The following is a 57671-nucleotide window of genomic DNA, read 5'->3' as shown; positions in this document are numbered from 1 at the left end:
CTACGTATGAATTCAATGATCGCAGCCATAATGATACAACCAACAATAATCGTAACAATATGCAGCTCAGGCGCCCATTTACCATCAAAAATCAGGACACCAATAATGGGGGTAAACGGTAAAATAGCATAAAAACTTGGTGCATGAGTTTTGATTTCGTTCACATCAAGCATTTCTGTTTTAACGTTTTCTTTTCTATCAAGGAAACGTTGCCAAAAGAAATGCGCAATAGACATCGCAACAATCGCTGCAATTGAGATAGGTAACGTGGTTTTAAAAGCAAAATCAATCAGGGGCATCTCAGCAGCTTTTGCAGCTAAAATCACATCGCCAGATGTTGGCGCTAAGATGATAGCAGCAGGAGAAGCACAGATTGCTGCCGCAGCACCACGACTGATCCCAACATTCACCATCACAGGGAATAGTGTCGCCATTAACAACACCCCTAGTCCTGTTGCTGAAGAAACCGCTAATGACATCAAACACGCCACAATATAAGCCGCAACCATCAGCAAATAAGGTGAGTTGATCATTTTTAGCGGTTTCGAAGCAATTTTAACCACCACATCATTGGCACCAATGTGAGTCATATAAGAAGCAAACCCACATAACACCATGATCATCATTCCTAGATCGCCACCACGGCTCATCAATAGGAATTTAATATATTCCAGAATATCGGTAACGCGCCAACCTGTTGCTTTCACCGATTCGGGTAAAATGCTTTTACCCATTATGGCCGTAATGATTAAGAGTAAAATACCCCCTGTCATTAACACACCCGTTGCTGAGTAGCCTTTGATAATATAGCGCCCAACGCCTATCGCAACGATGACGCCGATTAAAAGCTCAATCATGTATTTCTCCTGCCTGTCTCATATTTTAATTTTATCTCACCGTACTCTGCACAAATGATAAGCAAAATTTACTGACGCGGATCATATCAGTAGCGGATAGTTATGATAAAAAATTTGCTGATCATTATATCGAATGGCTAATAATTTTTTGCAGGAAGGAATATAGAGGCTATCTCTCCAAATTTGTAGCATTTTCTGAAGAGAAAGCCCCCTAACAACTTAACAGTTAAAACTCATATTTGAAACGAACGCGAAACCCATAACGTTCATCATCCGATTTATCAATTAATTCTGCTTTTGCAGTATAAATTGTTGAATAATAAGCACCTAAATAAATCTTATAATTATCAAGGTCTAAGATTTTAGGAATTTCATAAGAAGCATAGATGGTATGGAGATCATATTTTCCCGGTACCCCATTGAGTATCGAGTCATCATCTAACACATATTGATATTTATTAGGGTTAAAATCTTTAATGTTATTATGAGCATAAATATAACCTAAAACAAAACGACGCCATTTAGCATACCCTCCTACTGAAAAATCCGTTTCAGCATCCGCATCCATATAAGCCATATTAAGCGCCGTTTTTATGCCACTCATATTATCCTTTGCTATAGAATCCCAAACCATACTTAGCCCATAACCATTACGCTTTGACAGATCCTTCCATTGACCATCAATAGTCGTGCCATAGGCGTTATCCATCACTTGGCTTTCCATTGCTAACGCAATTTTAAATGGCTTTGGCTGCCAAACCGCAACAGGTCGGATATAAAAGGAGTTTTTACGATTATCAAGATCATAACCATGGTAGCGCTCGTCACCAAATAATGCGGTACCATCTTCAACTAGCGCATTTATCTCAAAATACCAATCATCGATAGTTTTCGACAGTTAAATGCTACCTCCATCATCCGAACGCCCACGACCTTCCTTCATCATATACACATACCCGTAACCATCGGTGTATAAGCTGTTCGATGTGTTTCCTGAGTAGGAAATAAAGATATCTTGCTCAAGAGGAAACATACTGTAGCCTTCATAGCGTCCAACTTTGATTTTCCAGTTATCTTTCTTTCCGAAATAAAAGAAAGCGTCATCTAGGCCCATACCGCCATCAGCTTTTGCTAGCGGCTCAGCTTTGAAGCCAGCAACACTACCATTAGCGATGTGATGTTGCCCCTGAAAACCAAGCAAGATGCGCCCATTAATATCCCAGTTATCATTTTTGCCACCACTGGCGCTTTTACTTACCGCTGTACGTATCGAGGTTATTTGCCCTCTACGACTCGAACCATCCATATTCAATTCAATATCACCATAAATATTGAGTTCGCCGTTTTTATCATTAAACTTGATACTCGGTTTTACGGTATCCTTTTTTTGCGCCCCTTGCGGTTTACTTAATGAGCCGTTTTCCTGCATTACCATCATTTGTGCTAACTTGTTGGCTCTACTTTCAGCCTCTACTGCTCGCGAAATCGCTTCTGCCATTTGAGCCTCGAGTGCTTTAATGCGAGACTCCATTGCAGCTAAATCAACATTTGCCATAGTGGTTATGGGTAATAATGCCCAAAAAACAAGTTTAGCTTTATATAAAGAGCTTATTTTCATGATCATTGCTAGTTGGGGAGATATAATTTTTATCGCCCAAACCAGTCTGATGAAAAGAACTACAAGTTTTATTTTTATTATGAAGACAATGTTTCACCTTGAACAGGTAAATTAGCCGTAAAGTGCTCGAATTTTAGCGAGTGTTAATGGCGGATTTATGAACAAAATATCATCTAATTATGACTAACTTTGTCGGTGGGATACTGCTAACGAAACTGCTCAAAAATCATATCGCCAGAGAAGCCTCGATATTGTAGATAACGAATTTGCTTACTTTTTTCTTTAAAATCATTGGGAATTTCATCCCCAAATTTTTTACAGCGTACTTGTCGCGCAAGCTCAAACCAATCAACATCAAGGTTTGCAAATTGCAAATCAATTAAAGAAGATGTGAAACCTTTTTGCTTTAGTTCTTGCTTAATTCTCAATGGTCCATAGCCTTTACGAATATACCCCTGTAAGTGCAGTTTAATGACTCGGACATCGTCAAGAAAATGTTGTTCATTTAAGCGAGCAATCACTCTCTCAATCAACGTTTCATCAATAATACCTTCATTTTTTTCATACATACGGCGTTTCATACGGGCGTGTAACTCTACCGTTCCATAATCACGGCGTGACAGCATAAATAATGCGTATTGATATAATTCCGATTCATTCATTAGCGAGCTCTATCATTAAAAATGGGCATAACAATGCCCATTTTATCTATTCTCTTTAGTTAAGTAAGAAACAAATAACTTAGTGCACCTGTGCACCCGACAGTAATTTATAAATAGTATCCGGTGTGTAACTACCGTCTTGGTAATAAATAGTCCAATCCGTAATGTCATCACGGGTCAATGGATAGATATTCCCTTCTTGCATCGTTTGAACATAGAAAGGATGGTTAATCAAACGACCTTCAAATTGATCACCATTCCAAGATGTTGGCTCAAACCACATATGTTCATGACCATCATAATCTTCTTCGTCATTATGATAACCAATACCGCATTTTACTAAGAAACGCCATTCAGATTCTTCTTCAGTAGGCTTACTCAGTAATTTAGAAAGAAACCCTTTTTTCTGTGCCGCTGGTTTAGGGCCATAGTTATCTAACATGTGAGTAAAGTATTGCCAACGCAATTGAGCTTTACGAGACATATCGGCAGTTTCTTCGTCGGTACGCATAAACATCATCGCATTTTGATCTTCAAAGCCTTTGAAAAAACTTTCCAATACTGGCTCTTCTTGAGTCACACGGAATAACATCACCGATGGGTGCTGATGTGATTCATCACGATCATGCCAATCCCCCATAAAGCGCTGTGAATTTTCATCACCAAATTGATAATTCATCTCTTCAAGCGGTTTTAAATCATCGATAGGCGTTGATTGCCCAACGTGCTTTAACCCCTCTTCAAATGGCAATGCAACTAAATACTCATAACCACTCTCAGTTTGGCCGATAAAAATAGGTTCATTAAATACAATTTTGCCATGAGTGATACTGTTATTCACAAAGCTCCAAAACAACTCAGGAATACCATAATAAGAAGCAATGGGATGAGGAATGATAATTTCCGCTTCAGATAAGCCACAGCGCGCCAAACCATGTGTATGGAACCAATACATCGTTGGGCTACGTTCAGCGTCATCTGGCTGTTCATCGCTATCATCTTGATCATAGATTGCATGCACGACATACAATGAATCAATACTTGGCATTAAATCATCAATTAGTTGGAAGTTTAGCCACTCACGAGTAAAAACTTTTCCTGCGGCAGATAAATCCAAACCTAACAATAAGTCAGGTACTAATATTTGGATCATTCTCAATTGCTGCAAATAGCTAACGAGTGGCTGCTCTTGAAAGATACATTCAACAATCACCGCTTGTGGTGCTGCACTTGCCTCCGCATACAATTCAGGGCTGATAGGATCCGTTGCAAAATACGGATTAATCACATATTCAGGGTCACTATGGACAAGAGAGATATAGAAACGCAGTTCTTCATCACCTCGTTTACAAGAAAAGAAAAAATCGCCTTCCCCTTCAGGTAAGTAATCGATTTCACCATCAGTAAAATATTGTTGCTCTTCTAAACGCTGTTCGAGGAGAGATAACGTTAATTCAGAAGCAGGAATAGCCACCATCATGGAGGCTTCTTTTTCACCTTGACCAGCAGCAATATCAAGATATTGTTGTTTATTATTCATTATACAAATCCATAATTTATAGCCTGTTCAAAGAATAGCAGCTTAAATTACCGATTTGTATTGTGAATAATCTTAACGACATCATATCGTGACATTAGACCAACCATTGCAGAATTGTCATTATACTCGCCATACTTCAAGTTATCGTGCCATCACCTATATCAACCCGCACCAATCCTCGTGCTTTCTATACTCTCCGCTATCCATTCACGTTCGGTCTAACTGCATTTCGAATGATTTAGAGTATATGCGGCAACCGTTTATTCTACTTTTCAATGAATCAACACTCAGGCACAATACCCCTAACTCAACTGTCCAGTCATGGACATTTCTTTTATAAGCATGGGTTTATACAATGACAGAACTCACAAAAGAGCAAAAAAAATACGTTGACCAGCTCGCGATGGAACGTGTTTATGACATGAATAATGATGATGTGTTAGTTAATGCACTAGAAAAAAAAGTTCACCAAATGGAAGATCATTTAAAGGCCTATTTCCACGAACGTGTACACTTTCATCAAAACAATCCAAAATAGTCTCTTCACTTTCAAAGTAAACTCAAAATAAAACCGATATCGCTTAGGTTATCGGTTTTTTCATGTCTTCAGCACGCATTACTTAATCTAGCTCAAGCTTTATTAAAACAAAGCATTTAACGCCATTTATCAATTCTCTCAATATGCTAATCTTAAATACATCTTTTATTGATGTATTTCTTCTGTCTATTTCAATGTCGAGCTTATCTATGACACGCATTCAACTTAGCAAAGCGTTGCTACTCTCTTGCTGTTTTTCAATTCCGTTCAGCTTTGCTGATAATGATCGCCCACTTTTTTCAGTCACCATGAGTGAATCCGGTGTTCCCAAAAATAATAATGAAGGTGGTATAACTCGCTCATCATCAAGCGAATCCCGTATATTGCCTATTTGGGGCGATGAAGCACGTGCGCGCGGCTATGATATCCCTGAGCCATTTGGGGTTAGTTATGGCTATATGAATTTACGGCAAGATATTGTGGTGGATAAAATCGGCTTTATTATGCCTAAAAATCCTGAAACTGCCTCCGCATTAAGTATTGAGGCAGGTCACACACGGGAAAAAAGTGAAACTCATACTTTAAAAATAGATTCTTGGGTATTCCCATTTTTAAATGTATATGGCCTATACGGTCATACCAAGGGAACTTCTCACACTCAATTAAAAGGTGGTACTTTTGATCTCGGCTTCGCAAAATTACCCTTAGACTTTTTGAAAGACCAACCATTCGATCTTGATTTTAAGGGAAAAACTTATGGTGGTGGTTTCACACTTGCCGGTGGGTATAAGCAAGTCTTTACGACTTTAGATCTCAACTACACCTATACTGATTTAGATATTTTAGACGGTAATATTAAAGCCCTCGTGATATCCCCTCGTATTGGGTATGAATTCGTATTTGATCCGATGTTCAGTGGACAAGGTAATACCAAAGTCCAAGTATGGACAGGGGCAATGTATCAAGATATTACTCAACACTTCCGCGGTGACGTAAATAAATTAGACCTCCCCCCCGCCTTCAAAGGTTTCGTTAATGCACTCGATGATCCTGGAATGAAATTCGACGTCAAACAACACCTAGCCCATAAATGGAATAATACTGTAGGCGCGCGCGTTGAATTAACTCGTAATTTTAATGTGCTAACTGAAATCGGTTTTAATAACCGTAATAGCTTCTATATCTCAGGTGAGTTCCGTTTTTAATGTTGCAGCTATACCATTTACACAGGCTGGCATTGCTCAGCCTTTTTATTACTCTGCCAACACAAGCCGAATTATTACCTGATCGGCAAAAGATAGATACTTGGTTAAATCAGCTTGGTGGCTCGAATAGTTTTGACGAAAGCAAGACAATTGATTGGGGTTTACTGCCCGGCCCTTTTTATACGCCAGAAATGGGCATTGGAGTTGGTACTGCATTAGTAGGTTTATATCGTATCGATAAAAGCGACAAAATAACTCAACCCTCATCAATTGGATTAAGTGGCTTTGCTTCATCCACGGGAGCATTTGGTGTAAATTTCACCAACTATAATTTTATTGACCATGACCAGTGGCGATTATTCGTTTCAGGCACCCTTAATAACATTCCAACCTATTATTGGGGAAAAGGTTACGCAGCGGGTAAAAATGACCATAATAAAGAAAAATACCATTCTCAAGAATTCCAAATAACACCTCGCGCCCTATATCGCCTGACCGATGCCACCTATATTGGAGTAGGCTGGAATTTCTCATCGATTAACGCAAGTGATCCCGATGAAGGTGCTAAACGTTACTTTCAGCAAGCAGAAGGGGGACGCTCGGTCATTAACTCAGGTATCAGTGCTTATTTTAGCTATGATACTCGCGACTTTTTACCAAATGCGCATCATGGGCAAACTTTCGAAACGATTTATACTTATTTTTCCCCTAATTTAGGCAGCGATACACGTTTTCAAAGCACACAACTACAATACGCTTATTATCATGTGCTTACTGAGAAGACGGTTGTGGCACTGGATAACTATGCGCGATTTACTACCGGTGATGTCCCATGGAGTCAACTTTCTTTATTAGGTAATAGCAATCGCATGCGTGGCTACTATGAAGGCCGTTATCGCGATAACAATATTTTTACGACTCAATTAGAACTGAGACACAAACTTGATTGGCGACATGGCATTGTGGGCTGGGTAGGCACAGGAACAATGAGTGATACCCCTTCCGAATTAGGCGAAGGGCACTGGTTGCCAAGTATTGGCGCTGGGTATCGGTTTGAATTTAAGCCTAGAATGAACGTGCGTCTCGATTTTGGTGTTGGTCGTAACAGTACGGGTTTTTATTTCCAAGTAGGGGAAGCTTTTTAATGCTAAAACCGTTAGCCATAATAATATTTGCTCTCGTGTTGAGTGCATGTCAAAGCAATCCAGTCGCTCATTTACCTTCGGTATCTCCTCAATTAAGCAGTGATAGCCACGAATCCGCCTCTCAAGTATGGCCTGTTATTGAAACTTTAAATCCACCACAGGGTTTAAGGGCATGCTGTGCTTTCGGTTATGATTTACAAGCGCAATTGTGGGGTTTACCTGTCCCTTTCTATACTATCGATAATATCGTTGAAGCCGATAAACTGGGTGAACACCATTATAACGATAGTTTTTTAGGTGCAACCGCAGCGTTAATGGGAATGAGCAATGAAAAAATTGGGCTTTTATACACAAATAAAAGTGGTTTTATTGATATTTCCCATGTCCGTGATACCGCTGACTATACCCTGTACTTATTTAGCCAAATCTATCCGCGGTTAGGTGAAAGTTGGACATTAAAATTAAGCGATGAGCTCGCCAGTAGACAAATCGTTTTTATGGCTTTCGAACCTCCCACTAGCCCTGAACAACGCTACACGCTAAGTGCTTACTTAGCCGCAAAATTAGCTTTTCAGCTTGCCGTATGGCATGAAATAGCACAGTGGTACGGATATCAGTCGGTTCCCGGTTTTTCTGAAGGAATATCGGCCTTTTCCCCAGAAGATCTGTATTCCAATTTATTAGGGGCGCGTTTAGCACTGACGCTGATCATACAAGGACGAGCTCAATCACTCCCCATGTTTTCTCAATCAATGGAAGGGATTTTACCGCAAGCCTTACATCAGCTCGGCGCAAATGATAAACAACACACTCGCACTATGTTTGACCGTGTGGATGGGCTATGGTGGAACAGCTATCGACGAGTCCCTGAAAAATTCCTCGTGCTCACTCGAGACTACCAAACAAGTGACGATCGCTATCCATTAATGCCATCTCAAATTGTACCAGTAGAAGGTTTGCGTTTAAGTTTACCTGCCTCTTATCAACATTATCATTTGCAACAACTCGCACAATTGAGGCTCTTGCCAACATCAAATATGGCTCGACTACCGATACCGCAGGATTTTTGGAGCGAGGTCGATTTCACGACCTTATCTGAAAAAGCGCAAGAACAAGATCAACAACAGCAACGAGTACCGTTTTGAGACAAAAATGACACGCTTCTTGATAATGTTTCACAATGAAACTTTTCAGCATTTTTCACCCTGACGCCCTAGATGAGTAGCTCATTTTTCAATCATTAAAAAAGCTCATTTTTGTATCTTCAGTCTCCGACAAAAGTCTGAATTTTCAAATTTGAGCAAAAAACAAGCGATTAATCGCTTAATAAATAGACAAAATACCCTTATAATAACCAAGTGAACTGTATGAATAACAACCAAATTTAACTTAAGTTAACTCAATTTACTCGCATAAGCGTTAGAGAGATTAATTAATTCAATGCGGAAACAAAGCAAATAAAAATAAATTTCATTTAATAACAATAGATTAAAAATAATCAAAAATACAAACAAAACAATACAGTAATTTAGTTAAAGCCAGCCTGATAAAAGTAGCTCCCTAAAAATTATTCTGCTACTATTCGCTCGATTTTTGTTCAGAGAAATTAGGAGAAGCAAATGCCCTCTCGAACGATGAGGACAAAGGCCGTCTTCGCTTTCTTACTGTTATTTTTATTTTCGGGTTTGAGTTTCGGCTCAACTAGCACCAGTACCTTACTCAAGAAAGAGTATTCTCACAAGGCCGTGCAGAGCTCAAATCAGGCTCAAACATCTCTGCCTGATTTGCGAAAATACCCGTCCGGTACACCACGTAAGAAAGCGTTTTTGAAAACGGTTGTTCCTGTGATTGAAAAGGTCAATCAAGAAATAATGGCAGAGCGTAAATGGTTACTCTCTGTACGCGCTAATAAAAAATGGAGCGCTCAAGAGTTACGTCGCCTAGCACAAATTTGCAGTAGCTATGGCATGACCTGTACCACCCCAAATCGTATTAATTGGGATAAGTTGTTGAGCCGTGTTGATATTATGCCAACACATTTAGTCGCTACACAGGCTGCCACTGAATCAGGTTGGGGAACTTCACAACTCGCTCAGCAAAATGGCAATCTGTTTGGGATGAGATGTGGCAGCGGCTGCCGAATCAAGCAAGGAAAAGTGAAAGGCTATTCAGCTTACGATTCTGTAGAAGAAACTGTATCAGCCTATATGAAAAACATGAATACCCATAATGCTTACGAGTCATTACGTTCGTCTAGAGCAAAACAAAGATTATCAAAGGATGAGTTAGATACATCAAAACTTATCAGAGATATGAAAGGGTACTCACAGTTAGGTTCTACGTATAACCGTTATTTGCAAGAGATGTACACGAGCAACGAAGAATTGATCACACAAGCTCAGAAAACGGCATCTAATCGAATTTAATTGATATCATCAGGTATAAGCTTTGGCTAAAAATCCACTTCTAATTGAAGTGGATTTGAGGTTGCTGACGAAGCGGGATAAAAGCGTGGTTTTTCCCGCTCCGTGTTATCAGCCGAAAATCAATGAATTGATTTTCCTTGTTTATTTCAAAACCCCTAACGACTGCTGCCAAACATGATATGTTTGTCAACAGTCTAAAATCCACTTCTAATTGAAGTGGATTTTTTTATTAGCGCATATAAACAAAATTTATCCCTAATCCATCCCCGCTTTATTACAAAATCAATTTTTTCTTATTGCAACTACGTTGATTATTAATATGATGTGAACATTCATCTATACTCTAAATGATTCAAAGTGCAGCTAAGCAACAAAAATGAACGTCTAGTAAGCATGATAAACCTATCACTAGTAAACATGACTATTGTCCACTGTGCTGCAACGAGAAGTCTGACGAGCAACAACAATAATTAACAACTTGAGTCCTCTATGAATTTTTTCTCATTCGAATTTCTTGGCTCTTTTTTGGTGTTTTTCCTTATATATTGGAGCTGCCAGCCTAGTGCAAAGCTTCAAAATGGCTTACTTATCACGGCAAGTTACTTTTTTGTTTATTCGTTTAGCCCTGATTTCGCGTATATTTTATTCGGATACACGCTATTTATTTATTTTCTGACTAATTGGTTATCAAATTGGCTTGCGAGTAAATGGATATTTACGCTTCTTGCTATAGGTATTATTAGCTGCTTCACCGCATTTAAATACTACTCGTTCTTTCAAGAAACATTGCAGCAAACCTTCGACAAATTAGGATTGAATGTTGGGCTACCTATTATCGAATTATTAGCCCCTCTTGGGTTATCTTTTTATGCATTCCATTCCGTAAGCTACACAGTCTCAGTTTGTCGCAAAGAAATTCCTAAAGCAGATTTCTTTGATGTCGTCTTATACCTTAGCTTTTTTCCGAGTATCGTCGCTGGCCCGATCAACCGCGCTAAAAACTTTATTCCACAAATCCAAGCTGACAGCCGTGAAATACTTGATGCAAGAAAAGCCATCCTGCTCATCTCTTTAGCATTAGTGAAACTTTTCTTATTTAGCGCTTATTTATCAGAGAATTTCGTCAATCCCGTTTTTGACTCTCCAGCAGGCTTCGGTGTTGGAGAAATACTCGTCGCAACTTACGCATATGCTTGGAATATCTACTTTAACTTTTCTGGCTATACTAATTTAGTCACAGGAATTGCTTTACTACTTGGTTTTCGTGTCCCAGTGAACTTTAATGCGCCTTATATGGCAAACAACTTAAAAGAGTTTTGGGCGCGCTGGCATATCAGCCTATCAACCTTTATTCGCGACTATATCTATATCCCATTAGGTGGTAATCGCAAAGGTTTCAGCCGAATGAACACCAATGTTTTCTTAGCTATGGTGATATCAGGTTTATGGCATGGTGCAGCGATGACATTTGTCGTTTGGGGGGCAATCCATGGACTCGGTATTGTATTACTGAATTTGAAAACACTCTGCTTAGAGAAATTGGGTTGGACTCAACGTCTTCCAAATAAAGCGCTGTCAGCATTACTTTCGCGGATCATTACCTTTCATTTTGTGTGTTTCGCTTGGATTTTTTTCCGTAGCCAAACTTTCGATGATGCGTTAACGATGCTTTCACAGTTTGCTGCCCCTGGATTTATCAGCTCCCTCGGTTCTAGTTTAGGGCTATTAATTGCATTTTGGGCTTTACTGCTACTCTATCCTTATTTTGTGCAGTCTTATCATTATGTCGCGAAGAAGTATCAAAACATCGCTTGGTACTATTACCCGATCCCACTCGCTGTCATCTTGACCATTATGTTTATGCTTTCACCTTCAGGAATGCCGGGATTTATTTATGCTAACTTCTGAGTTTAAAAAGAATCTAATAAAAACCGGACAAGTCTTGTTTATTGTTTTGATCGCAGGCTTGTTACTCATTTGGCTCAATCAGGGCTCACTGGAACGTTTTTGGCAGCAAAAATATCATCGAGATACTCCATGGTCAGGTCTATCCGGTAACCCTGTGTGGGATTACGGTGCTTATTTAAATGATGGCGCCTTAGCCGCAGGTAGTGCATTTTTATATCATGCATCGGGACAGCAAGCACAAGATGCAAAAGAAGCCGAAGCACTCGTTGCGGCTAATGAAAACAAAAAACAGGTTTTCCCAGAAGGCTATCGAGTTGGTTTGCATTTTGTAAATGGTTATATTTACCCAGCTGAATCATTGTCCATCACCTTCCCTGAGCTACTGAAACGCCAGCCAGTACGTTCACCATTGAAATCAGATAGATTAGGCCCCATAAAAGCGATTAATACAGGACCTATTATTCCCAAAACCATTGCAAAATTGGAAAAAGAGGATCAGGTCCTGTTTGCAGGCGATTCAATGATGCAAGGTGTGGCACCGCATGTAAAAAACATGCTATTGAAAAAATATAATATTGATAGCATTAATTTAAGTAAGCAAAGCACCGGTCTTGCCTACCCACGCTTTTTTAATTGGCCTAAAACCATTGCTAAGGCATTGGATGATAATCCTAAAATTAAAGTTCTCGTGGTTTTTCTAGGGCCAAATGATCCTTGGGATATGCCACCAGATACTGGCTATAAATATGTGAAGTTTAAAAGCGAAATGTGGGAGCAGGTGTATCGTTCCCGCATTAATGATATATTAACGGTAGCGCGTCAACACAATGTCGATGTCATTTGGGTTGGCCCTCCTAATATGCGTAAAACCTCCCTATCAGATGGTATGCAGTTCCTAAGAGGACTCTACCAGTCCGAAGTCGAAAATAGCGGTGAAATTTATTTTTCTGTTAATGATGTCTTTAAATATAAAGATCTCACCTATTCTGATTATTTCGGCGATGATAGCAGCAAAATTAAGCTAAGAAGTGGTGATGGGATCCATTTCAGTCCTAAAGGACAACAAGCGATTGCTGAAAAAGTGTTTTCACTCATCCATTATGATGTAGAAGAAGAAAAGGTCCCTCATGAAGCGGAACAAATTGCGTCAGGCCAGATCCAAAGTAGCGGCAGCTAGCGTTATCGCGTTGCTGTCTCTAGGCCTGTTGTCCTGCCAGCAAGGCGTAGAGCGAACACAGAAAAGCTCAACACGGATGCTGGCTGAAGCCGATGTTCAAGGTCAATTAATCAACAATGCTGAGCCAAATCTAAGTCGCCTTGATAACAAGCTAAAGCAAGGCAACCAGCAAATCCATATAGTACAAATTGGCGATTCACACACTGCGGCAGATTTTTTCAGTGGTGAGCTAAGAACCTTGTTCCAGCAGCGCTATGGCGATGCGGGACCTGGCTTCGTACCTACCATTTCAATACCGGGGCAACGCACTGCGACTATCAATCGTAAAAGTGATAAGCAACAATGGGAACTGTTTAGCAGCCGTAAAGATGAGCGTTTTGATTACCCTCTGGGAGGGCTAGTCGCATTGCCAATGAAACCAACAAGCCGCGTACAATTGGTCCCATTGCAAGCCGCAGCAGGCACTTATCAATTACAAGCGCTGTACCAAAACTCATCGGGTGGGCAAATGTTTGTCTCCCCAGCCAGTTCATCACCTATTTCATTACCTACGACAGGTAATACATGGCGTTTCTCTACCCCAGTCAGCACCCAGCTTCCAGCTGAAGTGACGGTGAGTAATGACAACAATCTCAAATTGGGTGGATGGCTACTGCGTTCTAATCACCCGGGTGTCACTTTATCTGCCTTAGGTATTAATGGCGCGACCATTAATATGCTCGATAAATGGCAGCCTCAATGGGTCGAAACATTAGCGGAAATGTCACCTGATATGGTGATCTTAGCCTATGGCACCAACGAAGCCTTCAATGACAACTTAGATTTAGTTGCTTACCAACAAAACTTACGTGAAAAAATCCGTCAAATCCGCCAACGAATGCCAGAGAGCGTAATTTTATTGGTCGGGCCAAATGACTCGATAAAATTTAGTCATGCAGCCAGTTGCGAAGCGAAAATGCCAGTGCATTTAATGAATGTGATAAAAATCCAAAAAGCGATTGCTGCGCAAGAAAACACGCTGTTTTGGGATTGGCAAGCTTTTATGGGCGGCCCTTGCTCTATCCGTTCATGGGCAGCTCAAGATCTCGCTCGACCTGATAACGTTCATTTATCCGCTGAAGGCTATAAAAAGAGTGCCCAAGCGCTCTACCGCCAACTAAGCCAAGTGTTGAATTAATCTTGAAAAAAGGTTGTGAACTCGTTTTCACAGCCCTTTTAAAATATCATTTTAAATACAATTACTTCACAGTGAACCTTTAACAGTCCTAATGGTCAGGTTTGCACGCAAAATCAGTATTGTTTATAACAAAAGAGCGCGGTAGTCTTAACCATACTCTAAATAATTCGAGGTGCAGCTAGGCGACAAGTGAGCGAAGCGCTAGGAGCATAGAAAACTATGTGACTAGTGTGAGTGAGCGTAGTCAACAACGCTGCAACTTGAAGTATGACGAGTATAAACTCTTTAGCGTTGGACGTTTTATGTCTTGTCGGGTGATTAGCCAGATACTAATTTATTGAGCACATTTAGGGTTGCGGTGTTGCCGCCCCCTGAATTGCTTTCAGGTGGCGTCAACACCGCTTCCTCTAGTAAAGAGTGACTCCGAAAGCTTCAATGCTTTCGGAGCTGTTATAGGTAATATTATGCAGATAATTAATCAATTAGCTAAAAGCCTAAATCTCAGTGAGTTAGATGTAGAGCTTTATCTGCAAAATGCACCTAGCAAATACAAAGTTTATAAAATTCGTAAGCGTACAACAGGCTTTCGCCTCATTGCTCAGCCAACAAAAAAGAAAAAACCAAAACTCACTTCAATTCCGCAAGTTTTGGCTTATTCACGTAATTTAGGCGTTTAACTTACAAGAACGCAAAGAACACCATTCCGACAATGGCACCCGTCGTTCCTAAGATAGTTTCCATCACTGTCCATGTTTTTAAGGTTTGTGCTTCTGTTGCACCCGTAAATTTACCGAATAGCCAGAAACCTGAGTCGTTCACATGACTTAAAATCAAAGAACCACCGGAAATACAAGTCGCCAATGCGGCTAGCTGTGCGCCTGAGTATCCTAATTCACCAATGACTGGTAGTACTAAACCCACGGTTGTTAAACATGCAACGGTTGCAGAACCTTGGATAACACGTACTGCACCAGCTAGTACAAAACACGCCACTGCGATAGGCAGACCCGCGCCAATCAATGAATCGCCAAGTGCTGGGCCAACTCCTGAATCCACTAAGATCTGTTTGAACACCCCACCAGCCCCAGTCACTAATAAAATAATACCAGCAGGTTGGATAGCTGCGGAGCACACTTCCATTACTTTTTCTTTATTCATGCCATAGCGAAAACCTAGGCCATAAATTGCCAGCAGACAAGCCAATAACAGTGCAGTGAATGGATGGCCGATAAATTCGAGCCAATGCTCAAGGTTCGAGTTCGGTTCAACAAAATGTGTACCTATTGTTTTTAGACCAACTAAAACCAGAGGGAATAAAACAAGGCTCAAGCTAAAACCAAAACTAGGCATTTTGCCATGATCCATTTTTGGTGCTTGATAATCCGCAGGGATATCAATTGTCACGTGCTTACTGATAAAACTACCAAATAGTGGACCTGCTAATAACATACCAGGAATAGCGGCACACAGACCGATCAGGATCATCCAGCCATAGTCAGCCCCCATCTGTGAAGCGACTAGCATTGGTGTTGGCCCCGGTAATAAAAACGCTGCCGCAGCTGCAACCCCTGCGAATAAAGGTATAGCCATGCGTACAACGTTATGACCGGTACGATTTGCGACAGCGAATACCACGCCGATTAGTAGCACGATGGCGACATCAAAGAACAGTGGTAAAGCACAAATTAAACCTGCGATACCCACTGCGTAATGAGCTCGCTTTTCACCAAATAGATTCAATAACTTAGTCGCGACTTGATCAAGTGCTCCAGTTTCATGAAGGATCTTACCGAACATCGCGCCAAGTGCGACAACAATTGCCAAGAACCCTAGAGTGCCGGCCATCCCTTTTTGCATGGTGGCGGTGATCTCTTGTACTGGCATACCTGAAAAGAGCCCTGCACCGATAGAAACGATCATCAGAGCCACAAATGCATGCAAACGTGCATACATGACGAGGAACAGCAGTAGTACAACGGAGCCGACTGCCGTCAGCACCAATGTTAAAGTACTTAATGTTTCAACAGGGGTGTTCATGGATTGCCTCCAGATACAATTTGATGAATAGCCGTACGCGTATTTTTTATAACCTCATCAAGTGATGGGCGAATATCGACAATATGAACATCCTGTTCTTCTAATGTAGGCTCTTGCAATGCCTGAAATTGGGATACCAACATTTCAGGTTTAAAGAAATGACCTTTACGTGCTTTGAGGCGGTTTTCAATGAGTTCAGCATCTCCTTTCAGATAGATAAAATAGAGGTTCTTATTTCCTTCTCTCAATCTATCGCGATAGCTTTTTTTCAATGCGGAACAAACAACTAATGAAATTGCATTAGTGCGTTGCATGGCAAAAATAGCGTCATTTAGTGCGGCAAGCCAAGGTTGGCGATCTTCATCATTCAAAGCATGACCTGAAGCCATTTTTTGAATATTTGCGCGAGGATGTAAAAAATCACCGTCTAAAAAAGCCGCATTCGTTTGTTGCGCGACACCGTTTGCAACAGCTGATTTACCGCTACCCGATACCCCCATAAGGACAAACGTATAATTTTGTGTTTGGGTATCACTCATTGGAAACTCCTCAGGTGTTAAATAGAAACTAGTGCTAATTTAGTTTACTGATAGTAGGCATTCGATTGTTACCGGTAACAGTTACCAGTAACATTATCAGCAGTGCTGCTATTTTTATCAATTATCTTTGTGGGGAAATAAATAGATTTGTGATGGCTATCGCACTAATTCAGTGCATCACTGATACTCGTCATACTTCCAGTTACAGCGCTTCACATTGAAGGAATGGTGACTACACTCACTTGCATCAGTCACATACATATTTATGCATGCGCCTGACGACTTATTTGCTTGTTCCCTAGCTGCACCTCGAATTATTTAGTGTTTTTTATTTCAAATGCTTTCACCAGGTAGTAACTCAAAACCAACATCAAATAGCGTTTGTGGTAGTTTTTTACCATTAATACGTCCAAGAAGAACTTCGGCAGCTTTACGCCCCATGCTATCTCTTGGTGTTAAGATACTGGCTAGTTTTGGTGTCATGACTTGCCCAACATCATGTCCGTGGAAACCCGCAATGGCTAAATCGTCGGGGATCTTAATACCAAGACGCTGGCACTCAAAGATTGCCCCTATCGCTAGGTCATCATTCGTACAAAATAGCCCATCTGTTTCAGGGTATTTTTGTTTACACTCATGCAGTAATTGGGCGCCTAATGAATATGAGGAGCTGACTTGCGTCATCACATTGCGTGGCTCAAGCCCCGCATCTCGCATCGCCTGCTCGTAGCCTTGTAGGCGAATAATTGTTCTTTCGTCATGCCGAGCACCTAGGTACACCACATGTTGGCAACCGCGATCTAACATCGCTGCCGTCATTTGCCGTGAAGCTTCAAAATTATCAATACCGACCGCAGTATCTAAACAAGGCGATACACTATCCATAATTTCAACGACAGGGATCCCCGCCGTTTTTAACATACGTAAAGTACGCTCGGTATGAGTTCGTTCAGCTAAGATCACGCCATCGATATTATAAGAAAGCAAAAAAGTGAGTCGCTCTTCCTCTTTTTCGGGCAAGTAACCATAGTGAGCCAACATAGTTTGATAACCATGACGGTCCGCTATCGCTTCAATGCCTCGGATCACTTCAGCAAATACTTGGTTAGTTAATGAAGGTAATAAAACCCCAATTGCATGGCTGGTTGCGTTCGATAACAAATCAGGCGCTTTATTTGGAATATATCCTAGCTCCTCAACAGCTTGTGCAATTTTGCCACGTAGCACTTCAGAAACCTGCTCAGGGTTTCTTAAAAAACGACTAACGGTCATTTTAGTGACACCGATGCGATCGGCAATATCCTGTAATGAGGGTCTTTTTTTCTTCATATGTCCAATATAATAAGTGTTACCTAAGTTCGAATGACGATAACTCATCCTGCTTCAAACTGCGGCTAAAATGATGGCATCGTGACTATACTACTACTCATCGCATAGTTTTCTATGCTCCCAGTGACTCATTCACTCATTACCTAGCCGCACCTTGGATTATTTAGAGTGTATGTTCAGCGATCTTTTTATAGATAGCAATGTTTGTTACTGATTTACATCACAGAATAGTCGAGTTTTCCCATAATTGTCTTTTTTGTAGTTGACTCTACAGCATGACTCCGCTAATTTTCGCGCTATATACAAATAAATATAACGAGTCATTATTTAGCGCTATGGGAATCAATCGCCGACACTTTATCAAATCCTGTGCCGCATTAGCTGCATTTTATTATTTCCCTGCTTGTGGGCGAACTCCTAGTACGGTCGAACAAGCCTTGTTTGGTCAATTGCCAAAACCGAGCCAAATTCAACGTGTCATTAGCTCAGGCGCACCATCTGATCTCCTTCTATTCGCTTTAGCACCAGAAAAAATGGTAGGGTTCTCCTCTATTAATTTACAAAAAAATCATAGCGATTTATTTGCTAAACCATGGAGAGAATTACCGATATATGGACGTTTAGCGGGACGTGGTAGTACGCTTTCTCTGGAAAAACTACTCGACTATAACCCTCAACTGATCCTTGATACAGGCAATATTGATGATACATATCGTTCCCAAGCTGAAAAAGTAGCGCAACAAACGGGAATTGCCTATCTGCTGATTGCGGGGGGACTAGAAGACTCCCCTCAGCAGCTACGCCAATTAGGCCAACTCTTGAATGTCCAACAATCAGCGCAACAACTTAGTGACCTTGCCGAACAATACCTCAAAAGTGCCAAACAGTTTGCGCAAAAAAATCAGACCAATACATTAAGTTTTTATTTAGCGAGAGGGGCTAAAGGGCTCCAAACGGGCACTAAAGGTTCAATTCACACCGAAGCGATAGAAATTTTAGGTTTACGCAATGTGGCCGATATGCCTAACTTTAAAGGATTGACCGAAGTTTCTATGGAGCAACTGTACGAATGGAACCCTGATATTATCATTACCCAATATGAAGAAGCTGTTCAATTTATCCACAGCTCACCATTATGGAAAGGGCTCAATGCTATTTCATCTAACCGTTTGTTCACCTTTAGTGGCATGCCATTTGGTTGGTTAGATGGACCTCCAAGTGTGAATCGTTTATTAGGTATGCGCCGTCTACAAAGCCATTTTGATCAACAGCTAGCGCTAAGCATACATGATGATATTAAACAATTTTTCGCACTGTTTTATCACTCGTCACTCACAGATGAGCAAATTGATAAATTAATGAGATCATCATGAGTCGTCTTGCCAAACAGTCTCTTTTAGCGGCCATTTTTATTATTTGTTTTATCGCTGCATTGATAAATGGTAAGTACTCACTTACTCTAAATCAACTATTGAGTTTGCTCTTCTCAGAATTAGGTTTTCAAATCGCGATTGAAGATCCACGTCATCACACTGTGTTTTGGCAAATTCGTTTTCCTCGAACATTAGCAGCAATTATGATTGGGGGCGGCCTAGCGATTGCTGGCGCTGCCTATCAAGGCATGTTCCGTAACCCATTAGTGTCTCCAGATATCTTAGGGGTTTCAGCTGGTGCTGGGGTTGGTGCTGTGATTGGAATATTCCTTGGACAATCAATGATTTATATCCAATTAGCCGCTTTTATTGGTGGGTTATTGACTGTCACACTCGTTTGTCTAATTGCTCGAATGGCACGCCAGCACGACCCCATTTTGTCCCTCGTTTTAGTTGGGGTGGCTATTAGCGCCTTATGTGGCTCTGCGATATCTTTAATGAAAATTTTAGCCGATCCTTATACCCAACTACCTTCTATTACCTTTTGGCTGCTTGGTGGTCTTTCATCTATTACTCAAAGCGATCTATTATCCGCATTACCTATTATGTTAATAGGCATTATTCCGTTGCTATTGTTACGCTGGCGTATGAATTTACTGAGTTTATCTGATGAAGAAGCTAAAAGTCTCGGGATCAATGTCAGCTTAATTCGTGGTATTTTTATTGTTTCAGCAACCTTAATTACCGCTAGTGCCGTTTCTATTGCAGGTATTATTGGCTGGATAGGACTCATAGTCCCACACATAACCCGAATGATAGTAGGCGCTAACTTTCGCTATCAGCTCCCTGTATCAATGATGATTGGTGCAATTATGTTGCTGATCACTGATACATTGGCACGTAGTATCGCCTCAATTGAACTGCCGCTCGGTATACTAACCTCGGCTGTCGGTGCGCCTTTCTTTTTAGCAATCCTGTTGCAGGCAAGGAGAGTTAAATGAGCCTGATGACATTAGAAAATGTTGCTATTGGCTATCATCATCATGCCATTGTGACGAACATTAATTTGTCACTTTTGACAGGGAAAATCACTTGTTTATTAGGCGCTAATGGCTGCGGTAAAACGACACTAATTAAAAGCTTACTCGGCCTAATTCCCATTATAAAGGGTGATATTTATCTCGCTCAAAAATCATTAAAGTCTTATAAGCAGCAAGATATAGCGAAAGTGATTGCTTACGTACCTCAAGCACATGATACGCCATTTAATTTCACTGCTATTGATATGGTCATGATGGGGTTCACCACGCAACTATCAATCTTTTCAATTCCGAGTCATAAAGAAAGAGCATTGGCTCTTTATCAGCTTCAGAAATTGGGCATTGAGCATCTTGAATTGCGTTTATATAGCACGCTAAGTGGCGGCGAAAAACAGCTGGTTTTGATCGCACGCGCCTTAGTACAAAATCCACAGCTGCTGATCATGGATGAACCGGCTGCTAGCCTTGATTTTGGGAACCAAATCCGCTTATTACAACAAGTAGAACAACTTAAGCAGCATGGAATTACTATTTTAATGTCAACCCATCACCCACAGCATGCCGCTGCTGTTGCAGATAATGTGATCCTACTTAATAAACAGCTTGGTGTTTCCCAAGGCACAGTAAAAGATATGTTAACGCTTACTAACTTAGCAGATCTCTATTCAATTGATGAACAGAGCATCGCATCTCATTTTCAATTTCCCTCTCATTTTACTTGTTAAGGCCAAGGTTATGCTTATTGATCAATTAGATTTTGCAAAAATGTATCAACAACATATGCAGCAAGCACAGCGCTCACGCAAAGAGCCAGAACATTGGGATAAAAAAGCACAACAAATGGCAAAAACTTGTGCTAACCCTCAAGATCCCTATTTAGTCCGTTTTCGTGAATTGATTAATGATACTGATGCCGAAACTTTGCTAGATGTTGGTTGTGGTCCGGGCTCCATTTGCTTAAATTTAGCGGATAAATTCACATCAGTGATAGGAATTGACTATAGTCGGGGCATGTTAGAGGCCGCTCAACAACGTGCTCAAGCACTTAATATTCACCATGCCCAGTTCGAGCAACTCGCGTGGGAAGACAGCTGGGCACATTTACCTAAAGTTGATATCGCTGTTGCATCACGTTCAACACTCGTCGATGATCTTAAACAAGCCCTGCTGAAACTCAACCACCAAGCAAAACTGCGTGTTTACACCACACACACCGTTAATCCCACTTTTATTGATGAAGAGATCATCCGATTTATTGGCCGTGAAGTGGTACGTTTACCAACCTATATTTATGCGGTGAATATTTTACATCAAATGGGCATTCATGCTCGTGTGGAGTTTATCGATAGCCCTGATAAAGGCGGCTTTGATAGCTTTGAAGCCTTTAAAGAAAGCGTTAATTGGTCATTGAAAAACTTAACCGCCGAAGAGACTGAAAAACTATACCAATACTACCAACAAAGAGTCAGTGCAGGTAAACCAATCGCCTATCCTTCTCGCAATTGGGCAATGGTATCATGGGATGTTGTGCCACAAGAGGATCTCACGCCATGATTTATCTCCCTGATAGCTTAATTGATCAATTACTACTTGATGATATTCAATATGGTGACCTCACAACACGCTCATTGGGGTTACATCATCAACCCGCTACCATGACATTTACCTCTAGACAAGGCGGATGTATTAGTGGTCTGGAAATCGCATCACGTATGCTTAATAAATTAGGTATTGAACATCAATGCAATTATCGAGATGGTGAAATCGTAGAGGCAGAAAGTTGCTTGATTATTGCTTCAGGTACCGTTGAAACACTTCATCAAGGCTGGAAGGCCGTACAAAATGTCTTAGAATGGTGTTGTGGTGTTAGCCATTACACCCACCAAATGGTGACTATCCTTAAGCAATATCAACCTGATGCCCAGCTGGCCTGTACGCGCAAAACGATCCCCGGTACAAAAACACTCGCATTAACAGCTATCGTTGCTGGTGGAGCGATTATTCATCGAGCAGGTAGTGCAGAAAGTATTTTGTTATTTACTAATCACCGCCAATGCCTTGCTGCGCCAGATGATTGGTATTCGCACATTAATACATTGAGAGCGGCCGCCCCCGAAAAACAGATCATTGTTGAAGCTGACAATTATGAACAAGCCACCCTTGCTATTGAAGCAGGTGCCGATATTGTACAACTGGATAAATTCAGCCCATCATTGATCCGCCAGTTGCAACAGAACCTCCTTAAACAAAAACGTAGCTGCCGTTTATCAGCGGCTGGCGGGATCAATCTACAAACTATCAATGAATATGCGCAAACGGGTATTGCTTTGTTTATAACATCAGCGCCTTATTACGCACCACCTAGAGATATTAAAGTAAAAATTTCCACCTCATAACCCAAGTAACAACCTAACTTAAGCGAAACTACAACCAATTTGGCTGGGGGTTTTCACTTAATTAAATAAACGCTAACTATCGTTATATAAAAAATAATATATCGAATTATATAAACTGGAATTTCATAATGAAAATAAAACAAATTACCTATCTGGTTGGGATGGCTTTATTTACAACACATAGCTTCGCGGAAACGACAGAAGAGAAAATCAATCGTGATGTTATGACAGTTTGGAGCACGCCACTTGCTGCTGATGAACATGTCATTACCCAATCACAAATGCAGCAATTAAATCGAACCAATGTTGCTCAAGCTCTGAGTACCATGCCTGGCGTTGTGATCCAAAAATCAGGCAACCGTAACGAAACGCAAGTTAACGTACGTGGTTTCGATAGCCGTCAGGTTCCGGTCTTCTTTGATGGGATCCCAACCTATGTCCCTTATGATGGCACATTAGATTTAGGTCGTTTTATGACCAGTGAATTATCCAGCGTCGAGCTATCAACAGGTTATACCTCTTTACTACAAGGACCAAACCTGATGGGAGGCGCTATCAACTTAACCACTGCAACCCCAAAAAAACCGTTAGAAGCTAATATTAACCTGAATCAAGGCTTTGCTCGTGGTGCAGATAATGCACATAATATCAGTGCTCGTTTGGGTGCTCGCAATGATCTTGGTTTTATTCAAATCAGTGGAAGCCAATATAAACAACGCTTTATGGGCCTACCCGCATCAGAAGACGATAATCCACTCGCTGGCACCCATGGCCGTCGCACTAATTCTGCAACAGATGATAAACGTCTTATGCTTAAAATGGGTTGGACCCCCAGAGAAACTGATGAGTATGTCGTCACGTACTTAAAACAAGATGGCGATAAAAATAGCGCACCAAATGCCGACAGCCCAAAACAACAGATTTGGCAATGGCCTGAATATGATAAAGAAAGCGTTTACTTTAATGGCAATACTCAACTTACGAACGATATTGCATTACAAAGCCGCCTTTATCACGATAAATTCACTAATACCCTTCACCAATACAAATCCGTCAAAGATTATAAAAATGGGGTATATAACTACAGCCATTATGACGACTACAGTAATGGTGCTGATATGCGTATTGATTTTACACTTCGTGAACTCGATATGCTGTCCTTTGCTGCGCATTGGAAAGAGGATATTCACCGTGCTCGTAGCAATAAAGAAGTGCCCTATGATCGCTACAAAGATCAAACATGGTCAGTTGCGACTGAATACCAATGGGTTGCAACTGACAAGCTAGATATTATCGGTGGAATTGGTTTTGATTGGCGCAGTAGTGATGATGGCAAACGCTACCTGTACAATAAAAAAAACGTTGTTACTGGTATCGAAACCTATGATGACAATCGCCAACGTGCATTTAACTGGGAATTGATGGCGCGCTACCATTTAGACAATAATGATACTGTACAGTTTTCTATTTCAGATAGAAGCCGTTTCCCGACACAAAAAGAGCGCTACACCAAAAACAAGATGAAAAATAAAGATAGCTTTGTGATCAACCCCCATCTTGACGCCGAACGCGCACTTACCTATGACTTAACCTATAAAGGCTATATCACCCCTAATTGGTCCTACAATGCAAGCGCTTACTATAATCATGTTTCTGACGCGATTATGGCTCATTATATGTACTATGATCCCACAGAAGATTCAGATGTTTATCAAAATAGAAATAGTGGCAAAGTGAATTACGCGGGTATTGATCTAGGCAGTAATGGACAAATCTCCGATTGGATGTCCATTGGTCTAAATTATAGTTATATTCATGCAGATCCAAAGCATTATAGCGTAAAACATATTGCTGAATTACCGTCACACAAGGCATTTGTCTGGGTCAAATTCACTCCTTATGAGCCTCTCAGTTTCACAATAACAGAGGAAGCAAGAAGTTGGGCTTTTAATTATATTGATAATAATGACAAAGTACGTGGTTTTGCTAAAACAGATATTCGTATTGATTATGATCTAGGTCAAGGTATCTCCGTAAATACATCTATAAATAATTTGTTCGATAAATCATATCAATATACAAAAGGTTATATAGAAGAGGGCCGTAATTATTGGTTGGGTATTGAATATAATTATTAATATGACTTAGGTAAGGTAAGGAGTTTTTCCTCCTTACCTAATTAGAAATCATTTTAATTTTCTATCTTAAATTAAAATTATTAAATAACATCCAAATATATAGGTATTAACACTTAAGACCATTCTTAATAAATAGCCAAATATAATACAACAATGATACCCAAACCTATATTTTAGATATATATATTTTTTTACACATGAAATAATTCTTTATTAAGAATAAAAATCCACCCAACAGCAAAAAAAACTCTATAACTCCATTACACCTCTCAGATCAATATATTTGAACTCAGGATTCAAAAAAGCTCATAGCTCAATACTTAAAGTTAATTGCATCCCTATTTAAACTATATGCATTACAAATATTTATAAAAAAACATATAAATTAACAATTTTTCCATTAAAACGTTTTTTTCCTTTTATTATAAAAATCAAATTTTTCTAGAGTTAAAATTAGAGAGAGCAAGCTACATTTATGACAAAGATCAAAAACTATCTCATTAATAATAAATTTATTTTTGAGACTGAAAAGTGTCTCATTTTTTTAAATAATGAGACAGATCAATTTATTGAGCTTTCAAAGCCTGCATCCCGCTTATTGAATGAAATAATTATTCTAAATCAAGAGTCCCAAATAGCGACCAGAGATGATTTACTTACCAATGTTTGGGAAAAACATGGATTAGTAGGCTCAAACAATAACTTAAACACCTATGTTAGTGAAATAAGAAAAAATTTGAACTTATTGGTATTGATCCAAAATCTATTGTTACAGTACCTAAAAGAGGTTTTCGCTTTGACTGTAAAACAGTAGAAATAATCACCCAAGAAAATAGTGTATCTAGCTTACCAGAAGAGGAATTTATACATTATGGTGACAAACCCAAATCAACCAATATTGTTCATCACGATGAGAACAGTATTGATCCTAATAAAACACATGATAATCAAAGCATAATAAACAAAAATGCTGAAATTCATGAATTCTTAACTGTTGCCCAAGAAAATAAGAATGAAACCGCATTAACTCAACCAGTAAAAAAACAAGAAAACATTAGAAATAATTATGTTTTATTCATTTTAATTGCAATTATTACTGTTTCATTAACGTTAACTTTTCATTTTATAAAAGATTCTGATGCCAGTATGCAAATGAATGGCTACATTGCAGTGAACCAAAGAGCTCAATGTATTATTCAGATCCCCATTCATTTAGCTGAAAATTCATCTAAAGATCATCTCGATTTTATCAATAGAAAACTTGATAAATATAATGTTGATTGTAATCAGCCGAAACGCATCATTTTACTTTCAGAACCCAACAATATGCAGCCTGCTGATAAAAACCTTTCTATCAGTATTTGTAAAGAAAAAAATACTCAATATGACTGTGTCTCGATCAATGATCAGAGAATTTAAATGAAAAAGTATATTTTATTATCTTTGCTTGCTGTATTTTCAGCCTTATTTACGGCAGTTTTTCTTCATCAAAAAAGCCATAATATTAATATGTGTCATTCAGAACTTTTATGGATAAAAGATAACGGAACAGATGAAGGCTTGATACTAAAATCAAAAACCAATATTCTCATTGACAATGATAATACTGGTAGAATAAAGATGTATGGCTATATAAAACAAAACAATGTATTTTATCGCTTAGATAGAGCTATATACTTTAACTTTCAATCAATTGATAAAAATCATCATTATTCCATACATATTAGCCAACTATCTATAACAAACTCAGATAATGTGCCAAAAGAGTTATTTGCCAACTTTATTCAGTTAGAAGAAGAAAAGATAAACTACTACGTTAGCATTACTAAAATGGATGATGATATTTATATTCTAACAGATGAAGCTTACTCATCTTTTACTTGTTACGTAGAAAAGTAAAAAATCAAAATACTAGCAACATGAAAAAATAATAAGCACACTATTTTAGTGTAACCATAGCAAGGATAATTCATTTACTAAATATACTAGGAATAACTGTTTCATTAGTCACTAAAGTTGACTTAGTATAAATGGGAACGTTAATATTAACTTTTATACTCTAAATAATTCGAGGTGCAGCTAGGCGACAAGTGAACGAATCGCCAGGAGCATAGAGCACTATGTGACGGGCGTGAGTGAACGTAGTCAACAACGCTGAAACTTAAAGTATGACGAGTATATATTGTATAATCCTTATTGATACAAAATTAATATCCAACCTAATATCAAACATAAATGAATATAGTTATCGCTCATATTTTATATAATTTGGCTGATATCGCTTTATGACAAACGACCGAACAGAATTCATGTTGCTTACTATTTGATTCATCCACTGTTAATGGAGTATGCCCTGATGCTCAATGAGTTTGGCTTAATAAGGCACCTTTTCCCCAAATTGAGTTATACCATCTCTAAATCAAATTATTGAGTGGCAAGCAACAGAACTAAAACTTGTTGGTAACTTTCATTAAAAATGCGAGGATTACCTAGATATTTCTAAATTATGGTAGACTACCCTCAACAGCAATAACAGTTTTGAGTAGGGCTCTCGACCATGAAAAAAATGAATGAAGAAAAGTTGCTCGCAATGGCTGCGCGGTTATGTGGAGCTCGAGGTGTTAGGCTCACATCGCAGCGAGAAACTGTTTTACGTTTGATAGCTAAACAACACGGAGCCATCAGTGCATACGATTTACTTGACCTGCTCCGTGAAGTAGAACCACAAGCTAAACCCCCTACTGTCTATCGTGCTTTAGAGTTTTTGATGGAACAAAGCTTTATTCATAAAATAGAATCCACTAATAGCTATGTTATTTGCCATCATTTTGATAACCCGAGTCATATATCAGTAATGTTAATCTGTGATCATTGCGGCAGTGTCGCCGAAAGTGATTGTGGGGTAATTGAAGCTGCCATTTTAGAATTAGCCAAACAAAATCAATTTCAGCTACGTCATACTGTGGTAGAAAATCATGGGGTATGCCAAGCTTGCAGCGAAATCGTGAATTGCCGAGATCATCAACATTGCGATCATGATCATCAACAGCCCTCAGTAAAAACAAAGAAAAAAACTTAAAAAAAGAGCTATTGATAGGCTGATAGGCTGATAGGCTGATAGGCTGATAGGCTGATAGGCTGATAGGCTGATAGGCTGATAGGCTGATAGGCTGATAGGCTGATAGGCTGATAGGCTATATTAAACCATCCGTTTTCCTACCCATCACGCTTTAAATTGAAAAATAAACACTTATATCGCGGGCAGATCCCCAAAAACATTAATGGGTACAATCTGCCAGCAACATTTTAATCATCTTTACGATGCAATCTTAGCACCATTCACCATTACGGATCACCCCCACAGCTAACCCCTCAATCGTGAAGTTTTGCTGGCGTAGATCGACAATAATAGGTGCAAACTCAGCGTTCTCCGCGATTAATTCGACACGATTACCTTGTTGTTTAAAACGCTTTACCGTTACTTCATCTTCAATTCGTGCGACCACAACTTGCCCATTATGGACATTTTGGGTTTTATGAACAGCTAACAGATCACCATCCATAATACCAATATCTTTCATCGACATACCATTCACACGCAGTAAAAAATCCGCATGTGGTTTAAAAAGTGCTGGATCAACTTGATAGTGGCTCTCTATATGCTCTTGAGCTAATAATGGTTCACCCGCAGCTACACGGCCAATCAGAGGAAGCCCTTGAGTATCATTCTCTTCTTCAAGCAGTAAACGAATACCGCGAGAAGCACCAGAAACAATCTCAATAACCCCTTTACGCGCTAACGCCTTAAGATGCTCTTCTGCCGCATTAGGCGAACGAAAACCAAGGCTTGCTGCTATTTCAGCGCGTGTAGGTGGCATACCCGTCTGAGAAATGTGATCGCGCACCAGATCATAAACCTGCTGTTGTCTAGCCGTCAGTGCTTTCATCTCGTTCCCCTGTTTGTTTATACAGTCAGACTGTGAGTATATACAGGTAAATGAAGATTTGAAACACTTAAATCACGGAAGTGCCACATTTATCGAGACTAACCGACACTTTAAGACTAACCAGCAAAATAACGCTGCCACAATACTGTAGCCCAGATAACTAGCGCCAATCCAATTGTGATAAATACCGCCGCCGAACCGATATCTTTTGCTCGTCCCGATAATTCATGGTATTCACTACCAACACGGTCGACAACCGCTTCAATTGCACTATTAACTAACTCTACAATAGCTACCAGCACAACAGAACTAATCAGTAATAGCCGATCGACATAACTGACGTCCAAATATAAAGCAATAATTACCGCAAAGATCGCAGCTACCGCCTCTTGGCGAAATGCCGCTTCATGCACCCATGCCGCTTTTAATCCCTTAAGAGAATACCCCGCAGCCTTAATTACACGGGTGAATCCCTTAGTTTGGTTTGCCATATTTATTCCTCAAACTTACAAACGTTCATCATTTTTTGCGGTCAAAGTTAACTGTCAGTAACAGATTTACCCGTTGATTTCTGGTATGCTTACAAAGCATTGTTAACAAGAGGCTATAATCATTTATGTCACTATGGCGTAAAATATATTACAACACGTTGAATTTACCACTTAAATTACTGGTAAAGAGTAAATTAATTCCAACGGACCCAATTTCAGAGCTTGAGCTGGACACGACTCGGCCCACATTATATGTGTTGCCTTACCATTCAAAATCTGACCTTTTAACATTACGTCACCAATGCTTATCTATCGGCTTGCCTGATCCTTTAGTCGATAATGACATCAACGGGACTAAATTACCTGCTTACGTCTTTATTGATGATGGCCCGCGGGTCTTTCGCTACTACTCCCCAGATCCGCGTAAAGAGTCGGTAAAAATATTTCATGCCTACCTAGACTTACATCGCAGTAATCCGAATCTCGACATTCAGCTATTGCCTGCGTCTGTCATGTTTGGTCGTGCTCCTGGGCGTGAACGTGAAGGGCATACTCCTGCACCGCCATTACGTTTGCTCAATGGTATTCAAAAATTCTTCGCCGTCATCTGGCTTGGGCGAGACAGCTTTGTGCGATTTTCACCGATTGTCTCGATGGGATTAATGGCACAAGAGCATGGTACAGATACCATTATCGCGAATAAATTGGCACGTGTTGCACGCATTCATTACTCACGCCAACGTCTTGCGGCTGTCGGCCCCAAACTTCCTGTACGCCAAGAGCTATTCAATAAATTATTGACCTCAAAAGCAATTGAAAAAGCGGTTGAAGACGAAGCTCGCAGCAAAAAAATACCATTGAAAAAAGCCCAGCAAAATGCTGTGAGTATGATGGAAGAAATAGCGGCTAACTTTTCTTATGAAGCTGTACGATTGACTGATCGAGTACTTGGTTGGACGTGGAACCGTTTATATCAAGGGATCAACGTTCAGCACGCAGAGCGCGTACGCCAATTAGCACAAGATGGCCATGAAATCGTTTATGTCCCTTCCCATCGTAGCCATATGGACTACCTACTGCTTTCATATGTTCTCTACCATCAAGGGCTGGTTCCACCGCATATTGCAGCGGGTATTAACTTAAATTTCTGGCCTGCTGGGCCAATTTTCCGCCGTCTTGGTGCGTTCTTTATTCGCCGAACGTTTAAAGGAAATAAGCTCTATTCAACTGTTTTTCGCGAATACCTGAGTGAATTGTTTGCACGTGGTTACTCGATTGAATATTTTGTCGAAGGTGGTCGCTCCCGTACTGGTCGTTTGCTTGAACCTAAAACAGGGACATTATCGATGACCTTGCAAGCCATGCTACGTGGAGACTCTCGTCCTATCACCATAGTGCCAATTTATATTGGCTATGAGCACGTTATGGAAGTGGGAACCTACGCCAAAGAGTTACGTGGCGCAGAAAAAGAAAAAGAAGGCTTTTTCTCAATGATCCGTGGCCTACGTAAATTACGTAACTTAGGTCAAGGCTATGTGAACTTTGGTCAACCGATATCGCTCACCCAATATTTAACTAAGCACGTGCCTCATTGGCGTGATTCCATTGACCCTATTGAGCCACAGCGTCCAAGTTGGTTAAACCCTGTTGTCAGTGGTTTGGCTGATAACATTATGGTCAATATCAATAATGCAGCAGCAGCAAATGCAATTAACCTTTGCTCAACCGCATTACTCGCTTCACGTCAACGTTCATTAACTCGTGAACAATTAATTGAGCAAGTTGAATGCTATCTACAACTATTGCGTAATGCGCCTTATACCGCAGATGCTACCACGCCAAATAAAACGGCTGAGCAACTGTTAGAGCACGCACTACAAATGGATAAATTCGAAGTTGAAAAAGACAGCATGGGGGATATCATTATTCTCCCTCGAGAAAATGCCGTTTTGATGACTTACTACCGTAACAATATCCATCACTTGCTGGTACTCCCCTCACTTATTGCCAGTATTCTGCTGCACAATGAACGTATCAGCCGACAAGAGATCCATTATCAGGTTGGGCAAATTTACCCATTCCTCAAAGCTGAGCTGTTTATGCGTTATAACAGTGAGTCGCTAACTGAAGTGGTTGACACTTTGATAGATGAACTAACCAGTCAAAAGTTAGTCTGTCTAAAAGAAGACGATATTGTGGTATTAAATCCACGCCGTATCCGCCCATTACAGCTATTAGCCGCCGGGGTTCGCGAAACCTTGCAGCGTTATGCCATCACATTATCTCTGCTCAATGCGAGTCCTGAAATTAGCCGTAATACATTAGAAAAAGAGAGCCGTATGTTAGCTCAGCGTCTTTCTGTATTGCATGGCATCAACGCGCCTGAGTTTTTTGATAAAGCCGTATTCTCAACACTAGTAGAAACATTACGCGAAGAAGGCTATATCGATAATGATGATAATGATATTTTCACGGCAAATGCGAAAAAACTGTACGCAGTGATTGCTCGCTTAATGTCACCAGAAATACGTCTAACTATCGAAAGCGTTAGCCAGCCAGAAGAGCGCGCTGCGGAAAAAGAGAGCGAGAAATCAAAACAAGACTAGCGATTTGGGTATAAAGAAATAAAACGGGGCATAATACTATTCATATTCCCTGACTAGTCCTGATATAGGTTGACAACTTTTCAGGTATAAAATGCTCGATGAACCTCATCGGGCGTTTTATAGTTTAATGATAAATGAGGTCGCCTTTCATTATAAATCTGTATTGATTCTTCAACCAACCTCCTAGCCTGTTCTAAATTTCTCGGCTTTATTAACAAATATTCCATTTTTAATATCCCATTGACTCGCTCTGCTAATGCATTTTGATAACAGTCATAGCCATCCGTCATAGAACATTGAATATTATGTTTTTATGGATTTCCTGATATTCCGACGAACAGTATTGTAAGCCTCGATCTGAATGATGGATCAAGGTCGTGGTTGAACTTCGTTTTTTTAATGCTTGTACAAATGATTTCTTGACGGCTTTTGTTTTCATATTGTCATCAAGATGATAACCCACTATTTTTCGCGAATAAGCATCGGTGATCAGACTTAAATAAGTATCTCCTTCGTGTGTGGATAAATACGTAATATCAGCAACCCACAGTTGCTCCGGTTGTGAAGGGATAAACCCTGATTTAATTAAATTTGGATGTCGATGAAATCGATGATGACTCAATGTTGTTCGATGATATGACCGCTTATTAGGCACTAATAAGCGATGTTCTCTCAACAAAGAAAATAATCGGTCACGACCAATAATTAATTGTTTTTGTTTCAAAAGAAAGTGTAATTTTCTCACCCCAAGCCTAGGGTGAACTGTTCGCTCAGATTTCACAGCACAAACAATAATTGCATCTAATTTTTTCCGCTTATCAGACGTATCTTGACGTTTGTAATAGGCTTGCCGAGTGATTTTCATAAAACGACAAGCTTTGGTTACGGTGAGTTTTTCAACCGTTTTTTCCTTAATAACTCGGCTTTGCGCTTTTTTGAGAGGCGAGCTCCAAAATCCCTATCCATCACTTTGACAACCGCCTCAAAAAAATCAGCTTTGAGCTGCATCTCCTCAAGCTCTTTTTCAAGGGCTTTAATGCGTTGTTCAGGTGTTTGTTGCTCCGAGGTTTGGTTCATAGCAGCACCTTTATAAAGAGTATTGGGCGTACCTTCCGACCAATCTAATCTACCATGCTTACGTAACCAAACCAAAACAGTTGAACGCCCCTGTATGCCATATCGATATTGAGCTTGTTTATAGGTGAGCTCGCCTTTTTCTACTTGGTCAACAACCGCCAGTTTAAAGGCAAGAGAATAATCACGTTGAGTTCGTTTACCTATTGGTTTCATTACACTCTCCAATTTTAGATTGGAAAAGTGTCAACTTTATTTAGGACCGGTCACCCCTTATAAATAAAGCCCCCGCGTTAAAACGTGGGGCTTTTAGTCATCAAAGATAACATTACTAGTACCATTTTCCGCCTTCTATATCAGATATTAATTGCACAAATAAATGAATAATTAAAAATGCAATCAGCAGAATTAACAACATGTCACTTAAAGTATAGCGAATATAAAAAGATTTTATTAATTCATAGTAAATCAATCTTCCTTAATTAATTCCGCTATTGATTACTTTTTATTTAATCCAAACCAGTGAGTTTTTATTATTAATCTCAATATATCTATTATATTCAAAGAAAAATATCCGTATCGATTCAGATCCCCCTCCTCTAACAAAAAAAATAATACTATTATATAACAGTAGGTTATTTTTAAAGCTCAATATCTATCTAGCTCATTATACTATTATTATTTATCTCCTTGTAACGTTCGGCTATCGTTGTTATTTAAATAGTTTGATAACAGACCTATCTGAGTAAAGTAATTAGTATTTATTACCCAGTTATTAGTAATGGAAATATACCCATTACGGAGACATCACCTTAACGAAAGGGATAGATACATGACTTTTGGTATTAACTATTACAGTCTCAAATCATCTCAGGTACATTTATTATTGCCAATGTTACTGTTGGTATCCATCATACCGACCAATTCAGTATTTGCTGCGAAATTTGTGGATGGAGTGGAAGTAAAGTCTTACGCCTTACGAACGGGTGAAACTGTTGATAGTGTTGCTCATCAGTATAATTTGACGCTGAAGGAACTGAAAACGCTAAATCAAACGCGCAAGTTCACTCGCCCATTTGAAACGTTATCCGCAGGGGATGAAATTGATGTTCCGAGCACACCCCCGAAAAAAACAAGAGTCAAAAATACAACTGTAACAAATTTAGCTGATAAACCAGATCATAAAATACAGGACTGGTTATCTCGTCGTGCCCCTAGCTTTTTCGACGCAATAAACACACAAAGTGCCGAAAAATACCTTTCTAGACAAGCCCAAAATATAGCTATTACCAAAGCCTCATCAACAATAGAGAACTGGTTGAACCAATATGGTACGGCACAAATAGGAGTACAACAAACAAATAAGCTATCACAAAGCGCCATATCAGCAGATATACTGTTACCGATGTATCAAAGCCCAGATTGGCTAGTATTTACCCAGTTCGGTGGTCGTAACTTTGATGATCGCACAACCTTGAACTTAGGTAGCGGGATCCGCCGCTTCAGTGATCCATGGATGTATGGTGTAAACACCTTCTACGATATCGATATTACTGGTCACAACCGTCGGATCGGCATCGGGGCAGAGTTGTGGTCCGACTATCTACATTTCTCTGCCAATGGATATCTACGGCTCAACAATTGGCATCAATCGCGAGATTTTGATGACTACGACGAACGCCCCGCCAACGGATTTGATATCACCGCCAGTAGCTGGTTACCCGCTTACCCTCAACTCGGAGCTAAACTAAAATACGAACAGTATTTCGGGAATGAAGTCGCACTGAAAGACAACGATATTCGCAGTCAAGCTCCAAAAGCAATGACGGTTGGAGTGAACTACACACCTTTCCCATTGATTACCCTCGGGGCTGATTGGCGTAAAGAAAAGGGAGTCAATGAGCTACAACTTGAAGCGCAGCTTACCTATTCATTAGGTGTGCCTTGGAATGAGCAAGTGTCATCTGTATCAGTAGCAAGCCTACGCACACTACCGAGTAACCGAATGGCATTGGTTGAACGCAATAACAACATTGTACTCGAATACCGTAAGCAGGAGCTTATCAGCCTGATACTACCACAAGAAGTCCGTGGTCGAGGCGCTAGCCAGCAGTTAGTCAACATAATTTTGAAAGCAAAATACGCAGCTGAACGCGTAGAATGGGGATTACAGACAGAATTTTCATCCAAAGGAGGGAAAATCCTGTCTGTTGGTAAAAGCCTTACTGCTTGGCTGATCCATCTCCCTCCTTGGCAGGCAGGCACCACCAACACCTATACCCTGAGCGCCAACGCATGGGATGAGAAGGGAAATTCGTCCCCACCTGCCTATATAAAGGTCATAGTGGATGCGGGGCTTTCTGCCTGCCATTCCCATTTAACCGTAGGCTCCGGTACGTTGAATCTAGATCAATCCGAGGTATTGATTCTGACAATACGAGATGAACAAAACGCACCAGTGACTGGGCTCGCTTCATCTATTCAATTACCGTTCACCTTCACGATACCAAAAGGCACATCATCTCTATCGCCTTCGCAAAGTGGCATTAAGTTAACCGAATTAAAAGAAACCGCACCCGGTGTGTACACCAGCACAGTAACAGCCGGAAAACTTCTCGGCACTCTCATTCTTAATCCACAGATAGATGGTATCCGTATCGCTTCAGCAACAGTCGAAGTGATAGCAGCCCCCATAGGGATACAAATATTTCGTAACGGTATTGCCATCGTAGGAAACCCAGTTGTAGGAGATCGCCTAACCGCCACGCCAGATTGCCAAATCAACTGTATTCTACCCACTTTCTGGCAATGGGAAGTCGAAACATCCCAAGGGTCAGGACGGTATCAAGCCATACGTGGTGCAACAACCACTACCTATATCGTCACAACAGACATGCAAAAGCGCAGATTGCGAGTAACGGCACAATAAATATGACCATAAAGCATTTAAAAAAATATAAGGTAAAAATAAGATGAACATGAACCAACAGCAAACCCAAATAATACGCAAAGGCAAACTATCGATCCTGTGTGTCAGTGTCGTTCTCAATCTGCTTGTCACTACACCAGCGCTAGCAGCCACTGTCTCGATTACCTCTCCTGCGACCCAACCAGTTATCGGACATGCGCCAGAGCTAAAAGGAGGTACAGTCAAAGCCAGTGATGATAACGGGGACGGAATATTAGGTCTGGGGGATTCTTTAAAAGCTTCAGACTTTATTTTCAGTGATGAAGATGGCGATAAGCAGACAAGCATCCTCTATGAATGGTATGAAGACGACAATATCATTAACGGCACGACTGGCGATACGCTGAAACTAACCGCGGCGTTGCTAGGTAAAACGATCACGGTCAAAGCGGTCGCAAGCACTGATCCCGCCATTACTGAGCCGTCAAAGAGCTTGTCTGTACCGGCAACAACCTACAGAGATATCAAAAATAACGCGATATCGGGAGGTAAAGGCATTACCACAATAGAAGGCAATATCGCCAAATCAGTGAGTATCTCAGGCATCTCAGGGACACAACCTTTAGTTGGCGAGAAACTAAAAGCCAATACCGTTTGTTACGCGACCTGTGATAATAGTCTGGTTTATCAGTGGCAGATTGAAGATGCAGTGAGTTCTGGCAGATACACGAACATCATGAATGCAACCACATCAGAGTACACGATAAAAGGAACTGACCAGAAACGGAAAATTCAAGTCATCGTCTCTAACCCATAATCAGTATTACCGATAACAGAACTATCCCATTGTGGTGCTTTTTAATCATAAGCAACACCAGCGGTAGAGAATATTCATAAACTGAATGATAAGAGAGTGATTAACCTTTTTATGCGTTTAATAACTCAAACAACGGGGCTAATTATAGAAGGAGGAGTATCCACTTTTGTGATGAAATCAATGCCATAATCTCTTTTTAAGAGCATGCATTGATGAGTAGAGTAAAATATGGTCAGAACCGTGAAGGAACAGAGGTAATTTGCACACCCTGTCACAAAAAATGACAAACCTCACGTTTTTAAACGTGAGGTCAGATTGCTTACCAATAACTTAAAAAAATCCCGATAAATAATATAAAACCAACATAATTATTATTCATAAAGGCTTTAAAACAAGGCGCTCGTTCTCTATTGACCATTAATTTTTGCTGATAAACAAACAATAACGCAGCTAGCAACAAACAAACATAATAAGTGATACCTAATTGGGCAAGTAAACCAATCGCTACCAGCAAACCAAGCATCACGACTTGTAAAACCCCAATAATCAATTTGTCATACTGACCAAATAAAATCGCTGTTGATTTCACACCTATTTTTAAATCGTCATCACGATCAACCATCGCATACTGTGTGTCATAAATCACTGACCACAAGATATTAACTAAAAACAGTAACCAACAAACAAAGGGTAAGGACTCACTGACGGCCGAAAACCCCATAGGGATCGACCACCCAAAAGCCGCACCTAAAACCACTTGAGGTAAATTACTGACACGTTTAACAAATGGATAAATCCATGCGAGTGCCAGCCCTGCAATTGATAGCCAAATAGTCATTGCGTTCAGTGTCAGAACAAGCAAAAACGAAAGCCCTACGAGAGCAGCAAACAATATTTTTGCTTCTTTTTCGGTAACATCGCCACTTGGCAACGGTCGATGTTTTGTTCGCTCAACATGTCCATCAAAATGGCGATCAGCAAAATCATTTATCACACACCCTGCGGCGCGCATCAAAAACACGCCAGCAGTAAACACAATCAGGATGTGCAAACTGGGGATACTTTGAGCTGCAATCCATAGTGCCCAATAGGTTGGCCATAACAACAACAATGAGCCAATAGGCCTATCAATTCGCATCAAACGGCTGTAGGCATGCCATTTAGTTAGCGCCATACTTCCCTCCACTGTCGTGCTCCTTTTATTTTCTATATTTTATAAGCAGGTGATTCAGGTAAAAATAGTTCTGTTAATAATAATGGTTTTTCAGACAACCTTAATAGGGAGCGACGGATCCATCGCGAATTTTGCAACCCTATCTGGATATAATCACGGCTCAGATTATCATGACTGAACAGATAACGCCCCAATGGTACCGCGCCGATATCAACTAGCTGTTGGTCTTCGCCTGTGAGTGTTTCTTGCGGAATTAGCGTCCTTCCCAATAACCATGGAATATTATCACCGTACATAATCACTTCACGTAACCAATAATATTCACTGACAGGTAAACTCAGCGCCTCTTCTTCACTCAAAGCGTCCAAAGTTACGTAGCGTTGTGTATAAGGTATGACAGTAACCCGCTGGCAGTGCTGCTCTAGGCGTTTCGTCATTGACCCCTGCTCATACAACCAACTTAAAATATTATCAGGAACAAGGTCATCAGTCTCAGATAACCAAGTTATAGGGCGAGGGGCAAAAAGCGTTTCATCCATTACTTATAATTCCACCACCATATAGTGTGGTATTGCATCATATTGGTTCTTAACTATAAAGGATATCACGTTGTTTTGCTGCAAGGTTAAAGATAACTAACAATTTAGTTAAAAAGTCATAAATTCAACACAATTTGAAAACTAACCGTAATAAAATTTTTAATTACTAATAGGTTAGCGATAATACAAAAATCATTAATATTGAAATGATTAATAAACTACAGCCTACTGTATTGGTGTATTGGTAGTCGTTAAGGCTTTTGCAATAAACAAGGAAAATCAATTTATTGATTTTTGGCTGATAACACGAAGCGGGAAAAACCACGCTTTTATCCCGCTTCGTCAGCAACTTCAGCCTACCCTATTGGTAGGCTGTCATGAATAACAAACTAGGTTAACGCCATGTTTTATAACAATTAATCAATCCATTTGTTGAGCTATCATGACTACTCACCTCATCACGACTTTCTAATTCAGGTAAAATACGGCTAGCAAGCTGTTTACCTAGCTCAACACCCCACTGATCAAACGTGAAGATGTTCAGGATCGCGCCTTGAGTGAAGATTTTATGCTCATACATCGCAATCAATGCACCTAAAGAATAAGGTGTGATCTCTTTGAGTAAGATTGAGTTAGTTGGGCGATTGCCTTCAAATACTTTGTATGGCGCCACATACTCCATATCTGCTGGGTTTTTCCCCTGTGCTGCAAATTCTGCGTCAACCACTTCACGAGTCTTACCGAATGCTAACGCTTCTGTTTGCGCAAAGAAATTCGATAATAGCTTGTCGTGATGATCACCTAACGGGTTATGCGTTACTGCTGGTGCAATAAAATCACAAGGGATCATTTTTGTTCCCTGATGAATTAATTGATAGAAAGCATGCTGGCCATTTGTGCCCGGCTCTCCCCAAATAATCGGCCCTGTTTGATAAGGCACTTTATGACCATTACGATCGATATATTTACCGTTTGATTCCATATTCCCTTGTTGGAAATAAGCCGCAAAACGATGCATATATTGATCATATGGCAGAATCGCTTCAGTTTCCGATTCAAAAAAGTTGTTGTACCAAATACCAATTAAACCTAGCAATACAGGAATGTTATTTTCAAAAGCCGTTTGTGTGAAGTGCTTATCCATTGCATGGGCACCTTCAAGCAGCTGCACAAAATTGTCATAACCGACTGAAAGAATGATGGATAAACCAATCGCCGACCACAATGAATAACGACCACCAACCCAGTCCCAAAACTCGAACATATTTGCGGTATCAATACCAAATTTCGCAACTTGTTCACTGTTTGTCGACAGCGCAACAAAATGTTTTGCAATGTGCTGTTCGTCTTTTGCCACTGCCAATAACCAATCACGAGCTGAGTGCGCGTTAGTCATAGTTTCTTGAGTGGTAAAGGTTTTTGATGCAATTAAAAACAACGTTGTTTCAGGGTTTAGCGGTTTGAGCGTTTCAGCTATTTGCGTTCCATCAACGTTGGAAACGAAATGCATATTCAAATGGTTTTTATAAGGGCGCAATGCTTCTGTAACCATGAATGGTCCCAAATCAGAGCCACCAATGCCAATATTCACCACATCTGTGATAGCTTTACCTGTATAACCTTTCCATTCACCGCTAATAATGCGCTCACTAAATTTGTGCATTTTTTCTAGCACAGCGTTGACATCTGGCATCACATCTTTGCCGTCGACATAAATCGGTGTGTTGTCACGATTACGTAATGCAATATGTAAAACAGCGCGATCTTCTGTGCGGTTAATTTTTTCGCCGCTGAACATGCTGTCGATAGCACTTTTCAGTTCAGTTTCCTGAGCCAATGCTAATAATTTATTCAGCGTTTCTTCAGTAATTCGGTTTTTGGAGTAGTCCACCAAAATTTGCCCATCAAATGTGGCAGAAAATTTGGTAAAGCGATTATTGTCTTGCTTAAACAGGTCACGCATATGGGTATCTTTCATTTGCGCAAAATGTTGTTCTAGCGCCCGCCATGCTGCCGTTTGGCTTGGATTAATACTTTTCATGGATAACACTCTCCAAAATATTTGTAATAAATATAAATTGTAACTCTTCGAGGCATCACGACCTATCAGTTTCCTGTGATAGTTAAGATATTGGTCAATTTTTTGTAATTTTTCCAGAGCTTATTACGACTCTACTCTAAATAATTCATGGTGCAGCTAGGCGACAAGCGAAGATAGACGGGGAGCATAGATAAACTATGTGACTCGGCGAGCGTAGCGTAGTCAACAACGCTGCGACTTGAAGTATGACGAGTATATCGGGAAAAACGATAATAAATGGCTCATCATTAAAATTACTGATTAACATCGATTCTTCATTGACGCCATAGCTCTAACCCGATATTTCTATATGCAAAATAGTTTGCCTAAAGGGATTGATATCATGAATGCAGTAGCGTCTTCGTCAGAAAATAGTCCATTCATTATCGCTAAATTTGGTGGCACCAGTGTGGCCAATTTTGATGCAATGAATAAAAGCGCTGACGTCGTTTTATCTAACAGCCATGTTCGCGTAGTGGTACTTTCCGCTTCAGCGGGGATCACCAATTTGTTAATTGAACTTGCCGAAGGCTGTGATACAGATAAACGTAATCAACTACTGCAAAAAGTACAAGATATTCAATATGCTATTATTGATAAGTTACAGTATGCCGATGTCATACGCGAAGAAATTGATCGTTTATTAGAAAATATCGCACATTTAGCGGATTCAGCATCACTTGCCACATCTGATGCTCTCACCGATGAAATGGTCAGCCACGGCGAGCTCATGTCAACCTTACTGTTTGTTGAAGTCCTCCGCCAGCGTGGTGCAAACTCACAGTGGTTTGACGTTCGTAAAGTCATGAAAACCGATGGTAGTTTTGGCAAAGCCGAACCTGATTTACTGCAATTGAAGGAAGCGGCACAACTACAATTATTGCCACGTTTGCAAGATAGTTTAGTGATCACTCAAGGCTTTATTGGTCAGGACAGCAAAGGCCGTACCACCACGTTAGGCCGTGGAGGCAGTGACTATACCGCTGCATTACTGGCAGAAGTGCTCAATTTATCTCGTGTTGATATTTGGACCGATGTACCGGGTATCTACACCACCGACCCACGTGTGGTTCCCGCTGCTCAACGTATCGATGAAATTGCTTTTGATGAAGCCGCTGAAATGGCTACATTTGGCGCTAAAATTCTTCACCCAGCGACATTATTACCCGCTGTACGCGCAGGCATCCCTGTATTTGTCGGTTCAAGTAAAGATCCAGAGGCTGGTGGCACACTCGTTTGCGATAAAACAGTCAACGCCCCACAATTTAGAGCACTCGCATTACGTCGTAAACAAACCTTACTGACCTTGCATAGCCTAAAAATGCTCCATGCACGCGGCTTTTTGGCTGAAATATTTACCATATTATTACGCCATAATATTTCTGTTGATCTGATCACCACTTCCGAAGTGAGTGTTGCTCTAACATTGGATACAACGGGCTCTACAGGCACCAATGGTAGCCTATTGACCAATTCACTGATGACGGAACTTTCTGCATTATGTCGTGTGGAAGTCGAAGAAGATCTGGCTCTCGTGGCCATTATTGGTAATGAACTGTCGCAAGTGAATGGCTTAGGAAAACAAATTTTCGGCGCATTGGAATCATTTAATATTCGAATGATCAGCTATGGCGCAAGTAGCCATAATATCTGCTTATTAGTACCCGGTGCCGATGCAGAAGAAATTGTACGCACTCTCCATTCTAATTTATTTGAGTGATTGAAGATAATAAGGCGGCTAGTATGATAAGCCGCCATTTTTGACTATTTTTTTATTAATTTTTGCACATTATCGGTATATTTCAGCATTGATGCTGTCACACCTTGATGCTCTTGCAGTAACTTTAAATTGGCGATTGCGGCACTATTACCCGCTTTTGCTGCACGCTCGAACCACATCATGGCACGGAAAATATTTTTCTCACCGCCAAGTCCTGTTGCATACATCACCGCAAGGTTATTTTGTGCATCACTCACATCTTTAAATGCCGATTGCTGTAGCAATTCACGGGCTTTCTGCTCGTTTTGTTGCACTCCAGTCCCCGTTAAATAAAACAGAGCCAGTTGGTTTTTAGATTGCACATTACTCTTTTCAGAGGCAAGTAACCAGCTCACCACTTTTTGGCTGTCAACATCCGATAATTGGCCTGCAAGATAGAGCTCGGCCAATTTTATTTGTGCTTCAGGAATACCATCGTCTGCCATACTCATATACCATTCGATGGCTTTATTATGATCGGCTTTAACGCCACCGAGTCCTTGCTCATAAAACTCAGCAACCTTCATGGCGGCAGGTGCTGAGCCATTATCAGCGCCTTGTCGATACCAATCAAAAGCGCTGACCAAATCCTTACCTATTCCGTTCCCTTTTTCATAACCCCTACCCATGGCAAACTGCGCATCTGAATTACCTTGCAGAGCCGCTCGTTTGTACCAATAAATGGCTTGATAGTCATTTTTTTCAATTAAACGGTGGCCTTCATAATAAAAGTCCCCCATATTATTTTGCGCAGTGGCGGAGCCCATATTGGCAGCTTGGCGATACAGATTAATGGCCCTTTCTTCATCTTGTTCTACACCTTCACCATTTTCATACAATACCGCTAAATTATTCACCGCCGAAGCAACACCTTGTTGGGCACTTTCTTCATACCACTCCCTCGCTTTTTTATAATCGACATCACCGCCAAGCCCATCATGGTAAAACATACCCAATGCAAATTGCCCATAGGATTGTCCTTGTTCAGCCGCCTCAGAGTACCATGCCTTTGCTTGCTTATAGTCTTGCTTAACACCTAAGCCGCGCTCGTATAAAAAGCCTAACCCGTATTGGCAATACGCATCGCCTTGTTCTGCACCTTGACGGTACCAACGCGCAGCTTCTTCATATTTCTGCTGATTTTGCGCTAACAGACCTAAATAGTAATCACCATCGGTGTTACCAATATCAGATGCCTTTTTAAACCAAGTAAATGCTTTTGTTGAGTCTACAGGAAGATAATCAGTACCATCCATATACACTAGCCCGATATCGAGCATAGCATCAACATCGCCTGATTCAGCTTCTTTTAGTCTATTAATGAATTCTTCTGGAAGATTATTTTGCGGTGCGGTAAGGGAGGCTGGCGACTGTTGCTTTTCTTTTACAGAGAGCATCTCTGTTGTGTCTGCTTGCGCAAAAGCTGCGTTACCTAAACAAAGCAACAGCATTAAAGATCGTAAATTCATCAGTTCAGTCCATTCACCGGCATTATGCATATAACATAACATTCCTTATGAAAAAGGATAAGTGATTAAGACATAAAATATAGAATAGCAATATTATCTGGGGAAATAATTCCCCAGATAAATGTTCCCTAATTCACTCGATAGCCACCATGCTTACTCGCGAATAGGTTAAATTTCCCCCACTCTACTAGCATTGCTTCTAAAGTTTCATGGCTAACTTTACACAAATCAGCAATTTGCGATACGACAAATTGGTTCTCTCCAACCAGCTCAGGTGAAAAAATTTCAGCTATCCAACCACATTCTTTCACTGTCACTAACCAGCCATCGTTAGTCGCAAATTTATGTACAGGTATCATGCCTTCTTTCGGGCTTTCTTTCGCCAACAGTTTGTCTTCATCACGTTGTGCCTGATGGAAAGCATCGATCTCTTCTTTAGAAGGAATAAGATCGATAGATTGTGGATTTTCTAAGTAAAGATAGATCTCTTCAGCACGTGCTGGCGTGAGTTCACTGCGCAACCAAATCTTGTTAAAACAATGATCATCGAGCATATCATCCGTATCCAATTTATCCATGATTTGCAAAATGCTCATCATGGCACTGACGAAATCTTCACTCATGAAAAAAGTTTCAGGTGCAGCGCTGTTTTGGATCTTGTAGGGATAAACTGCCGTCGCCGGCAGAGTATCTTCAATAATAAATTCATAGCTCATTGTTCACAGTCTCTTTAAATTTCCTATTGTTATAAGATGGTGCCGAACAGATGAAAAATCAATCCTCTGGATCATAACCCAAATTAGGTGCTAACCAACGCTCCAATTCTGTGTTCGACATGCCTTTGCGCTGTGCATAATCTTCTATTTGATCTCGTTGTACCTGAGCAACCGCAAAATATTTGCTTTCAGGGTGACTAAAATACCAACCTGAAACAGAAGCGCCCGGCCACATAGCATAAGAGCTAGTCAACTGCATACCAATTTTCTTTTCAACATCAAGTAACTGCCAAATTTTGGCTTTTTCGGTGTGCTCAGGGCACGCAGGATAACCTGGTGCAGGACGAATACCTTGGTATTTTTCACGGATCAGTTCTTCATTAGGTAAATCTTCATCAGGTGCATAGCCCCAATGTTCTTTTCTTACCTGCTGATGTAAGTACTCCGCAAATGCTTCCGCTAATCGGTCCGCCAATGCCTTTAACATGATCTTGTTATAGTCATCATGTTGTTGTTCATATTGGTCAGCTAAGGCGTCTTCTTCTAAACCACCTGTGACCGCAAATGCACCAATATAATCTGCCTTACCACTGTCTTTTGGTGCCACAAAGTCAGATAAGCAATAATTCGGAAACTCTTTTTTCTCTGTCTGTTGACGTAAATTGAGAGCAATACAATTAACGTTATCACGCGCAGGTGAAGTATATATTTCAACGTCATCCCCCACACGATTAGCAGGGAACAACCCAAAAATTCCTCGCGGTACCAAAGATTGGCTTTCAGAAAGCTGATCTAACATAGCATTAGCGTCACGCAGTAATTTACGTGCTTCTTCCCCCACCACTTCATCCTCTAAGATACGTGGGTACTTGCCCGCCAAAGACCATGTCATAAAAAATGGTGTCCAATCAATATAATGACGCAATGTTTCGATTGATGCTTGTACTTCTTTGACACCTAAAAAACGCGGTACTGGTGGCTGGTAATTTTGCCAATCAATCTTCACTGCATTTGCGCGAGCGGCTTCTAATGATACTGGCGGTGTTTTGGGTTTTTTACGCCCATGTTGTTCACGAACCACTTCATATTCACGGCGTGTTCGTGCAACAAACTCTTCTTTTTGTGTTGCGGAAAGTAGCGCTGAGACCACACCTACCGTGCGGGATGCATTCTGTACATAAGTCACCGAATGATTATAGTTTGGCTCTATTTTGACTGCCGTGTGCGCTTTTGATGTCGTCGCTCCGCCAATCATCAGAGGGATGGTAAAACCTTGTCGCTCCATTTCTTTTGCAACATGCACCATTTCATCCAGTGATGGCGTGATCAAGCCTGACAAGCCAATAATATCGACATTCTGCTCACGTGCTGTTTTCAAGATAGTTTCACAAGGCACCATGACGCCTAAATCAATAATTTCATAATTATTGCACTGTAAAACAACACCCACGATATTTTTACCAATATCATGAACGTCGCCTTTGACCGTCGCTAATAATATTTTACCTGCACTGCTACCCGCCTGCTTAAGTTCTTGAATATAAGGTTCTAAGTAAGCTACGGCCTGTTTCATCACTCGCGCAGATTTGACTACTTGAGGTAAGAACATTTTACCTTCGCCAAATAAATCCCCCACAACGTTCATACCATTCATCAGAGGCCCTTCAATAACTTCTATTGGGCTCGCTGCACGCTGTCGGGCTTCTTCTGTGTCTTGGACAATAAATTCGGTGATCCCTTTCACTAAGGCATATTCCAGACGTTTTTCAACGTCCCATGAACGCCACTCTGCTTGTTGAATTTGTTGCTCACCACTACTCGTTGCACGGTATTTTTCGGCTAACTCTAATAACCGCTCTGTACTGTCCTCTCGACGGTTTAAGATCACATCCTCTACCGCCTCTTTCAGTTCTATAGGGAGATCATCATAGATCGCTAATTGCCCTGCATTTACGATCCCCATATCCATTCCGTTACGGATCGCATAGTAGAGGAATACGGCATGGATCGCCTCACGAACAGGATCATTGCCTCTGAATGAGAACGAGACGTTCGAAACACCACCTGAAATCATCGCGTGAGGGAGCTGTTGTTTTATGTCCTGACAAACTTCAATAAAATCGACAGCGTAGTTATTGTGTTCTTCAATCCCAGTCGCTACAGCAAAAATATTGGGGTCAAAGATAATATCTTCTGGAGGGAAGCCAACCGTTTCGGTTAACACCTGATAAGCACGACGACATATTTCAATTTTGCGTTCACGTGTATCTGCTTGACCGACCTCATCAAACGCCATGATAACCACAGCCGCCCCATACTTACGCACCAACTTGGCATGCTCAATAAAAGCCGCTTCGCCTTCTTTCATTGAAATAGAGTTAACGACCCCTTTACCTTGAATGCACTTGAGCCCTTTTTCAATCACATCCCACTTGGATGAATCTATCATAATAGGAACACGGGCAATATCAGGCTCCCCTGCAATCAAATTCAAAAACCGCACCATGGCAGCTTCTGAATCCAGCATTCCTTCATCCATATTGATATCAATAATTTGTGCGCCATTTTCAACTTGTTGACGCGCAACATCTAATGCTTCTTGGTAATTACCTTCTTTAATTAAACGCTTAAACTTTGCAGAACCTGTTACGTTCGTCCGTTCACCAACGTTAACAAACAGGGATTTTTCGCCGATATTAAGAGGTTCTAAGCCTGATAAGCGGCATTCAACAGGAAGTGTCGGTAAAACACGCGGAGCAATCCCTTGTACCGCTTCGGCCATTTTTTGGATATGCAAAGGTGTCGTCCCACAACAACCACCGACAATATTTAAAAACCCCGCTTGCGCCCATTCATTGATTTGCTCGGCCATATTTTGTGCATCAAGATCATATTCACCAAAAGCATTCGGTAGGCCTGCATTCGGGTGCGCGCTTACATAACATTCAGCAATGCGAGATAACTCAGAAACATATTGCCGTAACTCATCAGGGCCTAATGCACAATTTAATCCAAATGAAATCGGTTTCGCATGACGAAGCGAATTATAGAAGGCTTCAGTCGTTTGCCCCGATAGGGTTCGTCCTGAAGCATCAGTGATCGTGCCTGAGATCATGACAGGTAATTTAATGCCCAATGATTCAAATTCAGTTTCAACCGCAAAAATAGCCGCTTTGGCATTTAAGGTATCGAAAATAGTTTCAATCATGATCAGATCAACACCGCCTTTCACCAAAGCACGGGTTGACTCACGATAAGCTTCAACAAGTTGATCAAAACTCACATTACGATAGGCAGGATCATTCACATCAGGGGAGATCGACGCTGTACGGTTAGTCGGGCCTAAAACGCCTGCGACATAACGTGGCTTTTCAGGTGTCTTTAATGTCCATTTATCTGCACATTCACGGGCAATTCGTGCTGCCGCTTCATTTATCTCAGCGGACAACGATTCCATTTTGTAGTCTGCCATCGCAATGGTGGTTGAGTTAAACGTATTGGTCTCAACAATATCAGCGCCTGCTGCAAAATATTGGTCATGGATGTCACGAATAATTTCAGGCTGCGTTAAAACAAGTAAATCGTTATTCCCTTTGAGATCACTTGGCCAGTCGGCAAATCGTTCTCCACGAAATTGTTGTTCAGTGAGCTTATGACGTTGGATCATGGTTCCCATTGCACCATCCAGTACTAAGATCCTATTTTTTAATTCTTTTTCTAATTGACTGATTTTATACGACACTTGCACCGCCTCCTAAAAAACAACCACCATATACTCAAAATAATTCAAGTTGCAGGTAGGCGACAAGCAAAGATAGACGGGAAGCATAGATAAACTATGTGATTCGGCTAGCTGAGCGTAGTCAACACCCCTGTAACTTGAAGTATGGCGAGCATAGTCATAAGTTAAATTACTGCCATTATCATCCTATCATAGTTTTCGCGTCGAAAATTCGAGCCTATGATGAGAGTTTTTCAGGTTGTCTCAGATCTAATTTTTCACTGATCCGATGAGTATTTTGGGGTGAGATCATCCATAATAGAAACAAAAATTCATTCCAGTCAGGAGAGACTTAATGGCGACTTCATCAATTAGTAAAAAAATAAAGAAGGCAAAAGGACCCGCAAGTGGCGCGCCAGCAGCAGGTCAAGTCCAGTCATTAAGTCGTGGACTAACACTTTTGGAATATATTTCTGAATCAACAGGCGGTATTGCTCTTACTGATCTTGCGCTGCAAGCAGGCTTACCCAACTCAACTACCCATCGCCTACTGATGACATTAGAACAGCATGGGTTTGTGCGCCAAACTGGTGATCTGGGGCTATGGGTGATCGCATCTAACGCATTTATCATTGGTAGTAGCTTTCTTGAAAGCCGTAATTTACTTGCATTAGTTCATCCTATTTTGCGCCGTTTAATGGATGAATCTGGAGAGACGGTCAATTTAGCTATCTTGGATCATACTGAATTTGATGCAGTGATTGTTGACCAAGTGCAATGTAATGCGTTAATGCGTATGTCAGCGCCTATCGGTGGTAAATTGCCACTACATGCTTCAGGAGCAGGTAAAGCATTTATCGCTACCTTACCTGAAGATCAACTGATCCCATTACTCAGTAAGAAAGGGCTTCATGCCTACACGCCTTATACTCTAACTACGCCATCAGCATTAAAAGAAAATTTACAACAAGCAAAAAAACAAGGCTTTTCCTATGATGATGAAGAGCATGCATTGGGCCTGAGATGTATCGGAGCATGCATTTATGATGAACATAAAGAAGCATTTGCAGCTATTTCTATTTCAGGCCCATTATCTCGCATCACAGATGATCGTGTGACAGAGCTTGGGGCAATGGTGATCAAAGCCGCTAAAGAGATCAGCCGTGAATATGGAGCGATCCGTTAATTGAGATCTGAATACACGGCAAAAAGTCAAAGGTATGTGACATATCACATACCTGAACGCTTAATATCATCAATCCCCTTCTTGTGAACCTTGTAGATATTCAAGCTGATTTAACGATAAAAATTTAGGCATATCACGATACTTTTCAATCAATGCTAAAGCTATCGCCTCTGTTTCTGCGTCCGCCAATCCATCAATATTACGTGGTCGAAAATGCATTTGAAACGCGCTGATCGTTTTTTGTGTCGCGGTATCTAATTCACCTGACAGAGGAATATCTGCATAACCATAAAACCTAAGTGCTTTTTGTAATAATAAAATATTACTTGGTTCATTCACTGATCGATTAGATAAATAGTTTGCAACCGTTTTTGCATCAGGCCAAGCACCAATACCTTGTTTTGACAATGCCTCCCAAGGGAAAGCCCTACCAGGATCTTCTTTACGTAATGGCGCAATGTCACTATGACCAATAATATTTTCAGGCGGAATGTTATAACGCTGCATAATATCTTTAACTAGAGGAATTAATGCAGAAATCTGCGATGGATTAAATGGTGCCCATACCCTGTTACCATTCTGATCCACCTTAAATCCGGCATTCACTATTTCAATACCAATTGAACTATCATTTAAACTACTATGGTATCGCCAACGGCTATCCCCTGCATGCCATGCTCTCAATGCTTCGGGCACAAGTTGCAATATTACGGGGAGGTTATGTGCCTGTGTAGGCTGACTCGGGATTAAATAGTGTGAACTGACTTTGCCTTTAGTTAGCAAGTGGAGGGAGTACTCATCATCAGAAACCGTATAATGTATTATCACATATTGTATTCTTTGGTTACTATTTTGTGATGGATGACTGGTATCAACATAGTAGCCAGTTCGAGAAGAGAGTGTTGAGCAACCCGTTATTATAAATACTAATAAAAGCAATAAATTACGTATCATTCAAAATCCTTTTATGCTGTACTTAACCCATATATTTTCTATTGTACCTCTTTATTTGATTACAAAAAATACACAAAACTCCAACGAAATGGCATTTAAAATGTGAGTTAATCTAAAAAATATTAAATTTATCAGTAAATGTAGTTAATAATTCAATATCAATCTTATTTTTTCATAGCATTTAAATTAGCTTTACCCCATCATTTTCTATCTGTTTTTATTCACAATGCCTCTGAAGATGAATTTTTATTCATACTGGAACCATTTAGGTAAGACGGCAAGTCCCCCCACCTAGAGAATGAGGCAAAACTTCTCAGCGTAGCATCACATGAGTGAAACACTCTTTAATCGAATTGGTAGGGCAACATTCACACGATAATACTTAACCAAGTTAATAGTAATAAGCCCAATTAATAAATACAAAAATCCATTTTTTAGACTTTTATTTAATCCTTTTAGTTGTAAAAATCACCAGAAAAGGTTTGCAGACTCTAGACAGGTTAGAAAGGCGGGGCTTCTTATTTATCTATTATTCGATATTTTTAGATTCCTCTTGGTGATAAAAAATAATACCTCATAGTAAAAAGTGCATTAAAAGATAAACTACCTAGAATTAATATAAAAATATATTACTGAAAACACACCAATTACGCATAAAAATAAATAAAAAAATTCTATTGATATTATTAAAGTTTCTTATTGTTTTTTATGGTAACTAATAAATTCATATCAGTTACCCATATGTATTTAAGATATAAATTATATGAAATAGGTAAAACCCCTTATTTTATTACTGAATAGGCGATTCGTTTTTCATGCTCAACCTCTGTTAGAATAACTTTAACGATATCTCCTACATCAATATCTAAAAAAACAACAATTTCTATAAGCTTATCTAAACTTAGTTTATTAATACCTCGTTCATAGCGAGATATCTGTTGTTGACTTAAATTAATAATATCTGCTAATTCATTACCAGATAACCCTTTTTGCATTCTTGCTTTACGTAAATGATGCCCTAATAAGGCATATACGTTTTTCCTTTTTGTGATAGCCGTATCCCTCCCCTAGAACAGGAAATAAATATTATTTTTTTATATGTTCTATTATAGAACGTCAAATTCCCATTATAAATAGTTAACGACAATTAAATGGTTAAAAATCGATAGCTTAAACTTATCAAGAGGATAATATAATTATTAATTTTTAATTGATTAATAGTAATTCATTGCTTTTAAATAACTTTTTATTTTATTAAATAAAATAACTATTTTTATAATTAATTATTTTCACTTAACACATTCATAATAACTTACATTTTAAATCGTTATAGAAATAGTTAGACACTTAAAACAATATATTTATTTTTAATGAGAAGAGTACTGCTATCAATAATATGATACAGATCATACTTTGGACAGCGAAAAAGTCAAAATACCAATATAAACGGCAACTTAAATAATATGTAATGTTAGAATTAAACAATTATCATCGTTTAGTCTAATTGACCAAATTGTGATCTCAGTACGACTATCCCTGTTTTCCCTTGTAAGTATTGCTTTAAATCTACATCACTCACTTTTAAAACTCGCTTTATTGAAGATGCATTTCTAAAATAAACCTTCTCACCTTGGCGAATAGCAATTCCTACATGACTCACATCTAATTCAGGTTTGCTCGAATAAACACCAATATAATCACCAGTTTTTATCGATCCTAAAACAGAATTATCAATATGTTTAGTTGGAATATATCTAATTAACCGATTTGTTATAGGCAGATCTTGTATGAGTAATTGACCATTATTTTTTTTATTAAGTGTTTTATTTACTAGAATTGAGTTCGAGCTAATCTGTTGTGTAACGTCAGAGATAGAACTATCTGCTTGCTGTAGCCAATCAGTAAAGAAATGCCGGCGGGTCACATATGAAATACCATTTTCTGAATAACGGATTTTTTCTAGGTTCTGAATAAAATCATCATAGTCATCAGAACGCTTGAAAGCTTCTGTATATTCAATAAAAGTCATACAATCCATTGATTTTAAATTTATAATTAACTTCTCTTCTGCTGTGGCTTGTGAATTTAATGTATGGTTGTTATACGGTGTACCGAGCAACTTTTCTGTTATCACTTTGACTCGCAGCTCGGGGGTTAACCCTACTGTATCCCGCTGAATATTATTCAGAATAAAAAGTGACCCCGGTTCCAACACTACCGATACAGCACAACTCATTGATGAAATAAACAATAAAGCCACTGCCATTAATCGTTTTAACATGAAATTCCCATTAAAATTGATAGTGATATCAACCTACTCGATCACCATTGTATTATTGACTTCTAACAACAGATAGATAACACAATTTATTCAAGATAATAACTCGTCACAGCAAACAAGCCCCTTGTTTATAGTCTTCCCCTGAATAATTTTGATTCAGATCACAGATAGTTCGAAATTTATCTATCAACCATTGCAACTACCGCTATTTCAATAAACAATGTTACCGGTAACATAACGTGAATGACGAAAAGATTTTTACGCGATATGCCCGATAGAACCCAAGTTAGTCGCCAAAAATCGCTATAATGAGGTCAGCAATCATGAGCAATTCTAGTCCGATAGAGAAATCTACTCTTGCCGTTCATCCTGAAATCATGCGTATTACGGAGCGAATTATTGAACGCTCAAAAAATACACGAATACACTATCTTAACAAAATTGAACAAGCTCGAAGCAGTACTGTGCATCGGGCCGAGCTAGCCTGCGGTAATCTTGCTCATGGATTTGCAGCTTGCCAACCTGAAGACAAAAAGATCCTTAAAAGCATGACACGCTCTGATATCGCAATTATTAACTCTTATAATGATATGCTGTCAGCACACCGTCCTTATGACAATTACCCCGAGCGCTTAAAACAAGCACTACTTGCAGCAGGTGCAATTGGCCAAGTGGCAGCAGGAGTCCCTGCCATGTGCGATGGCGTTACCCAAGGGCAAGATGGCATGGAGCTCTCTTTACTCAGTCGTGATGTCATTGCAATGTCTACAGCGATCGGGTTATCACACAATATGTTTGACGGCGCTTTATACCTTGGTATTTGCGATAAAATTGTTCCTGGCCTCCTGATGGGAGCCCTTTCCTTTGGTCATCTTCCTGCTATTTTTGTTCCCGCAGGCCCAATGGCAACAGGGTTACCTAATAAAGAAAAAGTCCGTATTCGCCAGCTCTATGTCGAAGGAAAAGTTGATCGAAATGCATTATTAGAAGCAGAAGCCGCCTCTTACCATGGTATTGGTACTTGTACCTTCTATGGTACCGCAAATTCGAATCAAATGGTGATGGAAGTCATGGGGCTTCATTTACCCGGCGCTTCCTTCATACAACCCGATTCTCCTTTGCGTGATGCATTAACTGATGCAGCGGCCCGCCAAATCACTCGTTTAACAGAGCAGTCAGGTAATTATTTGCCTATTGGGAAACTTGTCGACGAGAAAGTGATAGTAAATGGAATTATTGCATTACTCGCCACAGGGGGCTCAACAAACCTAACCATGCACCTTGTTGCTATTGCGCGGGCAGCAGGCATTATCATTAATTGGGATGATTTTTCAGAGCTATCAGCCATTATTCCACTAATTTGCCGTATCTATCCAAATGGGCAAGCCGATATAAACCAATTCCAAGCAGCAGGTGGTGTTGCGCTACTGATCCGCCAGCTATTATCTAAAGGTTTATTACATGAAGACGTACATACTGTTGCTGGTAATGGCCTCACGCGCTATACCATGGAACCATGGCTAAATAATGGCCTTTTAGAATGGCGCGAGGGGGCCAAAAATTCATTTGACCAACATGTGATCGCCGATATTAATCAGCCTTTCTCTCGGCATGGAGGCACTAAGGTTTTAGCGGGTAATTTAGGCAGAGCAGTAATGAAAACATCGGCCATACCTGAAGATAATCAACTGATCGAAGCACCGGCTGTTGTATTTAACAATCAGCACGATATTTTACCGATTTTTGAATCTGGAGCGTTAGATAAAGACTGTGTTATTGTCATTCGCTTTCAAGGCCCTTCAGCTAATGGCATGCCAGAGCTACATAAGCTCATGCCACCATTGGGTGTATTAATGGATAGAGGCTATAAAGTAGCACTTGTTACCGACGGTCGATTATCCGGAGCTTCTGGCAAAGTTCCCGCGGCGATCCATGTCACACCTGAAGCTTATAATAATGGGCTGCTAGCCAAAGTCCAAGATGGTGATCTGATCCGAGTGAACGGCTTAACGGGTGAATTAACGCTACTCGTTGATGAAAAAGAACTCGCTAACCGCCAAGCCTATCAACCTGATTTAAGTTCTGAGCATTCAGGCTGTGGGCGTGAATTATTTGGTGCTCTCAGAAGCAATTTTTCAGGTGCGGAAGAAGGCGCTTGTAGCATTAACTTTTAAGTTATTTCAATGAATTAGGTAAATATTATGCATAATTGGAAACTCGCTGCTGTAGATGTACTCAATGCCGGTCCTGTCGTTCCTGTTATTGTCATTCATAAACTTGAGCAAGCTGTTCCTCTCGCAAAAGCCTTAGTAAAAGGTGGCGTGAAAGTCCTTGAAGTGACATTAAGAACAGAGTGTGCCGTTGCAGCAATCCGTCTGATTGCCAATGAAGTGCCAGAAGCCATTGTCGGTGCAGGAACGGTTATCAATGCGCAACAACTTGCTGCTGTCACTGAAGCAGGAGCCCAGTTCGCTATCAGCCCAGGCCTTACTGAAGAGTTACTCAGTGCAGCAACCAAAGGCACTATTCCATTGATCCCTGGCGTTTCAACTGTCTCTGAATTAATGTTAGGGATGAATTACGGACTAACAGAATTTAAGTTCTTTCCAGCAGAAGCTAATGGTGGAGTTAAAGCTCTAAAAGCCATAGTAGGCCCCTTCCCACAAGTAAAATTCTGCCCTACAGGTGGTATCTCCCCAGCAAACTATCGTGATTATTTAGCGTTAAATAGTGTGCTATGTATTGGCGGCTCGTGGCTAGTCCCTGAAGATGCTTTAGAAGCAGGTGATTATCAACGTATCACCGAACTTGCAAAACAAGCTATTAGCGGTGCAAAACTCGCATAATTGCGATTCGATTTTCTGCTAATAATATGAAGCGGGAACCCCCGTTCCATCCCGCTTCACCAACAGTCTCAACCATAAATCATCCCGCATTATGTGCTGGTTATCATTTCTTGAGTATGATTAAAACGCAGCTCTTCATGGTATGCGTAAACATCTTCAATATCACCGTTTCGAATTCTTTCTTGTAATCCTTGCCAATATTGCGCTGTAAACAGATCCGCATGCTTCTGTTGTAGATAACTACGTATTTTAGGATCTTGACATAAAAATTGAGGAAACTCCTCTGGGAAAACATCATTTTCCCCCACACTATACCAAGGTTCGCTCGATAGCTCCTGCTCGGGATACATAGGTTCTGGAATTTGTCGAAAATTAACTTCGCTCATATAACAAATCTCATCGTAATCATAAAATATCACACGACCATGACGTGTTACCCCGAAGTTTTTAAATAACATATCACCAGGGAAAATATTTGCGGCAGCAAGTTGTTTTATTGCTTGGCCATACTCATCAATGATATGGCATAACTGAACTTCATTTGCATCATCCATATAAATATTCAGTGGCGTCATTTTTCGTTCCATATACAAATGACGAATAAGTATTTTGTCACCTAAATCTTCAATCAATGAAGGCGCTTCTTTTAATAATTCCTCCATTAATTCATCACTGATAAAACGCTTATCAATAATAAAGTTTTCAAACTCCTGTGTATCAGCCATACGACCGACTCGATCATGTTCCTTAACTATGCGATAGCACTCTTGTACACGCTCCCGAGTGACTTCTTTTTGTGGCGCAAATTTATCTTTAATTAACTTAAAAACACGATCAAACGAAGGGGAAGTGAATACTAACATCACCATGCCCTTTACCCCTGGAGCAATGGTAAATTGTTCACGAGAAAAATTAATAAAAGCCAGATATTCACGATAGTATTCGGTCTTGCCATGTTTTTGACAACCAATCGCCATATATAATTCAGCTATTGATTTACTTGGTAAAATATCCCGTAGCCAAAAAACTAAAGCAGCAGGAAATGGAGCATAAACCATGAAGTAAGAACGAGCAAAACCAAAAACAATACTCGCTTCATCAAATCCCGTTAAACAAGCATCCACGTAAATCTCATCCTGCACATTACGGTGAATGGGCAATAAAAATGGATGGATCTCATTATTAATAACTAACTTTCCAACTAACCAAGCGGCTTTATTACGATAAAATAGCTCATCAACAATATGTAATGATACAGTTTCATGAGTAATATTAGGAAATCGCTGCGTTAATACGTCAACAATAGATTGCACATCATCAGATAAACAGTGCCATTTTAACCGTAAAGGTAACGTACTCAGGATCCTTGTCAGCACCTCAGATAAACAAGTATTAACATGATATTCCTTAGTCAATCGTCTCGGTAATTCGCTGAAACGGCGCGCAGGCTGTGAAGTGAAAATAAATAGATTTTCCTGAGTTAATTCACGATGCTTAAATAAGCGGCAATAAACTGAATTAAAAAAGCTTTCTGCAATTTCGAAACGAGGATAGCCCGGTAGTAATTCGGTAAAAACATGTTTGATTTTTGATATTTTTTCAGGTGTTAATGATTGAGTTAATCCCATAAATTGCAGTTGAGCAACTACCAGCCCTACATGATGATCATAAAGCTTGATCCTTTGTTTCATCGCATCTTGGACTGCATGCCAATCTGCTCGTTCAAATCGCTCTTGTGCCTCTAAGGTAATTTCTAAGAAACGACCATATTGAGCATCGAAGCCCTGCAAGATAGTTTGTGAGATGATCTGCTCAATCGATAATGTCATAGCGGCTCCCGATAAAAAATGGCACTCGAAAGTGCCAATAAAATAAACAAATATCTATGAACAAAAGAAAAGCATACTTGGCTTAATTAGAACTGCTCTTCTTCCGTTGAGCCTGTTAGTGCCGTAACCGATGATGCTCCACCTTGGATCACTGTCGTGACTTTATCGA

At 40.2% G+C, this 57671-nt stretch carries 45 protein-coding genes and 2 pseudogenes (2 of these 47 cut by a window edge); 26 read left to right on the top strand and 21 right to left on the bottom strand.

The annotated features are described in order from the left end of the window. The 4 genes and pseudogenes from dcuC to JI723_RS02470 form a co-directional block, all read right to left on the bottom strand. Positions 1-857, bottom strand: partial view of an anaerobic C4-dicarboxylate transporter DcuC gene (gene dcuC, locus JI723_RS02485; RefSeq protein ID WP_070925734.1) — the 5' portion only. Its footprint begins 502 nt before the window's first position; 857 of the gene's 1359 nt are visible here — the first part of the coding sequence; its start codon is at positions 855-857; the stop codon falls past the left edge of the window. Between the two features lie 226 nt (positions 858-1083). Then, positions 1084-2163: pseudogene (locus tag JI723_RS02480) on the bottom strand (carbohydrate porin). A 518-nt stretch (positions 2164-2681) separates the two neighbouring features. Next, positions 2682-3137, bottom strand: coding sequence for a regulatory protein RecX (locus tag JI723_RS02475; protein ID WP_272581162.1), 456 nt, complete (start codon positions 3135-3137; stop codon positions 2682-2684). Between the two features lie 79 nt (positions 3138-3216). Further along, complete coding sequence (locus JI723_RS02470) at positions 3217-4677, bottom strand: DUF4026 domain-containing protein (RefSeq protein WP_070925741.1); 1461 nt, start codon at positions 4675-4677, stop codon at positions 3217-3219. Between the two features lie 355 nt (positions 4678-5032). Between JI723_RS02470 and JI723_RS02465 the strand changes: the two genes are divergently transcribed. From JI723_RS02465 to JI723_RS02425, 9 genes are all read left to right on the top strand, one after another. Beyond that, a complete protein-coding gene (locus tag JI723_RS02465) occupies positions 5033-5215 on the top strand; it encodes a hypothetical protein (RefSeq protein WP_140178807.1) in 183 nt (60 codons plus the stop codon). A 209-nt stretch (positions 5216-5424) separates the two neighbouring features. Next, a complete protein-coding gene (locus JI723_RS02460) occupies positions 5425-6420 on the top strand; it encodes a porin family protein (protein WP_140178805.1) in 996 nt (331 codons plus the stop codon). Then, entirely contained in the window at positions 6420-7565 is a 1146-nt protein-coding gene (locus JI723_RS02455; RefSeq protein WP_272581163.1) for a BamA/TamA family outer membrane protein, read from the top strand. The genes JI723_RS02460 and JI723_RS02455 overlap by 1 nt, the downstream gene beginning before the upstream one ends. Continuing rightward, positions 7565-8710, top strand: a complete 1146-nt coding sequence (locus tag JI723_RS02450) for a DUF4056 domain-containing protein (RefSeq protein WP_140178801.1) — start codon at positions 7565-7567, stop codon at positions 8708-8710. The genes JI723_RS02455 and JI723_RS02450 overlap by 1 nt, the downstream gene beginning before the upstream one ends. Positions 8711-9184: 474 nt before the next feature. After that, positions 9185-9991 carry a protein bax gene (locus JI723_RS02445; RefSeq protein WP_140178799.1) on the top strand — a complete coding sequence of 269 codons (807 nt, stop codon included), beginning with the start codon at positions 9185-9187 and terminating at the stop codon, positions 9989-9991. A 489-nt stretch (positions 9992-10480) separates the two neighbouring features. Then, positions 10481-11899 (top strand): MBOAT family O-acyltransferase, encoded by a 1419-nt coding sequence (locus JI723_RS02440; RefSeq protein WP_272581164.1) that lies wholly within the window; start codon positions 10481-10483, stop codon positions 11897-11899. Continuing rightward, the gene (locus tag JI723_RS02435; protein ID WP_070925751.1) at positions 11886-13076 is read left to right on the top strand and encodes an SGNH/GDSL hydrolase family protein; all 1191 of its coding nucleotides are present in this window, start codon (positions 11886-11888) and stop codon (positions 13074-13076) included. The genes JI723_RS02440 and JI723_RS02435 overlap by 14 nt, the downstream gene beginning before the upstream one ends. Beyond that, a complete protein-coding gene (locus JI723_RS02430; protein ID WP_272581165.1) occupies positions 13027-14253 on the top strand; it encodes an SGNH/GDSL hydrolase family protein in 1227 nt (408 codons plus the stop codon). The genes JI723_RS02435 and JI723_RS02430 overlap by 50 nt, the downstream gene beginning before the upstream one ends. Before the next feature lie 464 nt (positions 14254-14717). Further along, positions 14718-14930 (top strand): hypothetical protein, encoded by a 213-nt coding sequence (locus JI723_RS02425; RefSeq protein ID WP_070925755.1) that lies wholly within the window; start codon positions 14718-14720, stop codon positions 14928-14930. A gap of 1 nt (position 14931) precedes the next feature. On the opposite strand, the gene gntU is transcribed toward JI723_RS02425, so the two are convergent. The 3 genes from gntU to gntR form a co-directional block, all read right to left on the bottom strand. Then, positions 14932-16290, bottom strand: a complete 1359-nt coding sequence (gntU, locus tag JI723_RS02420) for a gluconate transporter (protein ID WP_140178792.1) — start codon at positions 16288-16290, stop codon at positions 14932-14934. Next, positions 16287-16829, bottom strand: coding sequence for a gluconokinase (gntK, locus tag JI723_RS02415; protein WP_070925757.1), 543 nt, complete (start codon positions 16827-16829; stop codon positions 16287-16289). Before gntK ends, gntU begins: the two co-directional genes overlap by 4 nt. A gap of 333 nt (positions 16830-17162) precedes the next feature. Beyond that, a complete protein-coding gene (gene gntR, locus JI723_RS02410; protein ID WP_070925824.1) occupies positions 17163-18158 on the bottom strand; it encodes a gluconate operon transcriptional repressor GntR in 996 nt (331 codons plus the stop codon). 335 nt (positions 18159-18493) lie between these two features. Here gntR and JI723_RS02405 point away from each other — a divergent pair, with 335 nt between their 5' ends. The 10 genes from JI723_RS02405 to zur all read left to right on the top strand — a co-directional run bounded on the left by JI723_RS02405 (position 18494) and on the right by zur (position 28184). Beyond that, positions 18494-19531 (top strand): ABC transporter substrate-binding protein, encoded by a 1038-nt coding sequence (locus JI723_RS02405; RefSeq protein ID WP_272581166.1) that lies wholly within the window; start codon positions 18494-18496, stop codon positions 19529-19531. Further along, complete coding sequence (locus JI723_RS02400; RefSeq protein ID WP_272581167.1) at positions 19528-20532, top strand: FecCD family ABC transporter permease; 1005 nt, start codon at positions 19528-19530, stop codon at positions 20530-20532. The genes JI723_RS02405 and JI723_RS02400 overlap by 4 nt, the downstream gene beginning before the upstream one ends. Then, the gene (locus JI723_RS02395; RefSeq protein ID WP_272581168.1) at positions 20529-21296 is read left to right on the top strand and encodes an ABC transporter ATP-binding protein; all 768 of its coding nucleotides are present in this window, start codon (positions 20529-20531) and stop codon (positions 21294-21296) included. The genes JI723_RS02400 and JI723_RS02395 overlap by 4 nt, the downstream gene beginning before the upstream one ends. Positions 21297-21306: 10 nt before the next feature. Then, positions 21307-22125 (top strand): class I SAM-dependent methyltransferase, encoded by an 819-nt coding sequence (locus JI723_RS02390; protein WP_272581169.1) that lies wholly within the window; start codon positions 21307-21309, stop codon positions 22123-22125. Further along, positions 22122-22967 (top strand): ModD protein, encoded by an 846-nt coding sequence (gene modD, locus JI723_RS02385; RefSeq protein WP_272581170.1) that lies wholly within the window; start codon positions 22122-22124, stop codon positions 22965-22967. The genes JI723_RS02390 and modD overlap by 4 nt, the downstream gene beginning before the upstream one ends. Positions 22968-23095: 128 nt before the next feature. Beyond that, positions 23096-25105: a TonB-dependent receptor plug domain-containing protein gene (locus JI723_RS02380; protein WP_272581171.1), complete on the top strand. Its 2010-nt coding sequence runs from the start codon at positions 23096-23098 to the stop codon at positions 25103-25105. A 475-nt stretch (positions 25106-25580) separates the two neighbouring features. Then, positions 25581-25919 carry a winged helix-turn-helix domain-containing protein gene (locus tag JI723_RS02375; RefSeq protein ID WP_272581172.1) on the top strand — a complete coding sequence of 113 codons (339 nt, stop codon included), beginning with the start codon at positions 25581-25583 and terminating at the stop codon, positions 25917-25919. A 332-nt stretch (positions 25920-26251) separates the two neighbouring features. After that, the gene (locus JI723_RS02370) at positions 26252-26524 is read left to right on the top strand and encodes a hypothetical protein (RefSeq protein WP_272581173.1); all 273 of its coding nucleotides are present in this window, start codon (positions 26252-26254) and stop codon (positions 26522-26524) included. Beyond that, on the top strand, positions 26525-27004 hold the full coding sequence (locus JI723_RS02365) for a FidL-like protein (protein WP_272581174.1): 480 nt from the start codon (positions 26525-26527) through the stop codon (positions 27002-27004). It begins immediately after the preceding gene. Between the two features lie 658 nt (positions 27005-27662). Beyond that, positions 27663-28184, top strand: a complete 522-nt coding sequence (zur, locus tag JI723_RS02360; RefSeq protein ID WP_272581175.1) for a zinc uptake transcriptional repressor Zur — start codon at positions 27663-27665, stop codon at positions 28182-28184. Between the two features lie 250 nt (positions 28185-28434). Here zur and lexA read toward each other — a convergent pair whose 3' ends face one another. Together lexA and JI723_RS02350 are read right to left on the bottom strand one after the other, a co-directional pair. Next, complete coding sequence (gene lexA / locus JI723_RS02355; RefSeq protein ID WP_070925773.1) at positions 28435-29052, bottom strand: transcriptional repressor LexA; 618 nt, start codon at positions 29050-29052, stop codon at positions 28435-28437. Positions 29053-29168: 116 nt separating this feature from the next. After that, positions 29169-29543 carry a diacylglycerol kinase gene (locus JI723_RS02350; protein ID WP_070925775.1) on the bottom strand — a complete coding sequence of 125 codons (375 nt, stop codon included), beginning with the start codon at positions 29541-29543 and terminating at the stop codon, positions 29169-29171. A gap of 125 nt (positions 29544-29668) precedes the next feature. Here JI723_RS02350 and plsB point away from each other — a divergent pair, with 125 nt between their 5' ends. After that, on the top strand, positions 29669-32149 hold the full coding sequence (plsB, locus tag JI723_RS02345; RefSeq protein ID WP_272581176.1) for a glycerol-3-phosphate 1-O-acyltransferase PlsB: 2481 nt from the start codon (positions 29669-29671) through the stop codon (positions 32147-32149). 80 nt (positions 32150-32229) lie between these two features. On the opposite strand, the pseudogene JI723_RS02340 reads toward plsB, so the two are convergent. Further along, positions 32230-33439, bottom strand: a pseudogene (locus tag JI723_RS02340) (IS3 family transposase). Positions 33440-34055: 616 nt separating this feature from the next. Here JI723_RS02340 and JI723_RS02335 point away from each other — a divergent pair. Together JI723_RS02335 and JI723_RS02330 are read left to right on the top strand one after the other, a co-directional pair. Further along, a complete protein-coding gene (locus JI723_RS02335; protein ID WP_272581337.1) occupies positions 34056-36152 on the top strand; it encodes an inverse autotransporter beta domain-containing protein in 2097 nt (698 codons plus the stop codon). 43 nt (positions 36153-36195) lie between these two features. Continuing rightward, the gene (locus tag JI723_RS02330) at positions 36196-36948 is read left to right on the top strand and encodes a ZirU family protein (protein WP_272581338.1); all 753 of its coding nucleotides are present in this window, start codon (positions 36196-36198) and stop codon (positions 36946-36948) included. Between the two features lie 319 nt (positions 36949-37267). On the opposite strand, the gene ubiA is transcribed toward JI723_RS02330, so the two are convergent. The 3 genes from ubiA to pgi all read right to left on the bottom strand — a co-directional run bounded on the left by ubiA (position 37268) and on the right by pgi (position 40702). Continuing rightward, entirely contained in the window at positions 37268-38122 is an 855-nt protein-coding gene (ubiA, locus tag JI723_RS02325) for a 4-hydroxybenzoate octaprenyltransferase (protein ID WP_272581339.1), read from the bottom strand. 32 nt (positions 38123-38154) lie between these two features. Continuing rightward, a complete protein-coding gene (ubiC, locus tag JI723_RS02320) occupies positions 38155-38661 on the bottom strand; it encodes a chorismate lyase (protein ID WP_272581340.1) in 507 nt (168 codons plus the stop codon). Positions 38662-39055: 394 nt separating this feature from the next. Beyond that, on the bottom strand, positions 39056-40702 hold the full coding sequence (gene pgi / locus JI723_RS02315; RefSeq protein WP_272581341.1) for a glucose-6-phosphate isomerase: 1647 nt from the start codon (positions 40700-40702) through the stop codon (positions 39056-39058). Positions 40703-41084: 382 nt separating this feature from the next. Between pgi and lysC the strand changes: the two genes are divergently transcribed. Beyond that, complete coding sequence (gene lysC, locus JI723_RS02310) at positions 41085-42461, top strand: lysine-sensitive aspartokinase 3 (RefSeq protein WP_070925793.1); 1377 nt, start codon at positions 41085-41087, stop codon at positions 42459-42461. A 44-nt stretch (positions 42462-42505) separates the two neighbouring features. Here the strand turns inward: lysC and JI723_RS02305 are convergent, their stop codons facing one another. The 3 genes from JI723_RS02305 to metH form a co-directional block, all read right to left on the bottom strand. Further along, the gene (locus tag JI723_RS02305) at positions 42506-43999 is read right to left on the bottom strand and encodes an SEL1-like repeat protein (RefSeq protein WP_319069171.1); all 1494 of its coding nucleotides are present in this window, start codon (positions 43997-43999) and stop codon (positions 42506-42508) included. Positions 44000-44097: 98 nt separating this feature from the next. Next, complete coding sequence (locus tag JI723_RS02300; protein ID WP_070925795.1) at positions 44098-44685, bottom strand: hypothetical protein; 588 nt, start codon at positions 44683-44685, stop codon at positions 44098-44100. A gap of 58 nt (positions 44686-44743) precedes the next feature. Beyond that, positions 44744-48427, bottom strand: a complete 3684-nt coding sequence (metH, locus tag JI723_RS02295) for a methionine synthase (protein WP_272581344.1) — start codon at positions 48425-48427, stop codon at positions 44744-44746. Positions 48428-48761: 334 nt separating this feature from the next. Between metH and iclR the strand changes: the two genes are divergently transcribed. Then, the gene (gene iclR / locus JI723_RS02290) at positions 48762-49592 is read left to right on the top strand and encodes a glyoxylate bypass operon transcriptional repressor IclR (RefSeq protein ID WP_070925799.1); all 831 of its coding nucleotides are present in this window, start codon (positions 48762-48764) and stop codon (positions 49590-49592) included. 69 nt (positions 49593-49661) lie between these two features. Here the strand turns inward: iclR and JI723_RS02285 are convergent, their stop codons facing one another. The 3 genes from JI723_RS02285 to JI723_RS02275 all read right to left on the bottom strand — a co-directional run bounded on the left by JI723_RS02285 (position 49662) and on the right by JI723_RS02275 (position 52827). Continuing rightward, complete coding sequence (locus JI723_RS02285) at positions 49662-50546, bottom strand: N-acetylmuramoyl-L-alanine amidase (protein ID WP_272581345.1); 885 nt, start codon at positions 50544-50546, stop codon at positions 49662-49664. A 782-nt stretch (positions 50547-51328) separates the two neighbouring features. Beyond that, complete coding sequence (locus JI723_RS02280; RefSeq protein WP_337979754.1) at positions 51329-51541, bottom strand: helix-turn-helix domain-containing protein; 213 nt, start codon at positions 51539-51541, stop codon at positions 51329-51331. A gap of 500 nt (positions 51542-52041) precedes the next feature. Further along, on the bottom strand, positions 52042-52827 hold the full coding sequence (locus tag JI723_RS02275; RefSeq protein WP_272581346.1) for an N-acetylmuramoyl-L-alanine amidase-like domain-containing protein: 786 nt from the start codon (positions 52825-52827) through the stop codon (positions 52042-52044). Between the two features lie 323 nt (positions 52828-53150). Here JI723_RS02275 and edd point away from each other — a divergent pair, with 323 nt between their 5' ends. Beyond that, on the top strand, positions 53151-55001 hold the full coding sequence (gene edd / locus JI723_RS02270) for a phosphogluconate dehydratase (RefSeq protein ID WP_272581347.1): 1851 nt from the start codon (positions 53151-53153) through the stop codon (positions 54999-55001). A gap of 27 nt (positions 55002-55028) precedes the next feature. Then, positions 55029-55673: a bifunctional 4-hydroxy-2-oxoglutarate aldolase/2-dehydro-3-deoxy-phosphogluconate aldolase gene (locus JI723_RS02265; protein ID WP_140178754.1), complete on the top strand. Its 645-nt coding sequence runs from the start codon at positions 55029-55031 to the stop codon at positions 55671-55673. An 89-nt stretch (positions 55674-55762) separates the two neighbouring features. Here the strand turns inward: JI723_RS02265 and aceK are convergent, their stop codons facing one another. Further along, complete coding sequence (gene aceK / locus JI723_RS02260) at positions 55763-57502, bottom strand: bifunctional isocitrate dehydrogenase kinase/phosphatase (protein ID WP_337979753.1); 1740 nt, start codon at positions 57500-57502, stop codon at positions 55763-55765. Positions 57503-57588: 86 nt separating this feature from the next. Then, a protein-coding gene (gene aceA / locus JI723_RS02255) for an isocitrate lyase (protein WP_070925811.1) crosses the window boundary here: on the bottom strand, positions 57589-57671 show its final stretch. It continues 1225 nt past the right edge of the window; the window shows 83 of its 1308 coding nt (coding positions 1226-1308); the start codon falls outside the window, past its right edge; the stop codon is at positions 57589-57591.

The sequence above is a fragment of the Providencia manganoxydans genome (genome assembly GCF_016618195.1).
In the GTDB taxonomy this organism is placed as follows: Bacteria; Pseudomonadota; Gammaproteobacteria; order Enterobacterales; family Enterobacteriaceae; genus Providencia; species Providencia manganoxydans.
Note: the sequence above shows the minus strand (reverse complement) of the source record. Positions and strands in the feature narration are given on the sequence as shown.

What these genes read in the sequence shown, in the direction of transcription:
- JI723_RS02300 (WP_070925795.1), bottom strand. Translation starts at nt 44,685, where the DNA reads ATGAGCTATGAATTTATTATTGAAGATACTCTGCCGGCGACGGCAGTT.
- aceK (WP_337979753.1), bottom strand. Translation starts at nt 57,502, where the DNA reads ATGACATTATCGATTGAGCAGATCATCTCACAAACTATCTTGCAGGGC.
- modD (WP_272581170.1), top strand. Translation starts at nt 22,122, where the DNA reads ATGATTTATCTCCCTGATAGCTTAATTGATCAATTACTACTTGATGAT.
- JI723_RS02280 (WP_337979754.1), bottom strand. Translation starts at nt 51,541, where the DNA reads ATGCAAAAAGGGTTATCTGGTAATGAATTAGCAGATATTATTAATTTA.
- JI723_RS02395 (WP_272581168.1), top strand. Translation starts at nt 20,529, where the DNA reads ATGAGCCTGATGACATTAGAAAATGTTGCTATTGGCTATCATCATCAT.
- lysC (WP_070925793.1), top strand. Translation starts at nt 41,085, where the DNA reads ATGAATGCAGTAGCGTCTTCGTCAGAAAATAGTCCATTCATTATCGCT.
- JI723_RS02285 (WP_272581345.1), bottom strand. Translation starts at nt 50,546, where the DNA reads ATGATACGTAATTTATTGCTTTTATTAGTATTTATAATAACGGGTTGC.
- JI723_RS02375 (WP_272581172.1), top strand. Translation starts at nt 25,581, where the DNA reads ATGACAAAGATCAAAAACTATCTCATTAATAATAAATTTATTTTTGAG.
- gntR (WP_070925824.1), bottom strand. Translation starts at nt 18,158, where the DNA reads ATGAAGAAAAAAAGACCCTCATTACAGGATATTGCCGATCGCATCGGT.
- lexA (WP_070925773.1), bottom strand. Translation starts at nt 29,052, where the DNA reads ATGAAAGCACTGACGGCTAGACAACAGCAGGTTTATGATCTGGTGCGC.
- JI723_RS02275 (WP_272581346.1), bottom strand. Translation starts at nt 52,827, where the DNA reads ATGTTAAAACGATTAATGGCAGTGGCTTTATTGTTTATTTCATCAATG.
- JI723_RS02465 (WP_140178807.1), top strand. Translation starts at nt 5,033, where the DNA reads ATGACAGAACTCACAAAAGAGCAAAAAAAATACGTTGACCAGCTCGCG.
- ubiA (WP_272581339.1), bottom strand. Translation starts at nt 38,122, where the DNA reads ATGGCGCTAACTAAATGGCATGCCTACAGCCGTTTGATGCGAATTGAT.
- edd (WP_272581347.1), top strand. Translation starts at nt 53,151, where the DNA reads ATGAGCAATTCTAGTCCGATAGAGAAATCTACTCTTGCCGTTCATCCT.
- JI723_RS02305 (WP_319069171.1), bottom strand. Translation starts at nt 43,999, where the DNA reads ATGCATAATGCCGGTGAATGGACTGAACTGATGAATTTACGATCTTTA.
- JI723_RS02470 (WP_070925741.1), bottom strand. Translation starts at nt 4,677, where the DNA reads ATGAATAATAAACAACAATATCTTGATATTGCTGCTGGTCAAGGTGAA.
- JI723_RS02450 (WP_140178801.1), top strand. Translation starts at nt 7,565, where the DNA reads ATGCTAAAACCGTTAGCCATAATAATATTTGCTCTCGTGTTGAGTGCA.
- JI723_RS02330 (WP_272581338.1), top strand. Translation starts at nt 36,196, where the DNA reads ATGAACATGAACCAACAGCAAACCCAAATAATACGCAAAGGCAAACTA.
- JI723_RS02425 (WP_070925755.1), top strand. Translation starts at nt 14,718, where the DNA reads ATGCAGATAATTAATCAATTAGCTAAAAGCCTAAATCTCAGTGAGTTA.
- JI723_RS02475 (WP_272581162.1), bottom strand. Translation starts at nt 3,137, where the DNA reads ATGAATGAATCGGAATTATATCAATACGCATTATTTATGCTGTCACGC.
- JI723_RS02365 (WP_272581174.1), top strand. Translation starts at nt 26,525, where the DNA reads ATGAAAAAGTATATTTTATTATCTTTGCTTGCTGTATTTTCAGCCTTA.
- JI723_RS02350 (WP_070925775.1), bottom strand. Translation starts at nt 29,543, where the DNA reads ATGGCAAACCAAACTAAGGGATTCACCCGTGTAATTAAGGCTGCGGGG.
- JI723_RS02460 (WP_140178805.1), top strand. Translation starts at nt 5,425, where the DNA reads ATGACACGCATTCAACTTAGCAAAGCGTTGCTACTCTCTTGCTGTTTT.
- JI723_RS02380 (WP_272581171.1), top strand. Translation starts at nt 23,096, where the DNA reads ATGAAAATAAAACAAATTACCTATCTGGTTGGGATGGCTTTATTTACA.
- JI723_RS02405 (WP_272581166.1), top strand. Translation starts at nt 18,494, where the DNA reads ATGGGAATCAATCGCCGACACTTTATCAAATCCTGTGCCGCATTAGCT.
- JI723_RS02430 (WP_272581165.1), top strand. Translation starts at nt 13,027, where the DNA reads ATGAAGCGGAACAAATTGCGTCAGGCCAGATCCAAAGTAGCGGCAGCT.
- JI723_RS02370 (WP_272581173.1), top strand. Translation starts at nt 26,252, where the DNA reads ATGCAAATGAATGGCTACATTGCAGTGAACCAAAGAGCTCAATGTATT.
- JI723_RS02390 (WP_272581169.1), top strand. Translation starts at nt 21,307, where the DNA reads ATGCTTATTGATCAATTAGATTTTGCAAAAATGTATCAACAACATATG.
- pgi (WP_272581341.1), bottom strand. Translation starts at nt 40,702, where the DNA reads ATGAAAAGTATTAATCCAAGCCAAACGGCAGCATGGCGGGCGCTAGAA.
- JI723_RS02440 (WP_272581164.1), top strand. Translation starts at nt 10,481, where the DNA reads ATGAATTTTTTCTCATTCGAATTTCTTGGCTCTTTTTTGGTGTTTTTC.
- gntK (WP_070925757.1), bottom strand. Translation starts at nt 16,829, where the DNA reads ATGAGTGATACCCAAACACAAAATTATACGTTTGTCCTTATGGGGGTA.
- JI723_RS02400 (WP_272581167.1), top strand. Translation starts at nt 19,528, where the DNA reads ATGAGTCGTCTTGCCAAACAGTCTCTTTTAGCGGCCATTTTTATTATT.
- JI723_RS02435 (WP_070925751.1), top strand. Translation starts at nt 11,886, where the DNA reads ATGCTAACTTCTGAGTTTAAAAAGAATCTAATAAAAACCGGACAAGTC.
- gntU (WP_140178792.1), bottom strand. Translation starts at nt 16,290, where the DNA reads ATGAACACCCCTGTTGAAACATTAAGTACTTTAACATTGGTGCTGACG.
- plsB (WP_272581176.1), top strand. Translation starts at nt 29,669, where the DNA reads ATGTCACTATGGCGTAAAATATATTACAACACGTTGAATTTACCACTT.
- iclR (WP_070925799.1), top strand. Translation starts at nt 48,762, where the DNA reads ATGGCGACTTCATCAATTAGTAAAAAAATAAAGAAGGCAAAAGGACCC.
- ubiC (WP_272581340.1), bottom strand. Translation starts at nt 38,661, where the DNA reads ATGGATGAAACGCTTTTTGCCCCTCGCCCTATAACTTGGTTATCTGAG.
- JI723_RS02455 (WP_272581163.1), top strand. Translation starts at nt 6,420, where the DNA reads ATGTTGCAGCTATACCATTTACACAGGCTGGCATTGCTCAGCCTTTTT.
- zur (WP_272581175.1), top strand. Translation starts at nt 27,663, where the DNA reads ATGAAAAAAATGAATGAAGAAAAGTTGCTCGCAATGGCTGCGCGGTTA.
- JI723_RS02445 (WP_140178799.1), top strand. Translation starts at nt 9,185, where the DNA reads ATGCCCTCTCGAACGATGAGGACAAAGGCCGTCTTCGCTTTCTTACTG.
- JI723_RS02265 (WP_140178754.1), top strand. Translation starts at nt 55,029, where the DNA reads ATGCATAATTGGAAACTCGCTGCTGTAGATGTACTCAATGCCGGTCCT.
- JI723_RS02335 (WP_272581337.1), top strand. Translation starts at nt 34,056, where the DNA reads ATGACTTTTGGTATTAACTATTACAGTCTCAAATCATCTCAGGTACAT.